General features: G+C 72.9%; 58 protein-coding genes (1 of these 58 cut by a window edge). 23 read left to right on the forward strand and 35 right to left on the reverse strand.

Features of this window, described 5'->3' with window-relative positions; translation table 11 throughout:
- On the reverse strand, positions 1 to 94 hold the 5' portion of the coding sequence (locus AB0C17_RS00500) for an APC family permease (protein WP_357382666.1). The gene continues 1958 nt to the left of window position 1, outside the view; only the first 94 of its 2052 coding nucleotides appear in the window; its start codon is at positions 92 to 94; its stop codon lies off the left edge, out of view.
- 157 nt (positions 95 to 251) lie between these two features.
- Between AB0C17_RS00500 and AB0C17_RS00505 the strand changes: the two genes are divergently transcribed.
- Together AB0C17_RS00505 and AB0C17_RS00510 are read left to right on the forward strand one after the other, a co-directional pair.
- Positions 252 to 917: a TrkA family potassium uptake protein gene (locus tag AB0C17_RS00505; protein WP_357382663.1), complete on the forward strand. Its 666-nt coding sequence runs from the start codon at positions 252 to 254 to the stop codon at positions 915 to 917.
- A 3-nt stretch (positions 918 to 920) separates the two neighbouring features.
- Positions 921 to 1610 (forward strand): TrkA family potassium uptake protein, encoded by a 690-nt coding sequence (locus AB0C17_RS00510; protein WP_357382661.1) that lies wholly within the window; start codon positions 921 to 923, stop codon positions 1608 to 1610.
- A gap of 10 nt (positions 1611 to 1620) precedes the next feature.
- Here AB0C17_RS00510 and AB0C17_RS00515 read toward each other — a convergent pair whose 3' ends face one another.
- The 4 genes from AB0C17_RS00515 to dut form a co-directional block, all read right to left on the reverse strand.
- Positions 1621 to 2298 (reverse strand): DUF3159 domain-containing protein, encoded by a 678-nt coding sequence (locus AB0C17_RS00515; protein WP_357382659.1) that lies wholly within the window; start codon positions 2296 to 2298, stop codon positions 1621 to 1623.
- A complete protein-coding gene (locus AB0C17_RS00520) occupies positions 2295 to 2675 on the reverse strand; it encodes an OB-fold nucleic acid binding domain-containing protein (RefSeq protein ID WP_030502986.1) in 381 nt (126 codons plus the stop codon). Before AB0C17_RS00520 ends, AB0C17_RS00515 begins: the two co-directional genes overlap by 4 nt.
- Before the next feature lie 168 nt (positions 2676 to 2843).
- Complete coding sequence (locus tag AB0C17_RS00525) at positions 2844 to 3464, reverse strand: DUF3710 domain-containing protein (protein WP_357382656.1); 621 nt, start codon at positions 3462 to 3464, stop codon at positions 2844 to 2846.
- A gap of 25 nt (positions 3465 to 3489) precedes the next feature.
- Positions 3490 to 3987 (reverse strand): dUTP diphosphatase, encoded by a 498-nt coding sequence (dut, locus tag AB0C17_RS00530; protein ID WP_357382788.1) that lies wholly within the window; start codon positions 3985 to 3987, stop codon positions 3490 to 3492.
- 85 nt (positions 3988 to 4072) lie between these two features.
- Here dut and AB0C17_RS00535 point away from each other — a divergent pair, with 85 nt between their 5' ends.
- Entirely contained in the window at positions 4073 to 4561 is a 489-nt protein-coding gene (locus AB0C17_RS00535; RefSeq protein WP_357382654.1) for a DUF3093 domain-containing protein, read from the forward strand.
- A 20-nt stretch (positions 4562 to 4581) separates the two neighbouring features.
- Here the strand turns inward: AB0C17_RS00535 and AB0C17_RS00540 are convergent, their stop codons facing one another.
- Entirely contained in the window at positions 4582 to 5310 is a 729-nt protein-coding gene (locus tag AB0C17_RS00540) for a hypothetical protein (protein ID WP_357382786.1), read from the reverse strand.
- A 331-nt stretch (positions 5311 to 5641) separates the two neighbouring features.
- Positions 5642 to 5938 (reverse strand): DUF4193 domain-containing protein, encoded by a 297-nt coding sequence (locus AB0C17_RS00545; RefSeq protein WP_013284790.1) that lies wholly within the window; start codon positions 5936 to 5938, stop codon positions 5642 to 5644.
- Positions 5939 to 6375: 437 nt separating this feature from the next.
- On the opposite strand from AB0C17_RS00545, the gene AB0C17_RS00550 reads away from it, so the two are divergent.
- Positions 6376 to 6891, forward strand: coding sequence for a LytR C-terminal domain-containing protein (locus tag AB0C17_RS00550; protein WP_357382784.1), 516 nt, complete (start codon positions 6376 to 6378; stop codon positions 6889 to 6891).
- A gap of 71 nt (positions 6892 to 6962) precedes the next feature.
- Here the strand turns inward: AB0C17_RS00550 and AB0C17_RS00555 are convergent, their stop codons facing one another.
- Positions 6963 to 7784, reverse strand: coding sequence for an inositol monophosphatase family protein (locus AB0C17_RS00555; RefSeq protein WP_357382652.1), 822 nt, complete (start codon positions 7782 to 7784; stop codon positions 6963 to 6965).
- Between the two features lie 286 nt (positions 7785 to 8070).
- Between AB0C17_RS00555 and AB0C17_RS00560 the strand changes: the two genes are divergently transcribed.
- Both AB0C17_RS00560 and AB0C17_RS00565 read left to right on the forward strand, forming a co-directional pair.
- Entirely contained in the window at positions 8071 to 9660 is a 1590-nt protein-coding gene (locus AB0C17_RS00560) for an RNA polymerase sigma factor (protein ID WP_357476129.1), read from the forward strand.
- A gap of 244 nt (positions 9661 to 9904) precedes the next feature.
- On the forward strand, positions 9905 to 10138 hold the full coding sequence (locus AB0C17_RS00565; protein WP_354865457.1) for a hypothetical protein: 234 nt from the start codon (positions 9905 to 9907) through the stop codon (positions 10136 to 10138).
- A 100-nt stretch (positions 10139 to 10238) separates the two neighbouring features.
- Here AB0C17_RS00565 and AB0C17_RS00570 read toward each other — a convergent pair whose 3' ends face one another.
- From AB0C17_RS00570 to AB0C17_RS00580, 3 genes are all read right to left on the reverse strand, one after another.
- Positions 10239 to 11960, reverse strand: coding sequence for a DEAD/DEAH box helicase (locus AB0C17_RS00570; protein ID WP_357382782.1), 1722 nt, complete (start codon positions 11958 to 11960; stop codon positions 10239 to 10241).
- A gap of 190 nt (positions 11961 to 12150) precedes the next feature.
- Positions 12151 to 12801, reverse strand: coding sequence for a TRIC cation channel family protein (locus AB0C17_RS00575; RefSeq protein ID WP_357382648.1), 651 nt, complete (start codon positions 12799 to 12801; stop codon positions 12151 to 12153).
- Positions 12802 to 12841: 40 nt separating this feature from the next.
- Entirely contained in the window at positions 12842 to 13060 is a 219-nt protein-coding gene (locus AB0C17_RS00580; protein WP_088946800.1) for a DUF3039 domain-containing protein, read from the reverse strand.
- Between the two features lie 88 nt (positions 13061 to 13148).
- On the opposite strand from AB0C17_RS00580, the gene AB0C17_RS00585 reads away from it, so the two are divergent.
- Together AB0C17_RS00585 and AB0C17_RS00590 are read left to right on the forward strand one after the other, a co-directional pair.
- Complete coding sequence (locus tag AB0C17_RS00585; protein ID WP_357467438.1) at positions 13149 to 14075, forward strand: pseudouridine-5'-phosphate glycosidase; 927 nt, start codon at positions 13149 to 13151, stop codon at positions 14073 to 14075.
- On the forward strand, positions 14072 to 14968 hold the full coding sequence (locus AB0C17_RS00590) for a sugar kinase (RefSeq protein WP_357382644.1): 897 nt from the start codon (positions 14072 to 14074) through the stop codon (positions 14966 to 14968). The genes AB0C17_RS00585 and AB0C17_RS00590 overlap by 4 nt, the downstream gene beginning before the upstream one ends.
- Before the next feature lie 39 nt (positions 14969 to 15007).
- Here the strand turns inward: AB0C17_RS00590 and AB0C17_RS00595 are convergent, their stop codons facing one another.
- Positions 15008 to 15364, reverse strand: a complete 357-nt coding sequence (locus AB0C17_RS00595; RefSeq protein ID WP_357382780.1) for a DUF3099 domain-containing protein — start codon at positions 15362 to 15364, stop codon at positions 15008 to 15010.
- 106 nt (positions 15365 to 15470) lie between these two features.
- Between AB0C17_RS00595 and AB0C17_RS00600 the strand changes: the two genes are divergently transcribed.
- Both AB0C17_RS00600 and AB0C17_RS00605 read left to right on the forward strand, forming a co-directional pair.
- Positions 15471 to 15782 (forward strand): hypothetical protein, encoded by a 312-nt coding sequence (locus tag AB0C17_RS00600; RefSeq protein ID WP_357382642.1) that lies wholly within the window; start codon positions 15471 to 15473, stop codon positions 15780 to 15782.
- Entirely contained in the window at positions 15772 to 16083 is a 312-nt protein-coding gene (locus AB0C17_RS00605; protein ID WP_013284778.1) for a hypothetical protein, read from the forward strand. Before AB0C17_RS00600 ends, AB0C17_RS00605 begins: the two co-directional genes overlap by 11 nt.
- A 4-nt stretch (positions 16084 to 16087) precedes the next feature.
- Here AB0C17_RS00605 and AB0C17_RS00610 read toward each other — a convergent pair whose 3' ends face one another.
- The 3 genes from AB0C17_RS00610 to AB0C17_RS00620 form a co-directional block, all read right to left on the reverse strand.
- Positions 16088 to 17320: a low temperature requirement protein A gene (locus tag AB0C17_RS00610; RefSeq protein ID WP_357382640.1), complete on the reverse strand. Its 1233-nt coding sequence runs from the start codon at positions 17318 to 17320 to the stop codon at positions 16088 to 16090.
- Positions 17321 to 17387: 67 nt separating this feature from the next.
- Positions 17388 to 17963 (reverse strand): HhH-GPD-type base excision DNA repair protein, encoded by a 576-nt coding sequence (locus AB0C17_RS00615; RefSeq protein WP_357382638.1) that lies wholly within the window; start codon positions 17961 to 17963, stop codon positions 17388 to 17390.
- Between the two features lie 250 nt (positions 17964 to 18213).
- On the reverse strand, positions 18214 to 19434 hold the full coding sequence (locus AB0C17_RS00620) for a S8 family peptidase (protein ID WP_357382636.1): 1221 nt from the start codon (positions 19432 to 19434) through the stop codon (positions 18214 to 18216).
- Between the two features lie 180 nt (positions 19435 to 19614).
- Between AB0C17_RS00620 and AB0C17_RS00625 the strand changes: the two genes are divergently transcribed.
- Both AB0C17_RS00625 and dtd read left to right on the forward strand, forming a co-directional pair.
- Complete coding sequence (locus AB0C17_RS00625; RefSeq protein WP_357476131.1) at positions 19615 to 21099, forward strand: methyltransferase; 1485 nt, start codon at positions 19615 to 19617, stop codon at positions 21097 to 21099.
- A complete protein-coding gene (dtd, locus tag AB0C17_RS00630; protein ID WP_357476133.1) occupies positions 21099 to 21521 on the forward strand; it encodes a D-aminoacyl-tRNA deacylase in 423 nt (140 codons plus the stop codon). Before AB0C17_RS00625 ends, dtd begins: the two co-directional genes overlap by 1 nt.
- On the opposite strand, the gene AB0C17_RS00635 is transcribed toward dtd, so the two are convergent.
- Positions 21518 to 22306, reverse strand: coding sequence for a sporulation protein (locus tag AB0C17_RS00635; RefSeq protein WP_357382778.1), 789 nt, complete (start codon positions 22304 to 22306; stop codon positions 21518 to 21520). The genes dtd and AB0C17_RS00635 overlap by 4 nt on opposite strands.
- Before the next feature lie 220 nt (positions 22307 to 22526).
- Between AB0C17_RS00635 and sigB the strand changes: the two genes are divergently transcribed.
- Entirely contained in the window at positions 22527 to 23513 is a 987-nt protein-coding gene (gene sigB / locus AB0C17_RS00640) for an RNA polymerase sigma factor SigB (RefSeq protein ID WP_184683375.1), read from the forward strand.
- A gap of 84 nt (positions 23514 to 23597) precedes the next feature.
- The gene (locus tag AB0C17_RS00645) at positions 23598 to 24005 is read left to right on the forward strand and encodes a VOC family protein (protein ID WP_357382630.1); all 408 of its coding nucleotides are present in this window, start codon (positions 23598 to 23600) and stop codon (positions 24003 to 24005) included.
- A 143-nt stretch (positions 24006 to 24148) separates the two neighbouring features.
- Here AB0C17_RS00645 and AB0C17_RS00650 read toward each other — a convergent pair whose 3' ends face one another.
- From AB0C17_RS00650 to AB0C17_RS00660, 3 genes are read right to left on the reverse strand one after another with little or no spacing between them, the layout of a single operon-like run.
- Positions 24149 to 26704, reverse strand: coding sequence for a GNAT family N-acetyltransferase (locus tag AB0C17_RS00650; RefSeq protein WP_357476135.1), 2556 nt, complete (start codon positions 26702 to 26704; stop codon positions 24149 to 24151).
- A 25-nt stretch (positions 26705 to 26729) separates the two neighbouring features.
- Positions 26730 to 27911 carry an acetoin utilization protein AcuC gene (locus tag AB0C17_RS00655; protein WP_357476137.1) on the reverse strand — a complete coding sequence of 394 codons (1182 nt, stop codon included), beginning with the start codon at positions 27909 to 27911 and terminating at the stop codon, positions 26730 to 26732.
- A 47-nt stretch (positions 27912 to 27958) separates the two neighbouring features.
- A complete protein-coding gene (locus AB0C17_RS00660) occupies positions 27959 to 28816 on the reverse strand; it encodes a sulfurtransferase (protein ID WP_357476139.1) in 858 nt (285 codons plus the stop codon).
- A 97-nt stretch (positions 28817 to 28913) separates the two neighbouring features.
- Between AB0C17_RS00660 and AB0C17_RS00665 the strand changes: the two genes are divergently transcribed.
- Positions 28914 to 29600 carry a metal-dependent transcriptional regulator gene (locus AB0C17_RS00665; RefSeq protein ID WP_357476141.1) on the forward strand — a complete coding sequence of 229 codons (687 nt, stop codon included), beginning with the start codon at positions 28914 to 28916 and terminating at the stop codon, positions 29598 to 29600.
- A 74-nt stretch (positions 29601 to 29674) separates the two neighbouring features.
- Here the strand turns inward: AB0C17_RS00665 and AB0C17_RS00670 are convergent, their stop codons facing one another.
- Together AB0C17_RS00670 and AB0C17_RS00675 are read right to left on the reverse strand one after the other, a co-directional pair.
- The gene (locus tag AB0C17_RS00670) at positions 29675 to 30223 is read right to left on the reverse strand and encodes a hypothetical protein (RefSeq protein WP_357382622.1); all 549 of its coding nucleotides are present in this window, start codon (positions 30221 to 30223) and stop codon (positions 29675 to 29677) included.
- An 86-nt stretch (positions 30224 to 30309) separates the two neighbouring features.
- Positions 30310 to 30543 carry a DUF5522 domain-containing protein gene (locus tag AB0C17_RS00675; RefSeq protein WP_357382620.1) on the reverse strand — a complete coding sequence of 78 codons (234 nt, stop codon included), beginning with the start codon at positions 30541 to 30543 and terminating at the stop codon, positions 30310 to 30312.
- Positions 30544 to 30707: 164 nt separating this feature from the next.
- On the opposite strand from AB0C17_RS00675, the gene AB0C17_RS00680 reads away from it, so the two are divergent.
- Positions 30708 to 31304 (forward strand): RNA polymerase sigma factor, encoded by a 597-nt coding sequence (locus tag AB0C17_RS00680; protein ID WP_357382776.1) that lies wholly within the window; start codon positions 30708 to 30710, stop codon positions 31302 to 31304.
- Positions 31301 to 32254, forward strand: coding sequence for a hypothetical protein (locus AB0C17_RS00685; protein ID WP_357382618.1), 954 nt, complete (start codon positions 31301 to 31303; stop codon positions 32252 to 32254). Before AB0C17_RS00680 ends, AB0C17_RS00685 begins: the two co-directional genes overlap by 4 nt.
- A 59-nt stretch (positions 32255 to 32313) precedes the next feature.
- Here AB0C17_RS00685 and AB0C17_RS00690 read toward each other — a convergent pair whose 3' ends face one another.
- The 4 genes from AB0C17_RS00690 to AB0C17_RS00705 form a co-directional block, all read right to left on the reverse strand.
- Entirely contained in the window at positions 32314 to 32955 is a 642-nt protein-coding gene (locus AB0C17_RS00690) for a class I SAM-dependent methyltransferase (RefSeq protein WP_357382616.1), read from the reverse strand.
- Positions 32956 to 33078: 123 nt separating this feature from the next.
- The gene (locus AB0C17_RS00695; protein WP_357382614.1) at positions 33079 to 34014 is read right to left on the reverse strand and encodes a DUF2332 domain-containing protein; all 936 of its coding nucleotides are present in this window, start codon (positions 34012 to 34014) and stop codon (positions 33079 to 33081) included.
- Between the two features lie 49 nt (positions 34015 to 34063).
- A complete protein-coding gene (locus AB0C17_RS00700) occupies positions 34064 to 34243 on the reverse strand; it encodes a hypothetical protein (RefSeq protein ID WP_357382612.1) in 180 nt (59 codons plus the stop codon).
- 387 nt (positions 34244 to 34630) lie between these two features.
- Positions 34631 to 34819 (reverse strand): hypothetical protein, encoded by a 189-nt coding sequence (locus AB0C17_RS00705; protein WP_357476143.1) that lies wholly within the window; start codon positions 34817 to 34819, stop codon positions 34631 to 34633.
- Positions 34820 to 34901: 82 nt separating this feature from the next.
- On the opposite strand from AB0C17_RS00705, the gene AB0C17_RS00710 reads away from it, so the two are divergent.
- The gene (locus AB0C17_RS00710; protein WP_357382608.1) at positions 34902 to 35792 is read left to right on the forward strand and encodes a DUF5753 domain-containing protein; all 891 of its coding nucleotides are present in this window, start codon (positions 34902 to 34904) and stop codon (positions 35790 to 35792) included.
- A 17-nt stretch (positions 35793 to 35809) separates the two neighbouring features.
- The gene (locus AB0C17_RS00715; RefSeq protein WP_357382606.1) at positions 35810 to 35998 is read left to right on the forward strand and encodes a DUF397 domain-containing protein; all 189 of its coding nucleotides are present in this window, start codon (positions 35810 to 35812) and stop codon (positions 35996 to 35998) included.
- A gap of 106 nt (positions 35999 to 36104) precedes the next feature.
- Here the strand turns inward: AB0C17_RS00715 and AB0C17_RS00720 are convergent, their stop codons facing one another.
- The 3 genes from AB0C17_RS00720 to nrdR all read right to left on the reverse strand — a co-directional run bounded on the left by AB0C17_RS00720 (position 36105) and on the right by nrdR (position 39914).
- Positions 36105 to 36341 (reverse strand): DUF2188 domain-containing protein, encoded by a 237-nt coding sequence (locus tag AB0C17_RS00720; protein WP_357382604.1) that lies wholly within the window; start codon positions 36339 to 36341, stop codon positions 36105 to 36107.
- A gap of 140 nt (positions 36342 to 36481) precedes the next feature.
- The gene (locus AB0C17_RS00725) at positions 36482 to 39379 is read right to left on the reverse strand and encodes a vitamin B12-dependent ribonucleotide reductase (RefSeq protein ID WP_357476145.1); all 2898 of its coding nucleotides are present in this window, start codon (positions 39377 to 39379) and stop codon (positions 36482 to 36484) included.
- 34 nt (positions 39380 to 39413) lie between these two features.
- Entirely contained in the window at positions 39414 to 39914 is a 501-nt protein-coding gene (gene nrdR / locus AB0C17_RS00730; protein ID WP_013284751.1) for a transcriptional regulator NrdR, read from the reverse strand.
- Between the two features lie 489 nt (positions 39915 to 40403).
- Between nrdR and lexA the strand changes: the two genes are divergently transcribed.
- A complete protein-coding gene (lexA, locus tag AB0C17_RS00735; protein ID WP_357476148.1) occupies positions 40404 to 41186 on the forward strand; it encodes a transcriptional repressor LexA in 783 nt (260 codons plus the stop codon).
- A gap of 57 nt (positions 41187 to 41243) precedes the next feature.
- On the opposite strand, the gene AB0C17_RS00740 is transcribed toward lexA, so the two are convergent.
- Positions 41244 to 42998 carry a hypothetical protein gene (locus AB0C17_RS00740; protein WP_357467414.1) on the reverse strand — a complete coding sequence of 585 codons (1755 nt, stop codon included), beginning with the start codon at positions 42996 to 42998 and terminating at the stop codon, positions 41244 to 41246.
- A gap of 50 nt (positions 42999 to 43048) precedes the next feature.
- Positions 43049 to 44560 carry a GTPase HflX gene (gene hflX, locus AB0C17_RS00745; protein WP_357476150.1) on the reverse strand — a complete coding sequence of 504 codons (1512 nt, stop codon included), beginning with the start codon at positions 44558 to 44560 and terminating at the stop codon, positions 43049 to 43051.
- A 148-nt stretch (positions 44561 to 44708) separates the two neighbouring features.
- Between hflX and AB0C17_RS00750 the strand changes: the two genes are divergently transcribed.
- Positions 44709 to 46181, forward strand: a complete 1473-nt coding sequence (locus AB0C17_RS00750; protein WP_357382595.1) for an NAD-dependent malic enzyme — start codon at positions 44709 to 44711, stop codon at positions 46179 to 46181.
- Between the two features lie 302 nt (positions 46182 to 46483).
- Here AB0C17_RS00750 and dapF read toward each other — a convergent pair whose 3' ends face one another.
- From dapF to AB0C17_RS00765, 3 genes are read right to left on the reverse strand one after another with little or no spacing between them, the layout of a single operon-like run.
- Complete coding sequence (dapF, locus tag AB0C17_RS00755) at positions 46484 to 47332, reverse strand: diaminopimelate epimerase (protein ID WP_357476152.1); 849 nt, start codon at positions 47330 to 47332, stop codon at positions 46484 to 46486.
- 7 nt (positions 47333 to 47339) lie between these two features.
- On the reverse strand, positions 47340 to 48245 hold the full coding sequence (gene miaA, locus AB0C17_RS00760; protein WP_357476154.1) for a tRNA (adenosine(37)-N6)-dimethylallyltransferase MiaA: 906 nt from the start codon (positions 48243 to 48245) through the stop codon (positions 47340 to 47342).
- On the reverse strand, positions 48242 to 48961 hold the full coding sequence (locus tag AB0C17_RS00765; protein ID WP_357382589.1) for a hypothetical protein: 720 nt from the start codon (positions 48959 to 48961) through the stop codon (positions 48242 to 48244). Before AB0C17_RS00765 ends, miaA begins: the two co-directional genes overlap by 4 nt.
- Positions 48962 to 49162: 201 nt before the next feature.
- On the opposite strand from AB0C17_RS00765, the gene AB0C17_RS00770 reads away from it, so the two are divergent.
- Positions 49163 to 50371 (forward strand): DUF349 domain-containing protein, encoded by a 1209-nt coding sequence (locus AB0C17_RS00770; protein WP_357382587.1) that lies wholly within the window; start codon positions 49163 to 49165, stop codon positions 50369 to 50371.
- Between the two features lie 332 nt (positions 50372 to 50703).
- On the forward strand, positions 50704 to 52326 hold the full coding sequence (locus tag AB0C17_RS00775; protein WP_357476156.1) for a cellulase family glycosylhydrolase: 1623 nt from the start codon (positions 50704 to 50706) through the stop codon (positions 52324 to 52326).
- 98 nt (positions 52327 to 52424) lie between these two features.
- Here AB0C17_RS00775 and miaB read toward each other — a convergent pair whose 3' ends face one another.
- Both miaB and AB0C17_RS00785 read right to left on the reverse strand, forming a co-directional pair.
- Positions 52425 to 53924 (reverse strand): tRNA (N6-isopentenyl adenosine(37)-C2)-methylthiotransferase MiaB, encoded by a 1500-nt coding sequence (gene miaB, locus AB0C17_RS00780; protein WP_357476158.1) that lies wholly within the window; start codon positions 53922 to 53924, stop codon positions 52425 to 52427.
- A gap of 259 nt (positions 53925 to 54183) precedes the next feature.
- The gene (locus tag AB0C17_RS00785; protein ID WP_357476160.1) at positions 54184 to 54663 is read right to left on the reverse strand and encodes a hypothetical protein; all 480 of its coding nucleotides are present in this window, start codon (positions 54661 to 54663) and stop codon (positions 54184 to 54186) included.
- Positions 54664 to 54840 lie beyond the last annotated feature (177 nt).

Raw genomic sequence — 54840 nt, forward strand, 5'->3', positions numbered from 1 at the left:
CGATGCGCTTCGGCAGCAGGGTGTGCTGGAGGCGGTCGGACCGGAACGGTCGACCGAGGAGGAGTCGCTTCAGCAGCGAGGTGGGTCGGGCCACAACCGCCAAGCGTACGACCACCGGGCGCGGGGCGCGGGGGTGGTCGATCACCGCCGGACGGGCCCGCGCGGTACGGTCGGTCCCCCTGTCCGGGGCGGGACGTGGCAGGCTCGCAGACGACGGGTCGGCGGGCGGCACCGTGGGAGGAGCGGACACCGTGCATGTGGTGATCATGGGCTGCGGCCGGGTCGGGTCGACCCTGGCCCACAGCCTGGAGTCCCGGGGGCACTCGGTGGCGGTGATCGACCAGGACGCGGACGCGTTCCGCCGTCTCGGGCCCGACTTCGCCGGCATCACGGTGACCGGCGCGGGCTTCGACGGCGAGGTGCTGCGTCAGGCCGGCATCGAGCGGGCCGACGCGTTCGCGGCGGTGTCCAGCGGCGACAACTCCAACATCATCTCGGCCCGGCTGGCCCGGGAGACGTTCGGCGTGTCCCGGGTCGCGGCCCGCATCTACGACCAGCGCCGCGCCCAGGTCTACGAGCGGCTCGGCATCCCCACCGTGGCGACCGTCCGGTGGACCGCCGACCGGATGCTGCGCCACCTGGTCCCCGAGGGCAACGTGGAGATCTTCCGCGACCCGACGAGCACGGTCTCGATCATCGAGGTGCCGGTGCACAAGGACTGGATCGGCCGGCCGCTGCGGCAGCTGGAGCAGGCGGTCGGCGCCCGGGTGGCCTACCTGAACCGCTTCGGGATCGGCACCCTGCCCACCGCCTCCACCGTGGTGCAGGAGGGCGACCAGGTCTTCATGCTGGTGACCGACGACATCAACGGCCCGGTCACGTCGGTGGCGGCGGCGCCGCCGGAAGGGGGGCACTGAGCCATGCGGATCGCCATCGCCGGCGCCGGCAACGTGGGCCGCTCGATCGCTCAGGAGCTGATCGACAACGGCCACCAGGTGATGCTGATCGAGCGGCAGCCGAAGATGCTGCGGCCCGACCGGGTGCCGGCCGCCGACTGGGTGCTCGCGGACGCCTGCGAGCTGGCCAGCCTGGAGGAGGCCGACGTGGCCGGGTGCGACGTGGTGGTGGCCGCCACCGGCGACGACAAGGTCAACCTGGTGGTGTCGCTGCTGGCCAAGACCGAGTTCGCGGTGCCCCGCGTGGTGGCCCGGGTCAACCGGGCGGAGAACGAGTGGCTGTTCACCGAGCAGTGGGGCGTGGACGTCGCGGTGAGCAAGCCGAGGGTGATGGCGGCGCTCGTCGAGGAGGCGGTCACCGTCGGCGACCTGGTCCGGCTGATGACGTTCCGGCAGGGCGAGGCGAACCTGGTCGAGATCACCCTGCCGCCGACCGCGCCCTACCTGGGGCAGCCCATCCACGCGGTGCCGATCCCCCGGGACGCGGCGCTGGTGGCGATCGTGCGCGGCAAGCGGGTGCTGGTGCCCACCCCGGACGACCCGATCGAGGCCGGTGACGAGCTGGTCTTCGTCTGCACCGCGGCGGTCGAGGACGACGTGCGCGCGGTGATCCTCGGCCCGGCCCGCACGGACCGTGACCGGGAGCGGTCCTGAGGCGGGGGCCTCAGGCGCCGGGCAGCGGGGTGGGTGCGGTCTCCCGGGTGACCCGGCGCACCACCCAGACCGTGATCAGCAGCAGCAGCGCGTACGGCGGGTAGCCCAGGGCGAGCCGGGCCACGCCCAGCGCGGTGTCCTGGTGGGCCAGGTAAAGCCCGGCCTGCACGCCGACCTTGGCCAGCCACACCACGCCCCAGAGCACGGTGAGCTGGGTGAAGGTGCGTACCAGCCTGGGGTCGTCGCGCCACTCGGAGCGGCCCTTCGCGACCAGCACGGACCAGATCCAGCCGACCAGCGGCTGCCGGATCACGGCCGACAGCAGCAGCGCCAGGCCGTACCCGATGCCGTAGAGGATGCCGGGCAGGTAGAAGTCCCGCTCGTCGCCGGTGCGCAGGGCCAGCAGCGCGCCGATGCCGACGCCGAACAGCCCGTTGACCGCGTGCCGCACCGGCTTGCGCTGGGCCAGCCGCAGCCCGGCGATCAGCAGCGCCACCGCCACCGAGGCGTACACGGCGGGGCGCAGCTCGCCGATCACGTTGGCGATCACGAAGACCATCACCGGGATGCTCGACTCGACCAGGCCGCGCCATCCGCCGAGCTGGTCGGCCATCTGCTCGGCGAGGCTGGGCAGCCGCTCCTCGTCCTGCGGGCCGAGACCCGGCGGGGTGTGCTGTCCGGTCGTCACTTCGGCGACTCCAGCTCGTAGTACGGGTTGTAGATCACCTTGCGGTCGTCGCGCACCGCCACCCGGCCGCGCGCGGTCAGGTGCCGGCCCGGCTCGATCCCGGCGATGTGCCGGCGGCCCAGCCAGACCAGCGTGACGACGTCGGTGCCGTCGTAGAGGTCCGCCTCCAGGGTGGGCAGGTTCGTGCGGGGCGTGTAGACGACGGTACGCAACCGCCCGGCCACCGACACCACCTGACCCCTGTTGCACTGGTGGGCGGGCGTGCCGCCGGACTCGGCGCTCTCCCGGCGCAGCTCCTGCGCCTCGATCTCGGCCTCGCTCGCGGTGAGCCGGTGCAGGAGCCGCCGCAGCGACCCCCGGCTCTCGTCGGTCGTCATGACCTCCGCGTCACCCTCTCCACAGCGGGGCCCCGCATGCCCGGAACCGTCCCGCCAGCGTACGCGCAGTGGCGCGCCGACGGGAGCGCCGTGGCGCGTACCGCCGGCCGGAACCGGACACGCCGCGGGCCCGGCGCCGTGTCGCGCCGGGCCCGTGCACGTTCTGGATCAGACCTCCTGCGCGTCGGCGGCCTGCTGCTCGGCGACCTCGCGGGGCAGCCGCAGCGGCAGCGGCTCGCGCACCGGCTTGGCCTCCTGGCCCCGGTCGACGACCAGGCCGTCCAGGCAGGCCGCGAGCGGGCCGGCGGCGGCCGGGTCGGTGGCGGCCGCGCCCTGGAAGACACCGCGCACCATCCAGCGCGGGCCGTCGATGCCGACGAACCGCAGGTCGGTCGGACCGTCCGGGGTACGCACCCGGGCACGCAGCTCGGGCCCGTGCTCCCCCTCGACCTCCTGGGCGGTGGCGCCGTCGCCGACAAGCGACTGCCGGATCTCCTCGCGCACCTCGTCCCAGATGCCCTCGGAGCGGGGCGCGGCGAAGACGCCGAGCTGGAGGGCGTTCTGGCCGTGCACCAGCACGACCTGCTGGATCACGCCCTGCGGGTCGGCCTGGACCCGCACCTCCACGTCCGGCACCGCCGGGATCCGCAGGCTGCCGAGGTCGAGGCGAGGCGCGTCGGGTGCCTCGCTGACGTCGTACGGGCCGCGGTCCGGCGCCGACGGGGTCTCCTCGGCGTCGAGGACCCCATTGTCACGCGCCTCGTCGGCCCGCTTCCGGGAGAAGATCACTGCGCCCACCCTCCGCTGTTCACACTCACCCTGCCACCTCTTCGCTCTGCCCGCCGGACGGCGCCGGGACCAGCCCGGCGTGCCCGCCGGTGGATCCGTGCCCACCGGCGCCGCGCCGGGAGGCGGGCAGCTCGGCCACCGGCCGGAACTCGGCCCGGGCGACCCGCTGGACCACCAGTTGGGCGATCCGGTCACCCCGGCTGATCCTGGCCGGCGTGTCCCGATCGTGGTTGATCAGGTTGACCAGGATCTCACCCCGGTAGCCGGCGTCGACCGTACCGGGCGCGTTGAGCACCGTCACGCCGAGTCTGGCCGCGAGTCCGGATCGGGGGTGCACCAGCCCGACGTAGCCGTCCGGCAACGCCACCGCCACGCCGGTGGGCACCAGGGCCCGGCCGCCGGGGGGCAGCTCGACGTCCGCGGCGGCCACCAGGTCCGCCCCGGCGTCGCCGGGATGGGCGTACGCCGGCAGTGGCAGCTCCGGGTCGAGCAGCCGTACGGCCACGGGTACGACGTCTGTCACGGTCATCCTCTTCCGTCCGGTCCTGCGGGGTGCCCCTGCCATCCTGCCGGTTGCCGGGCCGCTCGCGCGCCGTACCCTCGTCTGTGTGCGTCAGTCGTCATCTCCCGCCGCCCCGCCGGCCACCGCCGCGTACGCGGAGCGCCTCGGGCTGCCCTGGTGGGCCTGGCCGGCCGGGCTGGCCGTGGCCGGCCTGCTCGCGGTCGAGCTCTGGATGGGTGCGACCGGGGTGCGCGCCTGGCTGCCGTTCGTGCTGCTGATCCCCGCCGCGGTGGCCGGCCTGTGGTGGCTGGGCCGGATCCGGGTCGAGGTGCGCGACGGCGAGCTGCGGGTGGACGACGCCCACCTGCCGGTGCGGTACGTCGCGGACGTGGTGCCGCTGGACGCGGCCGGCCGGCGCGAGGTGCTCGGCGTCGGCTCCGACCCGCTGGCCTTCGTGGTGCAGCGCCCGTGGATCGGCGGCGCGGTGCAGGTGGTGCTGGACGACCCGGCCGACCCGACCCCGTTCTGGGTGGTCAGCACCCGGCGCCCGGTCGAGCTGGCGGCCGTCCTGCTGGCCGCCCGCGACGCGGCCTGACGGTCCGCCCGCGCCGCCGGTCAGGACGGCTTGCCCGGCAGGGCACGCGCGGTACGCCGCAGGTCCTTGCGCAGTTGCTCGCCGAGCGCGCGGGTGGCCCGGCGGTTGAGGTAGCCGGCCACCGCGGCGCCGGTCAGGAACGGCCCGAGCGTGGTGAGGTTGCGCCCGAAACGGCGCATCAGGCTGTCCCGCAGCTCCCGGCGGGCGGCGGTGCCGAGCACCGCGCTCACGCCGACCCCCGGCATCATCGGGTTGACCCCCCGCTGGGTGGCCCAGGACTGCACGAGCGCCACGGCCCGGCCGGTGCCGCCGGCCGGCAGCGGCACCCGGTGGACCTCGTGCAGCTCGCCGATCAGCTTCAGCTCGATCGCCACCACCGCCACCGTCTCGGCGGCCAGCAGGACCGGAGCGGAGAGCAGGGTGGGCGTGACCGCCCACTCGACGGCGGCGACCCCGCCGCCCGCGGCGCCGACCCCGGCGGTGGCGCGGGACGCGTTGCGGACCAGCCGGTCGGCGAGCGCGTCGTCGTCCAGGCCGGGGAAGTGCCGTCGTAGCGTGGCGAGGTCGCGGATGGGCACGTGCGGGGCGACCTCGGCGACCGTGTCGGTCATCCAGCGCACCGCCGCGCGGGGCTTGAACAGGTCGGTGATGCCGCGGGAGCGGGCCTGGCGGACCAGCCGGGCCAGCAGTTGCCGCCGGCGGGCCGGCGCGATGTCGTCGGCGGTCAGTGCCGCGACGGTGGCGCCCAGCTCGGTGCTGTCCGCGCCGGACGCGCCGGACTCACCCGGCGTCGGGGCGGAACCGACCGGCCCGGGTGTCGCGGGTGTCGCGGCCGGGCCGCCCGGTGCCGGTGTCTCGGCCGGGCCGCTCGGTGCCGGTCTCGGTGCCGGTGCCGGGGTCCGGTCCGCGCCGGTCCCCTCGCTGCGCTCGCTCACCCGTCCGCCCTCCTGCTCCGCGCGGCGTGGCAGCCGCCCGTAACGAGTCAAGCAGCAACCGGCCGCCCCCGCACGGCGGCGGCGGCGGCGGCTCGAACAGCGGCGGCCACGTCGAGGCGGCCGCCGCTGGTGTCCCCGGTCGGGATCAGACGCACTCGCGGCAGATGAGGTCGCCGTTGCGCTCGACCGCAAGCTGGCTGCGGTGGTGGACCAGGAAGCAGCGGGCGCACCGGAATTCGTCCTGCTGCATCGGGAGGACCTTGACCGTGAGCTCCTCGTCGGCCAGATCGGCGCCGGGCAGCTCGAAGCTCTCGGCCACCTCGGCCTCGTCGACGTCCACGGCGCCCGACTGTGAGTCGACCCGCCGGGCCTTGAGCTCTTCCAGGCTGTCCTCGCCGAGGTCGACCTCGTCGCGACGCGGGGCGTCGTAGTCGGTGGCCATCGGTTTCACTCTCCAATATCGATATTGTCGCTGCCGGTTGTAACGCCGGACGACGCCGTTTCGGTTCCCCTGACCGGCCACCATCTCTGTCGGGCACCCGACCCGAGGAACGGTGGGCCGGGCTCGCCGGTGCGAAAGCCCCCGGTGAGCGCGGAACCTTACCCCCCTGTGGGCGAGGCATGTATACCGCCCTCGCGGGAGAGATGTACGCCTCCAGGCCCGAAGTTGTTCCCAATGTGACTCAGGCGACACGAAGATAGGGGTAGTCCTACCGGTTCACCGCGTGGCGCGCCGGTATGTCGGACTGTTTCCACGCCTGAGCCGGACAGGCGTTAACCTCAGCGGCGTACTGGACGGCCGACCGGTCGCGGCCCGACCGCGTCGCCCGCCACCACCCAATCACTGTCCGGGGAGCGCCCAGGATGAGTTTTGCGCGAGTGCGGGCACTCGTTGTCGTCGGACTGCTGGCGGTCGTCGCCCTGGTCTTCGTGGTCGTCGCCGTGCTGAAGGACAGTCAGGGCACAGCCGGCACGGCGGCCTCCTGCCCGGACGGCTGGCCGCTGGTCGACCTGCGGCTGCGGGAACAGAAGGACGTCAAGATCAATGTCTACAACGCCACCGACGAGGCCGGCCGGGCCGGCAGCGTCGCGGACGACTTCCGCAACCGCAAGTTCCAGGTCAAGAAGGTCGGCAACGAGAAGAAGGCGTTCGACGGCGTGGCCCAGCTCCGGTTCGGGCCCAAGGCCGTGGGCTCGGCGCACCTGCTGCGTGCGTACTTCCTGAACGAGGCCAACCAGGCCTTCGACGCGAACCGCAAGGACGACGTGGTCGACGTGGTCCTGGGCAACCAGTTCCAGCAGCTCGCCACCACCACCGAGGTCAACCAGTCGCTCGGCGACCTGGGCGCGCCACAGGCGCCGCCGGAGACCTGCCCGATGCCGGTCGAGAAGTAGGCGACAGGCGGCCCGACGACGCGGGGCGGTCTCCCTCGGGGAGGCCGCCCCGTCGCATGCCCGGCACCCGGTCACGGCCCGCCGGAGGCGTCCAGGTCGACCAGCCGGTCGTGCAGCGGCCCGTGCAGCGCGGGCGGCGCGGCCAGCACCAGGTCCGGGCCGGCCGCCCGCCCGGACAGACCGGTCACCAGCAGCCCGGCCTCCCGGGCGACCAGCCCGCCGGCGGCCAGGTCCCAGTCGGCCAGCCCCTTCTCGAAGTACGCGTCCACCCGCCCCTCGGCGGCCAGGCAGAGGTCGAGCGCGGCGGCGCCCATCCGGCGGATGTCCCGGATGTGCGGGATCAGCTCGGTGACCACGCGCGCCTGGTGTGCCCGGCGGCGGGCGTCGTAGCCGAACCCGGTGGCCACGAGCGCCTGCCCGAGGTCGGTCGCGGTGGAGCCGCTCAGCCGCTGCCCGTCGCGCCAGGCGCCGCCGCCGAGCGTCGCGGTCCACTCCTCGCCGGTGACGACGTTGCGCACCACTCCCGCGACCACCTCACCGGCTACCTCGGCGCCCAGCGAGACGGCGTAGTAGGGCAGCCCGTAGAGGTAGTTCACGGTCCCGTCGATCGGGTCGAGGATCCAGCGCACGCCGTCGGCGCCGGCGGGGCCGGTATCGCCCGCGCCGTACTCCTCGCCCAGCACCGCGTCGCCGGGCCGTCGCGCCCGCAGCGCGGCGATCACCTGCCGCTCCACCGCCCGGTCGGCGGCGGTGACCACGTCGGTCACAGTGCTCTTGGTCGCGGCCACCGAGACGCCCTCGACCCGCATCCGGTACGCGGTGGCGGCGGCCTCCCGGGCCACATCGACAGCGATCGCGAGCAACTCCCCCGCCGTGGGCGTCGAGGTGATCATGTTTCTCCCCTTCCGGCGCGATCGGGACCGGCCGTCTCGTGCGCGGGTATCATCCTTACAAAGTCCACATCTGCGCCGAATCTGCGGTCCCGGACCGCAGGTCCGCCGTGCGGCGCGGGATGATCGCGGCAGACGGCGTTACAATTCACCCTGCCCACGCGCCACGGACCGCCAGCGACCGGACGGCCCGGGACACGGGGGTCCTCAACGACTCGCCCGGCGCGGCCGTCCCATGCTGCGCCGGACGACCCGGCCGTGCTCGCTCTTTCGCCTCCGGAAGGTCTTCGTGACAGATCCCCGCCAGACCGGCGCCGACGTTCGCTCGCTCACCGACACCCTGATCGCCCACGCGCAGAGCGCCGGCGGCCAGCTCACGTCGGCCCAGCTCGCGCGCACCGTCGAGTCCGCTGAGGTGACCCCGGCCCAGGCCAAGAAGATCCTCCGCGCGCTCTCCGAGGCGGGTGTGACGGTGGTGGTGGACGGCTCGGCGAGCACCCGCCGCCGCGTCGCCGCCGCCCGGTCCGCCACCCCGGCCTCCCGCGCGACCACCGCCAAGACCACGAAGAAGGCCGCCGCGCCCGCCCCGAAGCAGGCGCCGGCCGCCGAGGAGTCGCCCGCCCCGGCCCCCCGGAAGGCGACCGCGCGCAAGGCCACCACCGCCGACGCGGCGAAGGCCGCGGCCCCGGCGAAGGCCACCAAGGCGACCCGCGCCACCAAGGCCACCGTGGCGGCGAAGACCGCCGCGGCCAAGCCGGCCAAGGCCGAGGGCGCCGAGGGTGAGATCGACCCGGAGGAGCTGGCCGCCGAGATCGAGGATGTGGTGGTCGAGGAGCCGGCCGAGCTGACCCGGGCCGCCGAGGCCGACGCGGCCAGCTCCGCCACCGACAACGACTTCGAGTGGGACGACGAGGAGTCCGAGGCGCTCAAGCAGGCGCGCCGCGACGCCGAGCTGACCGCCTCCGCCGACTCCGTGCGGGCGTACCTGAAGCAGATCGGCAAGGTGCCGCTGCTCAACGCCGAGCAGGAGGTCGAGCTGGCCAAGCGGATCGAGGCCGGCCTCTACGCCGCCGAGCGGCTGCGCGCCGCCGACGAGGGCGAGGAGAAGCTGGTCCGCGACCTCCAGCGCGACCTGATGTGGATCTCCCGGGACGGCGAGCGCGCCAAGAACCACCTGCTGGAGGCCAACCTCCGCCTGGTGGTCTCGCTGGCCAAGCGCTACACCGGTCGCGGCATGGCCTTCCTCGACCTCATCCAGGAGGGCAACCTCGGCCTCATCCGCGCCGTCGAGAAGTTCGACTACACAAAGGGCTACAAGTTCTCCACCTACGCCACCTGGTGGATCCGCCAGGCCATCACCCGCGCCATGGCCGACCAGGCCCGCACCATCCGCATCCCCGTGCACATGGTCGAGGTGATCAACAAGCTCGGCCGGATCCAGCGCGAGCTGCTCCAGGACCTGGGCCGCGAGCCCACCCCGGAGGAGCTGGCAAAGGAGATGGACATCACACCGGAGAAGGTGCTGGAGATCCAGCAGTACGCCCGGGAGCCCATCTCGCTCGACCAGACCATCGGCGACGAGGGCGACAGCCAGCTCGGCGACTTCATCGAGGACTCCGAAGCTGTCGTCGCTGTCGACGCGGTGTCGTTCTCGCTGCTCCAGGACCAGCTCCAGCAGGTCCTCCAGACGTTGTCCGAGCGTGAGGCGGGCGTGGTGCGCCTGCGTTTCGGCCTCACCGACGGCCAGCCGCGCACCCTGGACGAGATCGGCCAGGTGTACGGCGTGACCCGGGAACGCATCCGGCAGATCGAATCCAAGACCATGTCCAAGTTGCGGCACCCCTCGCGTTCCCAGGTGCTCCGCGACTACCTTGACTGACCGCGTACGTCAACAAATCGTGCCGGTTTGATCACCAGCCGTAGAACATTGATCGATGATCGGTCGATTGCCTGTTTGTGATCGTTGACGTGGCACCCTTGGTGCACGGCACACTGTCCTCCACGCCAGGTGTGACCTCGGTCCCCCGCGGGCACACAGGGAAGGCAGGGCCCGAGATGGGTGTTGCACGATAGGTGAGCAACCGAAGAGAGTGTTCATCGGTGACGACCAGAGGAGGAAGGCGATGACCCCGACCCTCACGCCGCCGCCCGAGACGGTGAGCCCCCCGGCCGCCGATGAACGGTGCGACCGCTGCAATGCTGCCGGCAAGCTCCGGATCACCCTCTCGGGTGGGAGTGAGCTGGTGTTCTGTGGGCACCACGCGAACAAGTACGCGGAGGATCTCGTGAAGATCACCGTGCGTTTCGTGGCGGACCCGGAGTTCAGCTGGCGTGGCGCCGATCTGATGGCGAACTGAGGTCCGACAAGAAGTCCACAACCCGACATGACCGGCCGGAGGCACCCGCAAGGGGAGCCTCCGGCCGGTTTTTCGTGTCCGGTCGAGCCCGGTTGACCCGTCAGAGGGTCTGCACGGTGGCGATGCGCTCCTCGAGCTGCTCGATCGTGGCCTGCGCGCTGGGCGGGCCACCGCAGATCCGGCGCAGCTCCGCGTGGATCTTGCCGTGCGGCTGGCCGGTGTGGTGGTGCCGGGCGGCCACCAGAGCGTTCAGCTGCCGCCGTAGCGCCACCCGGCGCTGGGCGGCGCTCATCGGTGGGGGCACCGCCGCCGGGGCCGCAGCGGCCGGCTCAGCGGTCCGCTGGGCGGCCCGGCGCTTCTGCGCGGCGAGCTGCTCGGCCTGCCGCTTGGTCAACAGCAGCGAAACCTGGTCGGCGGTGAGCAGACCGGGCAGACCGAGGTATTCCTCCTCCTCGGGCGTGCCGGCCTGGGCGGCGGTGCCGAACGAGGCCCCGTCGAAGATCACCTGGTCCAGCTCGGCGGTGGCGGAGAGCGCGGCGAAGCGCTTCTCCAGCTCCCCGCTGGCGCCGTCGTCGCGCTGGGCGCGCTCCAGCAGGTCGTCGTCGAAGCCCTCGCGGTCCTTCGGCTTGCCGAGCACGTGGTCCCGCTCGGCCTCCATCTCGCTGGCCAGCCCGAGCAGGTGCGGCACGCTGGGCAGGAACACCGACGCGGTCTCGCCGGAGCGGCGGGCCCGGACGAACCGGCCGATCGCCTGCGCGAAGTACAGCGGGGTGCTCGCGCTGGTGGCGTACACGCCGACGGCCAGGCGGGGGATGTCGACGCCCTCGGACACCATCCGCACCGCGACCAGCCACCGTTGCTGCGAGGCGGCGAACGTCGCGATCCGCGCGGACGCGCCCTGGTCGTCGGAGAGCACCACGGCGGCCTTCTCACCGGTCACCTGCTCCAGCAGCTTCGCGTACGAGCGGGCCACCTGCTGGTCGCTGGCGATGACCAGGCCGCCCGCGTCCGGCATGCCGTTGGCGCGCAGCACGCTCAGCCGGGCGTCGGCGGCGCGCAGCACCTGCGGCATCCAGTCGCCGGCCGGGTCCAGCGCGGTACGCCACGCCTGGGCGATCAGGTCCTGCGTCATCGGCTCGCCGAGGCGGGCGGCCAGCTCCTCGCCGGCGTTGGTGCGCCACCGGGTCTCCCCCGAGTACGCCAGGAACAGCACCGGCCGGACCACGCCCTCGCGCAGCGCGTCGGAGTAGCCGTAGACCGAGTCGGCGCGGGAGCGCAGCAGCCCGTCGCCGCCGCGCTCGTAGCTGACGAACGGGATCGGGTTGTCGTCGGAGCGGAACGGCGTACCGGTGAGCATCAGCCGGCGTACCGCGGGCTCGAACGCCGCCTTCACGCCGTCGCCCCAGGTACGCGAGTCGCCGGCGTGGTGGATCTCGTCGAGGATGACAAGCGTCCGGCGGGTCATGGTGCGCCGCCGGTGCACCTGCGGTGCCATGCCCACCTGGGCGTAGGTGACCACCGCGCCGTGGAAGTCGGCGGCGGAGTGCAGGTCGGCGTTGCGGAACGCGGCGTCGAGCTGGATGCCGACCCGGGCGGCGGCCTGCGCCCACTGGGTCTTCAGGTGCTCGGTCGGCGCGACCACGGTGACCGCCTCGACGGTGCCGTCGGCGAGCAGTTCGGCGGCGATGCGCAGGGCGAAGGTGGTCTTACCGGCGCCGGGGGTGGCGACAGCGGTGAAGTCCTCGGTCCGGCGGCGCAGGTATTCCACGAGCGCCTTGCGTTGCCAGGCGCGCAGGGGCGGGAACGTGTCGAGCGCCGGCATCCGCGGTGGCACGCGTAGCTCCTCTCCGCCGCGGACGGCGGCGGGCCCGACCGGGGCCACGGGAGCCGCCGCCCATGAAAACGCCCTCGCGCATCCGGTGCCGCGAAGGCCGGTTCAGCATAACCAGCGCCGGCCGTGCGCCCCACTCGACGCCACGCCTGTCACATCCGCCCACCCCGGCGCACGGCGGTCAGGGCAGTGGTCCCCGGGTGCCGGTGCGCGGGGGCCGCAGCGTCGCCACCGGTGCGGACCAGCGGCGGCGCAGCGCGATCAGGCGCAGCCCGAACACGAGCAGGGCGGCGGCGGTGAGCGGCACGGCGGTTGCCTGTCCGGACGCCGACAGCAGCGCCACCGCGACCGACCCGGCGAGTGCGGCGAGGGCGTAGATCTCGCGGCGCAGCACCACCGGGATCTCGCCGGTGAGCAGGTCCCGGCCGAGCCCGCCGCCGATCGCGGTGAGCATGCCGATCATGCAGGCGCCGACCGCCGGCACCGCGGCGTCGAGGGCCTTGAGCGTGCCGATGACGGTGAACAGGCCGAGGCCGGCGGCGTCGAGCACCAGCACCGTCGTACGCAGCCGGGCGAGCTGGGGGTGCAGCCAGAACACGGCGGCGGCGGTGACGGACGCGGTGGCCGTGTACCGCCAGTCGGCGAACGCCAGCGGCGGAACCTCGTCGATCACCAGGTCACGGGCGATTCCCCCGCCGAGCGCGGCGACCACACCGACGAAGACGACCCCGAACAGGTCGAGCCGTTTCGCCACCGCCGCGGAGGCGCCGGAGGCGGCGAAGACCGCCACGCCGGTCAGGTCGGCGAGAAGAAGGGCGGTGGAGGTGGTCACCGCCGCAGGTTACGTGCACGGGCGGCGACGCCGCCCGTGGTCACTCGCGGTACGAGTCGTAGATCTCCTTGCACTTCGGGCAGACCGGGGAGCCCGGCTTGGCCGCCTTGGTGACCGGGAACGTCTCACCGCAGAGCGCGACCACGTAGGTGCCCATGACGGCACTCTCGGCGATCTTCTCCTTGCGGACGTAGTGGAACATCTCCGGACCAGTGTCCGCGTCCTTCAGCTCGGGACGCTCGAGAACCTCTGTGCTCACGACTACACCTCCGGCGTTCCAGTTTTGCAGGTCGGTCCGCCCCGGTCCACCTGGGCCCCGGCCGGAAGCGGCCCGTACGGTAACCGACGTGACCAACTTTCACATCAGTCTCGGTAGTGAGGTGGCCGACGCCCTGCGGGACGGCCGCCCGGTCGTGGCGTTGGAGAGCACGATCGTCTCGCACGGGCTGCCCCGGCCGGACAACCTGCGCGTGGCGCGCGAGATCGAGCAGGCGGTACGGGACGCGGGGGCGGTGCCGGCCACCATCGGCATGGTCGCAGGCGAGCTGCGGGTGGGGCTGGACGACGCCCAGCTCACCCGGCTCGCCACTGTCGACGGCGTGAGCAAGCTCTCGGTCCGCGACCTGGCCCCGGCTGCGGCGACGGGCGCGGACGGCGCCACCACCGTGGCGGCCACCAGCGCGGTCGCGGCGGCGGCCGGGATCGGCGTGTTCGCCACCGGTGGGCTCGGCGGCGTGCACCGCGAGGCGGCGCAGACGTTCGACGAGTCGGCCGACCTGGTCACGCTGGCCCGCACGCCGATCGCCGTGGTCTGCGCCGGGGTGAAGTCGATCCTGGACGTGGGCGCCACGCTGGAGCGGCTGGAGACGCTCGGCGTGGGCGTGGTCGGCTACCGCACCCGCCGCTTCCCCGGCTTCTACCTCACCGACGCCGGCTTCGACCTGGACTGGTCGGTCGAGTCGCCGGAGCAGGTGGCGGACGTGCTGGCCGCCCGCGCGGCGCACGGCGTGCACCACAGCGGCCTGGTGGTGGCCAATCCGCTGCCCGCCGACGAGCAGCTCGACCCGGCGCTGCACGACCGCACGCTCGCCGAGGGACTCGCCGCGCTGGCCCGCGAGGGGATCACCGGCAAGGCGGTCACCCCGTTCCTGCTGTCGCACTTCCACTCCGCCACCGAGGGCGCCAGCCTGGCCGTGAACGTGCGGATCATCCTGCGCAACGCCGACCTCGCGGCCCGGATCGCCGTCGCCGCCGCGGCCCTCCCCGCGGCATGAGCACCAGGCCGCGCGTCGTCGTCGTCGGCGACATCATCACCGACGTGCTCGCGGTGCTGTCCGGGCCGCTGGCGACCGGTTCGGACACCGCGGCCGGGATCCGGTTCAGCGGCGGCGGGCAGGCGGCGAACACCGCCGCGTGGCTCGCCGGGCAGGGCACGGCGGTGACGCTGGTCGCCGCCGTCGGCGACGACGAGACCGGCCGGGAGCGGGTGGCCGAGCTGGCCCGGATCGGCGTCGACTGCGCGGTGGAGCGGCACGAGGGCTACCCGACCGGCACCGTCATCGTCCTCACCCACGACGGGGAGCGGACCATGGTCAGCCAGCGGGGCGCGAACCTGCGGCTGACCGCCGCGCACGTGGACGCGGCGCTGGCCGCCGCGCCCGACGCCGGGCATCTGCACCTGTCCGCGTACACCCTGTTGGACGTCGGGTCGCGCGGCGCCGGCCTGCGCGCGCTGGCCACCGCCCGCGAGCGTGGGCTGACCGTCAGCGTCGACGCGGCGTCCGCGGCGCCGTTGCGGCGCGTCGGCGGCGCGTTCCTGACCTGGGTACGCGACGTCGACCTGCTGCTCGTCAACACGGACGAGGCGACTGTGCTGGCCGGTGGGCTGGACCCGGCGGCGCAGGCGCGGGCGCTGACAGCCGTGGCGCACCGGGTGGTGGTCAAACGGGGCGCGGCCGGTGCGGTGTGGGTGGAGCGCGGCGGCGTGGTGGAGTTCGCCCCGGCACCCGGGGTGGACGTGGTGGACGTGACCGGCGCCGGGGACGCGTTCGCGGCCGGGCTGCTCACCGCGTGGCTGGACGGCGCCGATCCGCGCGCCGCGCTGGCCCGCGCGGGTGATCTGGGCGCGCTCGCCGTGACGACGGTGGGCGCCCGCCCGGCGCCCTGACGGCGGTGGCCGGTCCGGGCGGTGCTCCGCCCGGGCCGGTCAGGGCTCGGCGTCGATGATCTTGTGGGGGTTCTCCTCGGCGGTGAGGGCCGTGGGCGCGGGCTCCTCGCGGTGCCGGTTGCGGAAGCGGTTCGCCAGCCGGTGCTCCTCCTTGGGCGGCCGGTCGTTGGCGAGCAGCACGGCGAGCCAGGGCACGAGCACCATGCCGAGCGCGCACAGCGGCAGCCAGAGCCAGAGCAGCGGGGCCTTGGCGCCGACCAGGATCGCGCCCGCCACCAGACACGCGACCCGGATGGCCATCATCAGCACGTATCGCTTCTGCCGGCTGTTGAGCTGGTCGTCCTGGCTGCGCGGGGCGTCGGTGATCAGGATCGGCTGGTACGCCTGACGCTTCACCACGGACCTCCTACGAGGGGATAGGGCCCATCCTGTCACTCCGGACGGATGATCGGCGAAATTCGTGACAGCCGGGTACGTGTTACGTGCGTGGTACGCTTCGCCGGTGGCCAACCGGTTCAGCTTCACCGACGAGGCGCTGGCGAACCTGCGGGTCTACGACGTCACACCCGGGGAAGTCTGGGAGGCCCTGCACAGCAGGCGCCGGGTCATCCGGCACCTCGGCGACGACGTCATGGTGGTCTACGCGACCGACCACCGGGGCCGGCGGCTCGCCGTGCTGCTGGCCGAGGCCGACGGCACCGACAACGATTGGGACATCCTCTCCGCCCGCGAGCTGAGCGACGTCGAGGCCAAGCGCTACGACGAGGCGGTGCGGAGAGCACGCCGACGAGGAGGCGGTCACGATGCACCGTGACGAGGCGACCAAGCGGTTCCACGCCGGAGGCGACGCGTTCGCCGATCTGATCGACGACACGTCACCGGCGCAGCTGCCCACCCCCGACACCGACGTGCCGATGGTCAGCCGGTCGGTGCGGCTGCCGCTGGAGACGTACGAGCGGGTCCGCGCCGCCGCCGACGCGCGCGGCATCGGGGTCACCACGCTGATGCGGCAGTGGATCGAGGCCGGCCTGGCCGACCTGGACGACTCGGCCACTGTCTCGCTGGCCGACGTGCGCCGCGCGCTGGCGTCGCTGTCCCGCCCGACCGCCGCCTGACGGCTCACGCCTCGGGGCCGGCCTCGCCGGGCGCCTCCCGTCCGATCGGTGAGGCGGAGGACTCCGGCGGGTGGTGCCAGGCCCGGCGGGCGTCGGCGAACGCGACGAGCGCCAGCACGACGGCCACCGCGCCCAGCGCCAGCATCGCCGGCAGGGTCGCCAGAGCGGGCACGAGCAGCACCAGGGCCAGCAGGCCGGCCAGCCGGGAGCGGGACACCCGGCCGAAGATCTCGTACTCGAACCGGGACCGGGCGGCCAGGAAGAGCGCCGGACCGCCCGCCACGAAGACCAGCCAGCTCGGCGGGGCCGGATCGTACGGGTGGGCGATGACCAGCTCGTAGCCGACCGCGGCGCTGAGCACGCCGAGCACCATGAACAGATGGGTCTGCGCCGCCGACTCGGCCAGCCGCCCCGGCGCGCCGGCCGTCCGCAACGCCTCCGCCAGCAGGTGACCGGCCCGGTAGAAGTAGATCCGCCACAGCAACGCGGTGATCACGAACGAGATCGCGAACGCCGCGGCCGCCTCGCCGGAGAACTCCTTCCCGCTGTAGGTCAACCCGATGACCAGGATCGACTCGCCGAGCGCGATGAGGAAGATCTGCTGGTAGCGCTCGGCCAGATGCTCCCCGATGATCAGCCACTTCCGGGTGCGCGACGCCCCGATCCGGGGCAGCGGCCAGCCCAGCAACACGCCCAGGTGGTCCACGGCCAGCGCGACCACCCACAGTGCCAGGCGCGGGCCGGGCAGCAGCGCGCCGGCGATCCAGAGCGGGGCGCTGAACCCCGCCCAGGCAGCCAGCCGCAGCGGGACCAGGCGGCGCGGGTGCCCACGCAACGCCACCCCGATCGCCAGCGGCCGGCCGACCATCACCACCACGTACGCGAGCGCGAACGGCAGCGCCCGCTCCTCCAGCGCGCGCGGCAGGGTCACGCCCAGCACCAGGCTGCCGAACATGGTGCCGACCACCACGGCCTGGATGACGGCGCGCTCCGGCTCGTAGCGGCTGGTGACCCAGGTGGTGATCGTCCAGACCTGCCAGAGCACCAGGAACAGCAGCAGCGTCTTGCCCACCTCGGCGGCGACCGCCAGGGCCGAGCCGTCGACGCCGTTGATCAGACGCTCGGAGACCCGGGTCAGCGCGAACACGAAGACCAGGTCGAAGAAGAGCTCCAGGAACGTGGCCCGCCCCGGGCTGGAGGCGCTCCGCAGCAGCGCCCCACCTCGCTGCTCGGTCATCGTCCGCCCCCGCCCCCGTCCTGGCGACCAACGACAAGGGCTGCGACCGGTTGCGGCGGCACGGGGGTCAGCCCTTCGCGGCCTTCGCCTCCGCCTTCATCCGCTGCTTGAACTCGCGTACGCGGCGCAGCGACTCCGGGTCGGTCACGTCGGCCACCGACCGGTGGGCGTCCGCGTCGCCGTAGTCGCCGGCGGCCTCGCGCCAGCCGTCCGGGGTGACGCCGAACCGCTTGCCGAGCAGCGCGACGAAGATCTGCGCCTTCTGCCGGCCGAACCCGGGCAGCTCACCCACCCGGCGCAGCAGTTCCCGGCCGTCGGTCACGTCGGACCAGAGCCGGGCCGGGTCGCCGTCGTAGCGTTCCACGAGCACGCGGCACACCTCCTGCACGCGGGCCGCCATCGCCTTCGGGAAGCGGTGCAGCGCGGGCGGCCGGGCGAAGACCTCCACCAGCGCCTCCGGGTCGTACCCGGCCAGTTCGGCGGCGTCAGGCTCGTGGCCGAGGCGCTGCGCCAGCACGTACGGGGAGGAGAACGCCTTCTCCATCGGCACCTGCTGGTCCAGCACCATGCCGAGGAGCAGGGCCAGCGGGCTGCGCCCCAGCAGCTCGTTGGCCTGCGGGTCGATGGGCAGTGACAGCGTCATGGGGCCATCCTGCCGCCGATCGGGCGGCTCCGTGCACATCCTTGCCGGACGGCGCGTGATGTCCACCGGCCGCGGCTTCGCGATCCGGCTGCCAGTTCGGATCCGTGGGCACCAGGCGGATGTAGTCGTCGCTCACCCGGCTCAGTCTGCCCGGTGAACCGCGGACATCTCCGTGACGTGACGCGGCCCGGTGGATCCCTGGGAGGTCCACCGGGCCGCGGCCCACGGTGCGGTCAGGTCACCGTCGTCGTCAGTTGACGACGAAGAGCAGCCGGTTCGGCGAGCCCGTGCCCGGGCTGGTCACCTTGCCGGTGGTGGCGTTGCTGGTCAGGTAGCTGGCCACCTGAGCCGGGGTGTAGGAGGTGTTCGCGGAGAGCACGAGCGCCGCGGCGCCGGCCACGTGCGGGGACGCCATCGAGGTGCCGCTGATGGAGTTGGTGGCGGTGTCGCTGGTACGCCACGCCGAGGTGATCGACGAGCCCGGCGCGAAGATGTCCACGCAGGAGCCGTAGTTCGAGTACGAGGCACGGGCGTCGGTGCTGGTGGTGGCGCCCACGGTGATCGCCGAGGCGACCCGGGCCGGCGACGAGTTGCAGGCGTTGGCGCTGGAGTTGCCGGCCGCGAGCGCGTACGTGATGCCCGAGTTGATCGAGTTGGCCACCGCGTTGTCCAGCGTGGTGCTGGCGCCGCCGCCGAGGCTCATGTTCGCCACGGCCGGCTTCACCGCGTTCGAGGTGACCCAGTTGACGCCGCTGATCACGCCGGCGGTGGTGCCGCTGCCGGAGCAGTTGAGCACCTTGACGGCCACCAGGCGCACGCCCTTGGCCACGCCGTACTTGGTGCCGCCGACCGTGCCGGCGACGTGCGTGCCGTGGCCGTTGCAGTCGGTGTTGTTGGTGTCCACCGTGTTGGTGCCCCAGGTGGCCCGGCCGCCGAAGTCGCTGTGCGTGGTGCGGATGCCGGTGTCGATGATGTAGGCGCGCACGTTGGTGGCGGTGTTCGGGTAGGTGTAGGTGCTGTTCAGCGGCAGGTTCCGCTGGTCGATCCGGTCCAGGCCCCAGGTGGCCCCGGTCTGGGTGCCCTGGGTGGTCATGACGCGGTCCTGCTCGACGTACGCGACGGCCGGGTCGGCGGCCAGCCGGCGGGCCTGGGCGGGGGTCATCTTGGCGCTGTAGCCGGTGAGAGCGGAGCTCCACACCGTGCCGACGTTGCCGCCGTAGCGCTTGGCCAGGCCGGCGGCCCGGTCCGGCACCGCGGTACGGGCGGCGAGGGTGTTCGCGGTGCCGACCGCGTCGCCCTTGAGCACGACCACGTAGCTGCCGCTGACGGCGTCGGCGGCACCGGCGTACCGGATCTCCCCGGTGGGCGCGGCGAGAGCGGGCGTGGAGGCGGCGGCGGCGAAGGCCGCGGCGGCGGCCGTGACGGCGAGCGCACGCAGCGCGCGGCGCCGGGGAAGGGACACGTCGGGCATCGTCTGGCTCCCTACCGGGGCAGCCCGGTTTGTGGCCGGATCACCCCATCGACGGATGTTGGCAGGAATGCTAACCAGAGATCGACAAACATGAAAGAGATAGTTGCCGATAGATACGGTTCACGTTATGGATCGGCGGGTGCGCGCCACGCCGGACGATGCCCGAGGCAGGATGAGCACGTGGACCGTCACGACATGCTGCTCTCCCCCGCCGGGGTCGACGCGCTGCGCACCGCGCTGACGCTTGCCCGCTTCACCGCCAACGGGATCGCCGACCGCCTGGGCCCGCAGGGCACCGGCGCGGTGGCCCGCAACGACTACCGGGCCGCGCTGCGCGCCACCGAGGACCGGGACCGGCTGGCCACGCTGATCCGGGTCTTCATCTGCGACCAGACCGAGCCGGAGGCGGTGGTGGCCGCCGCGCTGGCCCCGCTGACCGTGGACGAGGCGCTGGCCGGGGGCATCGTCGAACGGCACGGCGACGGCCTGCGCGCCGGGGTGGACCTGGAGCCGTACGGGGACGACTGGTGGGTGCTCGCCGACGTGCCCGCCAGCGCCCGGCCCGGACGGCCGCTGCACGCCGAGCACGTGCTGGGCATCGGCGGCGCCACCCAGACGCTGATCTCGGCCACCGTCCGCCCGACCGTGGACACCGCGCTCGACCTCGGCACCGGCTCCGGCGTCCAGGCGCTGCACCTGGGCACCCACGCGCGCCGGGTCACCGCCACCGACGTCTCCGAGCGGGCACTGCGGTTCGCCGCGACCACCGCCGCCCTCAACGGGCAGGACTGGGAGCTGCTGCGCGGCGACATGGTCGCCCCGGTGGCCGGGCGCCGCTTCGACCTGGTGGTCAGCAACCCGCCGTTCGTGGTCGGCCCGGGCACCACCACGCACGTATACCGCGACTCCGGCCGGGTCGGCGACGCGATCGGCGCGGAGCTGGCCGCTGCCGCGCCGGACCTGCTCACCGAGGGCGGCACCATGCAGTACCTGGCGAACTGGGTGCACGTCACCGGCGAGGACTGGGCCGAGCGGGTCACCGGCTGGTTCGCCGGCACCGGCCTGGACGCCTGGGTGATCCAGCGCGAGGTGGCCGACCCGATGGCGTACGTGAACCTCTGGCTCACCGACGTCGGCGAGAGCGCGGACCCGCAGCGGATGGCGGCGTGGCTGGACTGGTTCGACGCGCACAAGGTGGAGGCGATCGGCTTCGGCATCGTCTCGCTGCGCCGCTCCGGCCACGACCAGCCGATCGTCCGGGTGGAGGACCTGCGCCAGCGGGTCGAGCCGCCGCTCGGCGACCGGATCGGCGAGTGGTTCACCAGGCAGGACTGGCTGCGCGCCCAGGGCGCCCAGGGTCTGCTGGCCGCCCGTTACCGCGCCGCCGAAGGGCTCCAGCTGCGGCAGGAGGCCACCATGGGCGACGAGGGCTGGGCGGTGGACCGGCAGGTCCTGGCCATGCCGCGCGGGCTGCGCTGGTCGGAGGAGATCGACCCGCTGGTGCTCGCCCTGGTCGGCGGCGCCGACGGCCGGCTGCCGCTGCGCGACCAGCTCGCCCTGCTCGCCGCCGCGCACGACGTGACCCCGGACGAGCTGGCCGAGGCGGCCGGGCCCATCGTGGCGCACCTGGTCGAGCGCGGCATCGTCGAGCCGGTGACCGACTGATGCGGGCCGTGGTGCAGACCGTCGGCCGGGCCCGGGTGACTGTCGACGACGAGGTGACCGGTGAGATCACCGACGGGCTGCTGGTGCTGCTCGGCGTCACCCACACCGACACCCCGCAGGTGGCCGCCACGATGGCCCGCAAGCTGCACGAGCTGCGCATCCTCGACGACGAGCGCAGCGCCGCGGACGTCGGGGCGCCGCTGCTCGTGGTCAGCCAGTTCACGCTCTACGGCGACGCCCGCAAGGGCCGGCGGCCGAGCTGGACCGCCGCCGCTCCCGCCGAGGTGGCCGAACCCCTGGTGGACGCCGTGGTCGAGCAGCTGCGGTCCCGGGGCGCGAAGGTGGAGACCGGCCGGTTCCGCGCCCACATGCTGGTGGAGAGCGTCAACGTCGGTCCCCGGACCCTCGTGCTCGACCTCTAGAAGAACAGGCCCCGGCGGGACAGCGACTGCCGCAACCAGCCGTCGAGCTGGGCGGCCCAGTCCGTGTGGTCCGCGGTCGCGTGATCCACGGTGAACCGGCCGAACGCGTCGCGGCCCTCGGTGAACAGGCCGCCCCGCTTGTCCAGCTCCAGCACCACGTGGACCTGGCGCGGATCGGTCACGAAGGTGACCTCCAGCTGGTTCATCGCGCCCGCGTACTGCGGCGCCGGGTAGAACTCGATCTCCTGGTAGAACGGCAACTGCTGGTGCAGGCCGTAGATGTGTCCGCGCTCGACGTCGGCACGGGCGAAGCGGAAGCCCAGCCGCAGCAGCGCCTCCAGCAGCCGCTCGTGGGCCGGCAGCGGGTGCACCGCCACCGGGTCCAGGTCACCCTTGTCCATCGCCCGCGCCACCTCCAGCTCGGTACGCAGACCCATGGTCATGCCGTGCAGGTGCTGGCCGTACAGGTCGGTCAGCGGGGTCTCCCAGGGCACCTGGAAGCGGAACGGCACGTCGTGACGCTGCCCCGGCTCCAGCCGGAACGCACCCGTCATCTGGGCCCGGCCGAACTCCTGGTTGACGTCGTACTCGCTGTCGGAGCTCTCCACCTCGACCCGCGTGACCAGGCCGAGTGCGATGTAGCTCACGTCCACCGGGTGGTCACCGCCGACCACCTGAATCCGGCCCTCCAGAACGCCGCCCGGGCGGCAGTTCGGGTTGGCCAGCACCGTCTCCACCGACGGTCCGCCCACACCCATCGCCTGCATGAGCCGCTTGAAGACCACCACGTTCTCCGATCGTCAGTGCCGGGCCGGCCCCGACGGCCGGTCGGTGGCACGGTAACCGCGCCGGGCAAGGGAATGCCGGATTCCCACGTGGATTCCTGTCGGGTCCCCGATCGCCTCACTCCCGTCTCACGCCCCGACCGCCAAGCTGTCTGTCATCGGCCCCCACCGCGTGGGCGGCACGGGACCGGTAGGCACGTCGGACACGGGGAGAACAGAGATGACCCAGCAGATGATCGAGCACCAGGACATGGACGTCACCCTCACGGACCTCGACGCCACCGACGAGCGCGGCGTCTCCACCGACCTGGTCCGGGCGTACCTGAACGGCATCGGCCGCACGAAGCTGCTCACCGCGGCGCAGGAGGTCGAGCTGAGCAAGCGGATCGAGGCCGGCCTCTTCGCCGAGGAGAAGCTGGCCACCTGCACCCCCGTCTCCGCCGAGCTGCGCGCGGACCTGGCGCTGATCGCGGCCGAGGGCCGCGCCGCCAAGGACCACCTGCTGGAGGCCAACCTGCGGCTGGTGGTGAGCATCGCCAAGCGCTACACCGGTCGCGGCATGGCCTTCCTCGACCTCATCCAGGAAGGCAACCTCGGCCTCATCCGCGCCGTCGAGAAGTTCGACTACACAAAGGGCTACAAGTTCTCCACCTACGCCACCTGGTGGATCCGCCAGGCCATCACCCGCGCCATGGCCGACCAGGCCCGCACCATCCGCATCCCCGTGCACATGGTCGAGCAGGTCAACCGGATGGTCCGGGTACGCCGGGAGCTGTCGGTGTCGCTGGGCCGCGAGCCCACGGTCAGCGAGGTGGCCAAGGCGCTGGAGATCCCCGAGTTCCAGGTGATCGAACTGATCTCCTACGACCGGGAGCCGGTCAGCCTGGACCAGGCCGTCGGCGAGGACGGCGAGAGCGCGCTCGGTGACTTCGTCGCCGCCGTCGACCCGCGTACCGAGCCCGGTGACGCCGCCACCAACGGCGAGCTGCGCAACGAGGTCCGCATCGTGCTGGCCACGCTGTCCCAGCGGGAGCAGGCGGTGATCCGGCTGCGCTTCGGCCTGGACGACGGCCGGCAGCGCACGCTGGACGAGGTCGGCCGCGAGTTCGGCCTGTCCCGGGAGCGGATCCGGCAGATCGAGAAGGTGACGTTGCTGAAGCTGCGCGACCCGGAGCGGGCGAACCGGCTGGAGGCGTACGCCTGCTGAGCCACCCCTACCCCGACAGGCCCCGGCGGTTCGCCGGGGCCTGTCGCGCTTGATACGCCGGCCACGCCCCACCACCCTGAGACGATGAACTGGACGCTGGAAGTGGTGGTCGTACCGGTCTCCGACGTGGACCGGGCCAAGGAGTTCTACGCGCAACGGCTCGGCTTCGCCGTCGACCACGACACCGATCTCGGCGGAATGGGGCGGATCGTGCAACTCACTCCCCCGGGCTCCGGCTGCTCGATCGTCTTCGGCCGAGGCGTCGTACCGGAGATGCCGCCGGGCTCACTCAAGGGCCTGCAACTCGTCGTGGCCGACCTGGAGCAGGCGCGCGCCGAACTGGTCGAGCGGGGCGTCGAGGTGAGCGAGATCCAGGTGATGGGCCAGAACCCGCACCCGGTGCCGCACCCGCTGGACAACGTCGGCTTCGTCTTCTTCCGCGACCCCGACGGCAACGGGTGGTCGGTGCAGCAGATCTCCGCCCGCGGCTGAGCGCTGCGGCGCCCGCGGGCGGGCGCTGCGGGTCGCCCGGGCGGGCGCTGCGGGTCGCCCGGGCGGGCGCTGCGGGTCGCCCGGGCGGGCGCTGTTAAGAAGGGGCCCTTCCTCTACCGGAGGCGTTAATAAGGGGCCCTTCCTTACAAGCGGCGCGGGCCGGTGTCCGGGCGGGCGGCCTCCACGCCGGTGCGCACAGTGGCGTGCAGCACCGAGATGCCGTCCGGCCGGGCCAGCACCGGGTTGAGCGTGAGCGACCGCACCCGGGGCTGCTCGTCGGCGAGCCGGCCGACCCGCACCAGCAGGTCGACCAGGGCCGCCCGGTCCACCGGCGCCGCGCCCCGGTGCCCGCGCAGCAGCGGCGCCGCCCGGGGCTCGTCGACCAGCTCGGCGGCGTCCCGGTCGGTCAGCGGCACCGCGCGCCACGCCCGGTCGCCGAGCAGCTCGGTCGCCACGCCACCCAGCCCGAACCCGACCACCGGCCCGAACGCCGGATCCTCCACCAGCTCCACCACGCACGCCACGCCCGGCGCGACCATCGGCTGCACCAGCACCTCCGCGCCGAACACCGGGGCCATCTCGGCATACGCGCGGCGCAGCGCGGCGGCGTCGGCCAGGTCGAGGCGTACCGCGCCGAGGTCGAGGCGGTGCCGCAGCCCGGGGGCGGCGGCCTTGAGCGCCACCGGCCAGCCGAGCCGGTCCCCCACCGCCGCCGCCTCCTCGGCCGAGCGGGCCGGCACCGAGTCCACCACGTCGATCCCGTACGCGCGCAGCAACGCCGCCGAGTCGGCGCCGTCCGGGCGCAGCGCGGCGTGCCCGGCCGCCCGGTCCACGTCGGCCAGTTCCGGCAGCACACCGGGTGGCCGGCGCAGCCAGTCCGCGTACGCGGTGACCCGGCCCAGCGCGCGTACCGCCTCCTCCACGCTCGGGTACGCCGGCACGCCGGCCGGCACCAGCCCGGCCAGGAACGTCGCCACCACCGGTTTGCCGGTGACCCGCGCGTCGGGCAGCGCCGCCGCGAAGTCGGCCACCGGATCGGCGAGCTGGCCCGGCAGCGGCGGCGCGAACACGGCCACCACGGCGTCCACCCGCTCGTCGGCCACCGCGTCACGGAGCGCGGCGGCGTACGCGGCGGCCCCGGCGCTCGGCCCCACGTCCCGCGGGTAGCCGTCGGCGACTGTCAGCCGCTGGGCGGCGCACGCGGTCGCGGCGAGCCCGGTCAGCGCCGACGAGTTGCCCACCACCGCCACCCGCCGCCCGGCCGGCAGCGGCTGGTGGGCCAGCAGCACGCCCACGTCGAGCAGTTCGGAGACGGTGTCCACCCGGATCACCCCGGACTGGGCGAACAGCGCGCTCACCGCCGCCGCGTCCAGCGCCGGCGCCTCCCCCACGCCCGGCGAGCGGGCCAGCGAGGCGAGCGCCACCACCGGCTTGCGGCGGCCGATGCGCCGGGCCAGCCGGGCGAACTTGCGCGGGTTGCCGAACGTCTCCAGATAGAGCGTGATGACGTCGGTGGCCGGGTCGTCCTGCCAGTACTGGAGCAGGTCGTTGCCGGACACGTCGGCCCGGTTGCCGGCCGAGACGAAACTGGACAGCCCGAGCCCGCGCCGGGACGCCTCGGCGAGCAGCGCCACCCCGAACGCGCCGGACTGGCTGAACACGCCGACCCGGCCCGCCGCGGGCAGCACCGGCGCGAGCGTGGCGTTGAGGCGTACCGCCGGGTCGGTGTTGGCGACACCGAGGCAGTTCGGGCCGACCACGCGCATGCCGGCCAGGTGCGCGGCGCGGACCAGCGCGCGCTGCGCCGCCGCGCCGGCCGGACCGGACTCGGCGAACCCGGCCGAGATCACCACGAGGCCGTGCGCGCCCGCGCGGGCGGCGTCGCGCACCACGTCGGTCACCGCGTCCGGCGGGACCGCCACCACGGCGAGGTCGACGTCCTGACCGGCGTCGGCCGCCGAGGGGTACGCGGGCAGCCCCGCCACCGTCGACGCGCTCGGGTGCACCGGCACGATCGCACCGGCGAAGCCGCCGTCGCGCAGGTGCCCGAGCAGCGCCGCGCCGACGCCCTGGCCGGTGGTGCTGGCGCCGTAGACGGCGATGCCGCGCGGCGCGAGCAGCCGGGCGATCGACCGGGCCTCGGTGCGGTGCTCCCGGCCGCGCTGCACCTCAAGGGTCGCCTCGGTGGGTGCGATCGGGAAGCTCAGGTGCACCACACCGTCGGCGTACTGGCGCTGGACCTGGTAGCCGAAGTCGGCGAAGACGCGCAGCATCGCGCCGTTGGCCGGGAGCACCTCGGCGACGAAGTGCACGATGCCGTGGCGCCCGGCCGCGTCGGCCAGGTGCTCCAGCAGCACCGAGCCGATGCCCCGGCCCTGGTAGGCGTCCTCGACCACGAACGCCACCTCGGCCTCCGGCGAGGCGGGGCCGAGGCGCTCGTACCGGCCGACGGCGACGATCCGCTCGCCGGCCAGCACCACGAACGCCTCCCGGTCGCGGTGGTCGACGTTGACGAAACGCTTCAGGTCGCGTTCGGGGATGCGCGGGTACGGCGAGAAGTACCGCAGGTATCGGGTGCGCTCCGAGAAGCGGCCGTGCATCGCCACGATCTCGGGCGCGTCCTCGGGACGGATCTGTCGCAGCTGGACGGTCGTGCCGTCGCTGAGCAGCACGTCCACCGGTTGTTCGACGGTGGTCACCGGTCGGTCCTCCCCTGCCGCCGGCTCAGTCGCGCGGATCGTGCGGGTCGAGCCCGAGCAGCGGGAAGACGGCCTTGCGGGTGGCCGCGACGGCCCGGTCCACCGCGTTCGGCTCTCCGCTGGGCTGCCACGGCAGGTACGACGGGTCGACGCCGTCGGTCATCCGCACCGGCACCTCGTGCCCGGGTCGCCGCCGGGCGGCCAGCTCCCGCCAGCCGGGCGGGGTCAGCGTGGCCGGGTCGACCGGCTCGCCGGTGGCGATCGCGAGCAGGTGCGTCCAGGCCCGGGGCACCACCTCGACCAGCGCGTACCCGCCGCCGCCGGTGGCGACCCAGCGGCCGTCGCACAGCTCGTCGGCGAGCGCCCGCAGCGTGCGGTACGTGGCCCGTTGCCCGTCCACCGACAGGTGCAGGTCGGCCAGCGGGTCCTTGCGGTGCCCGTCCGCGCCGCACTGGGTGACCAGCACCTGCGGCCGGTACGCGCGCAGCACCGACGGCACGACCGCGTGGAACGCCCGCTGCCAGCCGGCGTCGCCGACCCCCGGCGGCAGCGGCACGTTGACGGCGGTGCCCTCCGCGCCCGGCCCGCCGGTCTCGTCCGGGAACCCGGTGCCGGGGAACAGCGCGAGCGGCGTCTCGTGCAGGCTCACGGTGAGCACCCGCGGGTCGCGGTAGAAGATCTCCTGCACGCCGTCGCCGTGGTGCACGTCCACGTCCACGTACGCGATCCGCTGCGCGCCGAGGTCGAGCAGGCGGGCGATGGCCACGGCCGGGTCGTTGTAGACGCAGAACCCGGCGGCCCGGGCGGGCATGGCGTGGTGCAGCCCGCCGGCCACGCTCACCGCGCGCCGGGCGTCGCCGCGCCACACCGCCTCGGCGGCGGCCGTCGTGGCGCCGGCGATCAGCGCGCTGGCCTCGTGCATCCCGTCGAAGACCGGATTGTCCGAGGTGCCCAGACCGAAGCCGGCGAACAGCGGGTCACGCGGCGCGGACCGGACCGCGTCCAGGTAGGCCGGATCGTGTACGCGGGTGAGCAGCGCGTCGTCGGCCGGCTCGGGCTTGACCAGCCGCACGCCGGGCCGGTCCAGCACACCCAGCTCGCGGGCGAGTGCCATGGTCAGCTCGACCCGCACCGGGTCGAGGGGATGGTCGCCCATGTCGTAGGCGAGGAGAGCCTCGTCCCACACCACCACCGTGTCGTCGGCCATGCGGCCATCGTCGCACGTGGGCCCGGGTGCGCCCACCCGACGTACGCTCACCGGCCGGACGTGCCACCGGTCGCGACCGGACGGTCCGGGTCGGCCACCCACTCGCTCCACGAGCCGACGTACAACGCGGCGTCCGGTCGGCCGGCCAGGTGCAACGCGAGCACCGCCTGCGCGGCGGTCACTCCAGAGCCGCAGTACGCGCCGACCGGCGCGTCCGCGTCCACCCCGGCGGCGGCGAACCGCTCCCGCAGCGCCTCGACGCCGGCGAACCTGCCCTGCGTGACGTACTCCGGTGCGGGCACGTTCACCGCGCCCGGCACGTGCCCGGCGATCGGGTCGACCGGCTCGTGCTCGCCCCGGTAGCGCGGCGCGGCCCGTACGTCCAGCAGCACGCCGGGCTCGGCGGCGGCGAGCCGGGCGGCCTGCGCGGCGTCGAGCACCGGCAACGCGCCGGGCACCACCGTCACGTCACCGGGCGCCGGAGCGGGCACGCTCGTGTCGACCGGCAGCCCGGCGGCCGTCCAGGCGGGGAAGCCGCCGTGCAGCACCCGCACCTGCCGGTGCCCCGCCCAGCGCAGCGTCCACCAGGCGCGGGCGGCGGACATCCCGTCGCCGCCGTCGTACACCACCACGGGATGACCGGCGCGGACGCCCGCGGCCCGCAGCGCGGCCCGCAACGCCGCCGGGTCCGGAAGCGGATGCCGCCCGGCGGCGCCCGGCCGCCCGCACAGCTCGGTGTCCAGGTCGACGAAGACCGCGCCGGGCAGGTGGCCGGCGGCGTAGTCCTCGCGGCCGGGCGGGCCGGCCAGCCGCCAGCGGACGTCGAGCAGGGTCGGCGGGTCGGCGTGGTCGAGTTCGGCGGCGAGCCGGTCGGGCTCGACCAGCAGGTCTGCGGTGGCGGGCATGCGGTCCAGTCAACACCATCCGGGCCGCCACCTCCGGCTTCGCCTGCGTCGATGGCCGGTGGGAGCGGGTACCATCGGGGGCCGGGAGGCCGTAGACGTGAAGCACGACCTTGTTGACACCACCGAGATGTACCTGCGCACCATCCTCGAACTCGAGGAGGAGGGGGTGCCGCCGCTGCGTGCCCGCATCGCCGAGCGGCTGAAGCAGAGTGGCCCGACCGTCAGCCAGACCGTCGCCCGCATGGAGCGCGACGGCCTGCTCACCGTCGAGGGCGACCGGCACCTGACCCTCACGCCGCAGGGCCGCAGCACCGCCGTGTCGGTGATGCGCAAGCACCGGCTGGCCGAGCTGCTGCTGGTCAACGTGATCGGGATGCCCTACGAGGAGGCCCACGAGGAGGCCTGCCGGTGGGAGCACGTGATGAGCGACGCGGTGGAGAAGCGGGTTTTCGACCTGCTCAACCGCCCGACCCGCTCGCCGTACGGCAACCCGATCCCGGGCCTGGAGGAGCTGGGTGACCCGGGCCTGGTGCCCGCCGACGCCGTCGAGGGTGAGCGCAACCTGGCCTTCCCCGGCCTGTCCGGCACCGTCGTGGTGCGGCGGATCTGCGAAAGCGTGCAGACCGACTCGGACGTGCTCCGGCAGTTGCACGCCGCCGGCGTCGACCCGGGCGCGACGGTGACTGTGGCGCAGGAACGCGACGCCGTCTCGATCGACCGCTCCGGTGACCGGGTCCGGCTGCCCCGCGAGGTGGCGTCCCGGGTGTTCGTCGCGGCCCGCTGACTCTCCGGCGGCCCTGACGTCCCGTCAGAGCTGCTATGGCGACCTTCGGTCAGAGCTGCTATGGCGACCTCCGGTCAGAGCTGCCTTGTGTCGATCACCTTGGCCAGCGTGACCAGCTTGCCGGCCGTCTTGTCCGCCTCCGCCTTCGCGGTGCCGGGCGGGGCGGTCCAGCGCAGCGTGGCGAGCCGGCCCTCGGTGGCCAGCCAGCCGACCTCGGCGGCCGGTCCGGACTTCGCGGTCTTGGGCAGCGTGCGCCGGTAGGCGGCCTTGCCCAGCTTGCTGATCTTCGCCGCGCCGCTGGGCTGCACGTCCAAGGTGAACGTGGCCGCGTCGATCGACGTCTCCGTCACCGACAGCGTCAGCTCCGGCAGCACCGCCCTCGCCGCGCGGACCACACAGGTGTGGGTGTCGCCCCGCTCCGTGGCCGCCGCCACATCGAACGTGCCGCCGGTGTGCTCGGCGATCACCGCGAAGTCGAGCAGCCGGCACGCCCCGCCCGAGGACGCCGCCGCCACCGGGACCGGCGGGGGCGGAGCGGGCGGTCCGGACCCGGTCGGCGCCTCCTCGGCGCAGCCGGCGGCGAGCAGGACGGCCGGAACGGCCAGCCAGATTCGGGCGCGCACGGGAGACCTCCGCGGTCGGCGGCGGGTCCGACCCGCCGGAGTTCCGTCGGACACCGTACGGGGTGCCCCAGCGGGGACGGAAGCCCCTAATCGGCCACGTACGGACAGTGCCGGCAGCCTCGCCCGCAGCACGTGCCGCGCCTCGCCAGGAAGCCCGCGCTGAGCACGAACAGCCCGGTCTCCGGGTCCAGGTAGCCGGCCTCCCCGGCGGCCAGTGCGGCGGCGTGCGCGGCCAGGATTCGTTCCCGCTCCGGGTGGTCCGGCGACAGCCGCGACGGGTGCGGTTCGGTCAGGGGCCGGTCCGCCAGCTCGTCACGCACCGCTGGAGTCTACGGAGTAGCCTCCTTACCCTCGCGCGACGCCCTGGGTGCTCACGCCGGTACCTCCCGTCGCGCCGGCCGTTCGGGAGGGACACTAGGAGCGGATGCGGTTGCGCCGTGAACCGGTCCGCGCCGACCGGGCATGAACGGGTGTGACGAACAAAATGCGCCGGGCCGAGGCCCACGAGCGGGAATCTCCTGGGGTCGGGCCGCCCGACGAGCCGTCGGACGACGACGTGATCCGCGCGTCCGTCGCCGAGCCGGAGCGGTTCGGTCCGTTGTTCGACCGGCATGCCGTCCCCGTGCACCGCTATCTGGCTCGCCGGATCGGTGCGCCGGCGGACGATCTACTGGCCGAGGCCTTCCTGGTCGCATTCCGGCGGAGGGCGTCGTACACCTCGGACGTCGGCGTACGGCCGTGGCTCTTCGGGATCGCCACCAACCTCGTGCGCCGGCACGTGCGGACCGAGGAACGCCGCTACCGCGCGCTGGCCCGGCTCGCCGCCGGCGAGGTCGCAGCGCCGGTAATCGAGGACGCGGTCGACCGGCTGGACGCCGCCGCCCTGCGCCGGGACCTGGCCCTGGCCCTGGCATCGCTGCACCGGCGGGACCGGGACGTGTTGCTGCTCACCGCGTGGGCGGACCTGTCGTACGAGCAGATCGCCGCCGTGCTCGACATCCCGCTCGGTACCGTCCGCTCCCGCCTGCACCGTGCCCGCCGACTCACCCGACTCGCGCTCGCCCCCGAGGAGCCGACATGAACGAGATCGACCTGCTGCGTACGCACGGGCCGGACGCCCCGGAACCGTCCACCGAGACGCTCCGCCTCGCGCGGGACCGCCTCGCCGGCGAGTTCGCCGCCGCATCCGTACGCCGGACCGTTCCGCCGCTGCGGCGGCGGACGCTCCTGGTGGCAGCCGGGGCCACGATGGCGGCCGGGGCGGGCATTGGCCTCGCGGTACGTCCGCTCGACCGATCGGCGGAGCCGTTGACCCTGGTGGCTGCGACGATCCCGGAGTTTCCGCTGACCCTGCGGTCGCGGCCGGCGACGCTGGACCCACCTCGCTACAGCTACGCTCCGGGCCAGTTTCTCGCCGTATACCTGTCCCGCGGTGCCACCGACGACGTCTACCTCTTCGTCTGGGACAGCCGACCGGCACGGATCGCGACGACGTCGCGTCCGGTGACCGTCGCAGGCCGCCCGGCCGAAATCTACGAGGAGTCGGACCCCGGCGGACCCCGCCGGCTCGACATGTCGTGGGAACGCAGGGCCGGTCAGTGGGTGTCGCTGACCGGCCACGGCATGTTCGCCGACGACGCGGCGCTACTCCGGCTGGCCGAGCACCTCGTCGACGAGCCGCAGCAGGTGCCGCTGCGGGTCCGGCTGGCGCCACGCGGTTGGCGGCTCGCCTTCTTCAAGAACGACACCATCCTGACCCTGCAGGGCGACTCCTCCGACGAGACGCTCACCGTGCAGGTCGTTGCACGCCGTGACCCGGACCTGCTGCGCAACGTGATGGGGGCCCGGGACGAGCGAAAGGTCACGGTGGGCGGCCGGGAAGCCCATCTGATCCGCGCCGACAGTATTTGGTTCCTGCAGGCCGAGGTGCCCGGCGGAGCGGTGGTCAACCTGCAGGCGCCGCTGCGGCTCTCCGTCGACCAGGTCGTCGCGATCGCCGAGCAGATCTCGGTGACTCCGCGGCGGCCCTGACCGTCCCGCTGCCGACCCGTTCCGGCGAGGTCGGCGGCGCGCTTCGCGCAGCGTCCGGTTCAATCGGCCGGACGCTGCGCGAGCAGGAACGCCTGGGGCTGCCGCTCGCCGTCGGCCGGCGCGCGGACCGTCGTCGCCGTCACCGCGAACCCGGCCGCCGCGAGCTGCGCGGCCAGCCGCTGCGGCGACAGCCAGTAGACGTCGTACCCGACCCGGTGGCCGTATGCCTGCTCCCGGCGGTCGAGCCGGTCGCCGGCCTTCACCGCGAGCAGCAGGTGGCCGCCCGGGACGAGCACCCGGTGGAAGCCGGCGAACACCTCCGGCAGCAGGTCCGGTGGCAGGTGGATGACCGAGTACCAGGAGACCAGCCCGGCCAGCGACCCGTCCGGCACGGTCAGCTCGGTCAGCGAGCCGACCTCGAAGCGCAGGTCCGGGTACGTCCGCCGGGCCACCGCCACCATGCCGGGCGAGAGGTCGACCCCGCTGATGTCGAGGCCGAGCCGGTGCAGGTGGTCGGTGACACGACCGGTGCCGCACCCCACCTCCAGCACGGGCCGGCCCGGCCCGACCGTCTCGGCGAACGCGGCCAGCAGGGCCCGGTCCAGCGGTGGTTCCACCACGTCGGGCAGCAGCCGCGCGTAGTCCTCGGCGACGGTGTCGTAGGCGGCGCGCGTCTCGACCAGCCAGGCAGGTTCGGTCACGCCCGCCGACCCTAGTCGCCGCCTGCCCGGCTCGCCCGACCTGATTGATCATGAAGTTGACGGCCGTCGCGCCCGGCGTGTCGCGCCGTCAACTTCATGATCAACGAAGACAGAACGGGTGGGTCAGCGGAACCAGGTGAGGGACTGGCCGTGGCCTGTCGTCCAGGCCACGGGGTGGCCGTCGAGGGCCAGGACGTTGTGGAAGCCGTCGGCGGGTGGCTCGGGCAATGCCGCGTGGGGCAGCACCGACGGATCCTCGTTGGCGATCCAGTGGCCCGGCAGGCTCCGGACCAGCGCGGTGAACGCGTCCCGCCGTGGCGGCGGCACCTGGTAGAGCACCGAACTGTGGAACACCACGAGCGTCGCCCCGGCCGGGGCCTGCGCCGCCAGCGCCGGCAGGTCGTCGACCAGGTCACCGCGTACCAGCAGGGGCGGGTCGGCCGCCGCGATCGCCGCCGCGGCGCGCAGCCGCTCCCGGCGGTGCCGGTGTTCCGGCCAGATCAGCGCGTCCAGCCAGGCCACGTCGGCCGGGGCGGTGACGTCGAGCGGGTTCACGTCCAGCCCGGCCCGCCACACCACCTCCGGGCGCCGCCGCGGCGGCTCGACGCCGGTCAGGTCACAGTCGAGCACCGGCTCACCCCCGCCGAGATGCCGGTCGCCGTACCGGTAGGCGTACCGGTCCGGGTAGAGGCACAGCCCCGCGGACGCGCCGACCTCCAGCAACGCCAGCGGCTGCGGCAACGCGGCGAGCACCGGCAGCAGCACCGCGCAGCGCCCGGCCTCGTTCGTCTGCGTCGCCCGCACCCGCATCTGCGCCGCGACATCCGGCCAGTGCGCGATCACGTACGCGCGGAACGCCGCCGGGTCGTCCACCGGCCCGCCGCGCAACCGCACCACCCCGAACAGCAGGTTCGGCTGACGCTTGGCCGGCGGCAGCGTGTCGAGCAGGGCGAGCAGCTCCGGGTCACCGGCCACCGCCCGCGACAACCGCTCGTACGCCGGGGACACGCCGCGCGTCTCCCGCTCGGCGAAGACCCGATAGATGTCGGTCGTGCTCATCCCCCGAGCATTCCAGCTCGCGTACACGATGGGATGTGACAGTGGGCACCTACGGCCGTTTCGGCCGACGGGGACGAAGTCCCCGGGAGATCTCCTCCAGGTGCCGCTGTTGGTGCTCGCGCACCATGGCCTCCCAGATCTCCTGGTCGAAGTCAGGATCGAGCGGCACCCACCGGTGCGAGCCGTCGCAGTAGTGAAACCGTTCGTCGCCCGGCCGAATGACACTCATCGCACCCACCCGAGGAAGCGCTGATGCAACACCCCGGCCGGCATCCAGGTCAGATCCTCCGCCGCCCACACCAGATAAGACCCCATGTACAAGCCCAACGACACCGGCGCTCCGGCGAACTCGGCCCGCAGCTCACGACGCCGCGTCGGGCAGGGCCACGGAGCGCCACACCCACCGCAGCTCCACACCGGAAGAACCGGCCCGTGGGTGGTCACCGGAGGCCGTCCAGGAAGCGCCGGGTGGCGGTCCGCGCCTGCCGGCGGGCCGCCCATTCGACCTGCTGACAGGGGTACGGAGACAGGCGCGCCCACCATGCCCGACACCCCGTGCAGAAGCCGTCGAGGCCGGGTACGTGCACCGACAGGATCTGCCGGACCTGCGACTCCGTCACGTCTGCTCCCCTCCCGGCCAGTGGCCGCGACGGATCGGGATGCGATGGCGTGCGCGGCACGGCAGTTCCGCACCGCAGCGGCAGATCCGCCGCCACCGCCGCCAGGACCACACCGGCCGGTGCCGCCGAGCGAGGGTCAGCGCGACCGCCACCACGTACTCCTCGTACGACACACGAGTACGCATGCCGCCCTCCCAAATTTAGACTTCCATTTTGGAAGCCCAACTAGACTAAAAGTTGGACTCCTGTTTTGGAACCCTGCCGAGCGTGTCGCGTCATCTCGATGCGGAGGGCGATAATCAGCCGATGGTCAACCCGACAATCCAGCGCAGGCGGCTCGGACTCGCGCTCAAGCGGGCTCGGGAGCACGCCGGCAGGACGCAGGACGAGGCGGCAGCAGTCATCGATGCCGCAGCGAGCAAGATCAGCCGCATCGAGCTGGGCCAGTCGGGCATCAAGCTGACCGACCTGCATCTCCTGCTCGACCTGTACGGCGTTACGGGCGAGGAAGCCGAGCCGTTACGGGAACTCGCTCGTGCCGGGCGCCAGCGAGGGCGGTGGAGCACATACCGCAACGCCGTACCCGATTGGTTCCGCCAGTACCTCGACCTAGAGGGCGACGCGTCGGAGATTCGCTGGTACCAACCGGAGGTCGTTCCCGGCATCCTCCAGACCGAGCCCTACATCCGCGCGATGAACGCCACCGCCCACCCGCGCCCCAACGACGAGGATCTGGACCTGACGGTCGCCATCAGGCTTGAACGGCAGGCGATCTTGCGCCAGGAAAGCGGCCCAGAGCTGAGCTTCATCCTGAGCGAGTCCGCGCTCCGGCGGAACATCGGTGACGTCGACACCATGAGCGACCAACTCCGCCACCTCGTGGAGGTGAGCAACCAGCCGAACGTCTCGCTCCAGGTCTTCCCCTTCGACGCGCAGACCTACGAAACGGCGTCCTTCAACTTCATCATCCTGCGCTTCGGCGACGACGCCGGCTCGGATGTGATCTACGTAGAGACGTTCACGGACGCGGATTACCTCGACCGACCGGACGCGGTGCGGGCCTACACTCGGCTGTGGGACCGGCTCCGTGCCGCCGCGCTCGGGCCGGTAGAGTCGCGCAAGCTCATCCGGCAACTGGCGGATGAGCTGGCACGCTGACGGAACTGGAGGTGGCCGTGACAAGCCCGGATCGCCTCGGCCTCAAGTGGCGCAAGTCGAGTCGCAGCGACAACAACGGCGGCGCGTGCGTAGAGGTTGCCGCCGTCAGCGAGAACATCCTGATCCGCGACAGCAAGGATGCGGCCGGTCCCGTTCTACGCTTCGGGTGTCAGGCATGGCAGGCGTTCCTCCGCACTCTGCGCTAACCCGGACCTGCCGGTACATACACTTCATCGCTGGCCCTTAAGCCAGCCGCGAGGACGAATGATGGCAAGCGGGGCGCACGCCTTCGCGTACGCCCCGGCCCTCTAGTCAGCGTGAGTCACGGGGCGGATTCGGATCGTTCCCATAGCTGTCTCGCTCACGGATTTGACCGTTTCTGCCGTGAAGGTAGAACTCCGTCTGGTCCGCCCGGGCTACTGGCCGCCCAGCCCTCTCGGCTTCCGCCTGAGTCGGGTGCAGCGACGATGCCCGCTGATTTCCCTCCCGGACCACAGCCCACGCGCCGTCGCGAGGGACGACATGAACAGGTTTGGGCTTATCAGCCATGATTTTCTCCACTCCTACTCGATTAACTTGCTTGACCGAGCCGGGAGGAGCGAAGATCTGTCTCTGCAAGGAAACAGGTCGGGGCTCCGTCCCGGCTCACGAGCCCCGGGCGCGCCAACGCCCGGGGCTCGTTGCTTTCGTCAGCTGCAGCCGCTGGTGGAGCCGCAGCCCTCGCAGACGTAGCAGCTACCGGCGGGCCGCATCTTGGTGCCGCAGGTGAAGCAGAGCGGCGCGTCGGCGGCCTTGCCGATCACGGCCTCCAGCAGTTCGGTGCTGGAACCCACAGACGGCGCGGGCTTCACGGCCGCGGCGTCGGCCATCTCCTGCGCCGGCTGGGCGATCGGGCCGGTCTTCGGCTCGGGCGCCTCGACCGGGGCGGAGGCGGCCATCGCGGTGAGGTCCGCACCGCTCGCCTCCGCCTCCGCCTCGGCCGCGAGCTGGGCGGCCCGCTCCTTGGCGGTGAAGATGCCCAGCTCGGCGCGGCGGTCGTACGGCAGGAAGTCCAGCGCCAGGCGACGGAAGATGTAGTCCATCACCGAGGCGGCCATGCGCACGTCCGGGTCGTCGGTCATGCCGGCCGGCTCGAAGCGCATGTTGGTGAACTTGCTGACGTACGTCTCCAGCGGGACGCCGTACTGGAGACCGATGGAGATGGCCACCGAGAAGGCGTCCATCACGCCGGCCAGGGTCGAGCCCTGCTTCGACATCTTGAGGAAGACCTCGCCGAGGCCGTCGTCCGGGTAGGACGAGGCGGTGAGGTAGCCCTCCGCGCCGCCGACCGAGAACGAGATGGTCTCCGACGGGCGCTTCTTCGGCAGCCGCTTGCGCACCGGGCGGTACTCGACGACCTTCTCCACGACCTTCTCCGGCGCGGCGGCCGGGGCCTGGGCCTCGACGGCGCCCTTGCTCGGCTTGGCAGCCGACAGCGGCTGGCCGACCTTGCAGTTGTCCCGGTAGATCGCCAGCGCCTTCAGGCCGAGCTTCCAGCCCTCGAAGTAGATCTTCTCGACGTCCTCGACGGTGGCCTGCTCCGGCATGTTCACCGTCTTGGAGATGGCGCCGGAGATGAACGGCTGGACCGCCGCCATCATCCGCACGTGACCCATCGGCGCGATCGAGCGCTCGCCCATCGCGCAGTCGAAGACCGGGTAGTGCTCCGGCTTGAGGCCCGGGGCGTCCACCACGTGACCGTGGTCGGCGATGTGCTCGACGATCGCCTCGACCTGCTCCTCGGGGTAGCCGAGGCTGCGCAGGGCGCGCGGCACCGTCTGGTTCACGATCTGCATCGAGCCGCCGCCGACCAGCTTCTTGAACTTCACCAGGGCCAGGTCCGGCTCGACACCGGTGGTGTCGCAGTCCATCATCAGGCCGATGGTGCCGGTCGGGGCGAGCACGCTGGCCTGCGAGTTGCGCCAGCCGTGCTTGTCACCCAGCTTGTTGCCCAGCGTCCACTGCTTGGTCGCCTCGCGCTGCACGGCGGTCGCCACGGTGCCGGTCGGCTTGATCGCGTCGTTGGCGGCGGCGTGCTTGCGCATGACCCGCTTGTGCGGCTCGGCGTTGCGGGCGTAGCCGTCGTACGGGCCGACGATGCCGGCCAGCTCGGCGGACCGGCGGTAGGCGGTGCCGGTCATCAGCGAGGTGATCGCGGCGGACACCTCCCGGCCCTGCTCCGAGTCGTACGGCAGGCCGGAGGCCATCAGCAGCGCGCCCAGGTTGGCGTACCCGATGCCGAGCTGCCGGTAGGCGCGGGTGGTCTCACCGATCTTCTCGGTCGGGAAGTCGGCGAAGCAGATCGAGATGTCCATCGCGGTGATGACGAACTCGACCGACTTGACGAACTTCTCCACCTCGAAGCCGCCGTCGGCGCGGAGGAACTTCATCAGGTTCAGCGAGGCCAGGTTGCACGAGGAGTTGTCCAGGTGCAGGTACTCCGAGCACGGGTTCGACGCGGTGATCCGCCCGGTCTCCGGGCAGGTGTGCCAGTCGTTGATGGTGTCGTCGTACTGCAGGCCCGGGTCGGCGCACTCCCACGCGGCCTGGGAGATGGTGTGGAACAGCTTCTTGGCGTCGATCGTCTCGATGGTCTGCCCGTCGAGCCGGCCGCGCAGGTCGAAGCCGCCGCCGTTCTCCACAGCGGTCATGAACTCGTCGGAGACGCGGACCGAGTTGTTGGCGTTCTGGTACTGCACGCTGACGATGTCGGCGCCGCCCAGGTCCATGTCGAACCCGGCGTCCCGCAGCGCGCGGATCTTGTCCTCCTCGCGCGCCTTGGTCGCCACGAACTCCTCGATGTCCGGGTGGTCCACGTCGAGGATGACCATCTTCGCCGCGCGCCGGGTGGCGCCGCCGGACTTGATGGTGCCGGCCGAGGCGTCCGCGCCGCGCATGAAGCTGACCGGGCCGGAGGCGGTGCCGCCGGAGGAGAGCAGTTCCTTCGAGGAACGGATCCGGGAGAGGTTGACCCCGGCGCCGGAGCCGCCCTGGAAGATCCGCCCCTCCTCCTTGTACCAGTCGAGGATCGAGTCCATCGAGTCGTCGACGGAGAGGATGAAGCAGGCGCTGACCTGCTGCGGCGACGGCGTGCCGACGTTGAACCACACCGGCGAGTTGAAGCTGAACACCTGGTGCAGCAGCATCCAGGTCAGCTCGTGCGCGAACACCTCGGCGTCGGCCGGGGTGGCGAAGTAGCCGTACTCCTCACCGGCGGTGCGGTAGGTCTCGACCACCCGGTTGATCAGCTGCCGCAGCGACCACTCCCGCTCCGGGGTCCCCACCGCGCCCCGGAAGTACTTGGTGGTCACGATGTTCGCCGCGTTCACCGACCAGGACTCGGGGAACTCCACCCCGCGCTGCTCGAAGTTGATCGAGCCGTCCCGCCAGTTCGTCATGACGACGTCGCGGCGCTCCCAGGCGACCTCGTCGTAGGGATGCACCCCCTCGGTCGTCCAGACGCGCTCGATCTTCAGCCCCGCCCCCGCCTTGTTCCGTGACTTGCTGGTCGTCACGCCCTCGCCCCCCTCGTCGGCACGGTCACCCACCGCGCCTCGTGTACCTGTCAGAAACCCGAAAATGTCAGCTGATCGCGCCGGCGGCGTCCGCCGCACCGGCACCGGCGCCCTCCCGGGCGCGCGCGGCGGCCCGCAGCGTCTCGATCTCGCGCTCGAAGTCGGCGAGCGAGTCGAAGGAGCGGTAGACGCTGGCGAACCGCATGTAGGCCACCTCGTCGAGGTCACGCAACGGGCCGAGGATGGCCAGGCCCACCTCGTGGCTGGGAATCTCGGCCGCCCCCTTGGCCCGTACGGTCTCCTCGACCTTCTGGGCCAGCAGCGCGATCGAGTCGTCGTCGACCGGCCGCCCCTGGCATGCCTTGCGCACCCCACCGATGATCTTCGTACGGCTGAACGGCTCGGTCACCCCGCTGCGCTTGACCACCGCGAGCACCGCCTCCTCGACGGTGGTGAACCGCTTGCCGCACTCCGGGCACGACCGTCGCCGCCGGATGAGCTGGCCGTCGTCGGCCTCCCGCGAGTCGACCACCCGGGAGTCGGCGTGCCGGCAGTACGGACACCGCATTCGCCCGACCTCCTCCGTCGATCGCGGGCACACCTACCGGCCCCCGGGCACGCGTCGGCACGGCGGGGCCATCGTCTGATGACCGTCGCCGAGTGCGCGGTGCGGGAGTGCGTTCGGTAGTCGAACCCAACCTGTAGGCAACTTACGCCCGTGTGACTACTACATCTAGGGGTCGACCGTATGCCGAACCCCAAGCGAGGTCAAGTTGGCGGGCGTGTCCGGCGCGTCGCCAGGATCACGCCCGGCAACACGCCGCCGAGGAGCCCAACGCACGGCCTCACGTGCTAGTCACGGGCGGCCGGGATAGAACATCCGTTCGAGCGGCGTACCCTTCTATCAGAACACCAGTTCGGAAATCCAGGAATTCGGCGCGACACGCCGACAGCAGGTCGTACAGATGTTTGAAAATGGCCGATCTCACCTATACGGTCAGACCACACGCACCACGAGCCGACGAGGCACCCCAGCGCCGACCAGGGAGGGACGGACGTGACCGAGGACCGGGCCAGCCGGCAGAAGAACCCGCAGCCGAACGACGGGGCGGGTCCGCCGGCGACCCGTCGCCCCCGCACCGCCCGCAGCCGCACCGCCCCCTCGGCGGTGCGTCCGGTCACCCCGGTGGTGAGCAGCTTCCCCGACCCGGCGACCGTCGACCTGACCGCCCGGCAGCGGCGGATCCTGGAGTTCATCCGCACCTGGGTCGAGCGGCACGGCTACCCGCCGAGCGTGCGCGAGATCGGCGAGGCCGTCGGGCTGGTCTCCCCGTCCAGCGTCGCCTACCAGCTCAAGGAGCTGGAGAAGAAGGGCTACCTGCGTCGCGACCCGAACCGGCCGCGCGCCGTCGACGTCCGGGCCCCGGGCGAGGCAGACGACGAGGCCGCCCGCGCGCAGCGGCCCACCCCGGCGTACGTGCCGATGCTGGGTCGCATCGCCGCCGGTGGGCCGATCCTGGCCGAGCAAGCCGTGGAGGACATCTTCCCCCTCCCCCGCGAGCTGGTCGGCGAGGGCGAGGTCTTCATGCTCCAGGTCAAGGGCGACTCGATGCTCGACGCGGCGATCTGCGACGGCGACTGGGTGGTCGTCCGGCAGCAGCCCAACGCCGAGGTCGGCGACATCGTGGCCGCCATGCTCGACGGCGAGGCGACGGTGAAGACCTACCGGCGCCGCGACGGGCACGTCTGGCTGATGCCGCAGAACCCGGCCTTCGACCCGATCCCCGGCGACGACGCCACCATCATGGGCCGCGTGGTGGCGGTGCTGCGCCGCATCTGAGCGACAGCGACGCAGAAGGGGTGACCGGTCCGCCGGTCACCCCTTCTTCGTGTCGTCTCAGTAGCGGTCGCCGCGGTACTCCCGGCCGCCGGACACCGGGCCGTACCGGCCCCTGTCGTCGTAGCCGTCGTCGCGCCGCGCGCCACGCGGATCCGGTCCGCGACGCGGCGGTTCGGCCCGGCCGCCCTCGCCGCGCGGTCCGCCGCCGTTGGGCTGTCCGCGATGCCCGGCCCCGCCGGGACCGCCGCCGTAGGCGCCACCCGGACCGCCACGGCCCGGACTGCCCTGGCCGCCGCCACCCGGGCCGCCACGACCGGGACCGCCCTGGCCGGCACCCGGTCCGCCCTGGCCTCCTCCGCCGTAGACGCCGCCACCGCGCCCTCCACCGCCGGCCGGGGCTCCGCCGCCGCCGTACACGCCGCCGCCCGGCGGACGGGTACCGCTCGGAGGACGGCCGCCACCCTGGCCGCGACCGCCGTCCTGGGGGCCGCCGCCGTACACGCCGCCGCCGGGCCGGCCACCGCCGTAGACGCCGCCGGACGCCGGACGGTCGCCGTTGGGCGCGCCGCCGTAGACGCCGCCCTGACCACCGCCGTAGACCCCGCCGCGCGGCGCCTCCGGCCGTTCCGCCGACGGGAAGCCGTTGTTGACCGGGAACTCGCCGCTGCGCTCGGGCTCGTCGGCGGGTGCCCGGGGCGCCGGCTTGCGCCGCGCCCGCAGGATGCCGAAGACGCCCGCGCCGACCAGGAGCGCGCCGAGCACCCCGACCGCCGCGATCAGGTACGTGATCTCGTCGAGCGAGAGCCCTTCGAGCCACGACTGCTTGGCGGCCGGTTTGGTCGGGGCCTTGCCGCCGTTGGGAAGCGCCTCCGCGCCCGTGGTGGACGGGGTGTAGCTGAGGATGTCGATCGGGTCCGAGTCGTCGAGCGTGCCGCCGTCGGAGACGGTGACGAACGACTTCCCGTCCGGCGTGTAGGAGATCGCCTCGCCGAACGGGTCGGCGAGCGGCGTGACCCGGGGCTTGCCGGTGGTGATCGCCTTGACGATGTCGCCGCCGGTGACGTCGAACTCGAACGCGTCGGCGTACGTGCGCAGCACCACCTTGCCGCCGTCGGGCGAGCGGGCGGCGCCGGTGACCAGCACCCGCCCCGGCGAGCCGAGCTTGTTGTCGGTGCTGGTCTTCGGGAGCGTGACCTCGCCGACCTTCTTCATCGGGATCGGCTCGGGGTTGCCGCTCGTCTTCAGCTTCGCCGTCGGGGTGTAGATCTCCGCCTTGCCGGAGAGCTCCTTCGTGATCACCAACGGCAGGTTGTCGTCGCCGACGAGCAGTGCCTCCGCGTCGTGCGGCTCCTTGCCCGGATAGGTGAGCCGGTGCAGCACCGGCTGCTTCGAGCCGCTCAGCGGCATCGTCCACACCGCGACCCGCTCCCGGCGGGTCTTCTTGTCGATGTTGTCGCCGGTGTCGGCGATCCAGAGCGTCTTGCCGTCCGGCCCGAGCGCCAGGTCCTCGGTGTCGAGCGGGCCGTCACCGGAGTAACGGACCTCCTTGTCCACCTTGCACTTGGAGTCCAGGTAGAAGACCCGCTTGCGGGCGGGGTCGTCCGAGCTGTCGTTCACCACGACGTACCCGCCGTTGATGGCGACGAGCCCGGACAACTCGCGGAGGCGGCCGTCCTCGACAGTGCACTTCTTCTTGGGTGCCGCGGCCAGCACGGGGGCCGCGGCGGGGGCCGCCGGGGCCGGCCCGGCCGGCGCCACGACCGCGCCGACCAGGCCGAGCGCGAGCGTGACCGAGGAGACAACGTGCCGCATGACGCTCAGTGTCGCACGGAGCGGGTTTCCGGCGGGTGACGCCGGACGGCTCACCGCCCGGCGCCCACCCGCTCGTCGCTCGTCAGCCGGTCACCCGTCCGGTACGGCGCGAGCTCCGCGGCCAGCCCCTCGCTGACCCGTACGTGCAGCAGCGTGCCCTCGGGCAGGTGCGCGGTGCTGAGCACCTCACCCTGCCGGTGCGCCCGGGCGACCAGGTCACCCCGGTCGTACGGCAGCACCGCGCGCACCTCGACGGCCGGCCGCGGCAAGCGCCGCTCGACCACCTCGCGCAGCTCGGCGACACCGCGCCCGCTGTGGGCGGAGACGAAGACCGCGTCCGGCCAGAGCCGCTTGAGCCGCAGCATCGTCTCCTCGTCGGTGGCGTCGGTCTTGTTCACCACCAGTAGTTCCGGCAGCCGGTCGGCGCCCACCTCGGTGAGCACCTCGCGGACCGCCCGGACCTGCTCCTCCGGGTCCGGGTGGGTGCCGTCGACCACGTGCACCACCAGGTCGGCGTCGGCGACCTCCTCCAGCGTCGAGCGGAACGCCTCGACGATCTGGTGCGGCAGGTGCCGGACGAACCCGACCGTGTCGGACAGCGTGTAGAGCCGCCCGTCGGACGTGGTGGCCCGGCGGGTGGTCGGGTCCAGCGTGGCGAACAACGCGTTCTCCACCAGCACGCCCGCCCCGGTCAGGCGGTTGAGCAGGCTGGACTTGCCGGCGTTCGTGTAGCCGGCGATGGCCACCGCGGGCACCGCGTTACGGGTGCGCCGGGCGCGCTTGGTCTGGCGTACCGTCGCCATGCTCTTGATCTCGCGGCGCAGCCGCGCGATGCGGTGGCGGATGCGCCGCCGGTCGGTCTCCAGCTTGGTCTCACCGGGACCGCGCAGGCCCACGCCGCCGCCGGCGCCACCGCCGCGGCCGCTACCACCGGTCTGCCGGGACAGCGTCTCGCCCCAACCACGCAGGCGCGGCAGCAGGTATTCGAGCTGAGCCAGCTCGACCTGCGCCTTGCCCTCCTTGCTCTTGGCGTGCTGGGCGAAGATGTCCAGGATCAGGGCGGTCCGGTCGACCACCTTGACCTTGGTGCGCTGCTCCAGGTTGCGCAGTTGGGACGGCGACAGCTCACCGTCGCAGATGATCGTGTCGGCGCCGGTGGACAGCACCACCGCGCCCAGGTCGTCGACCTTGCCGCGGCCGATGTACGTGGCCGGGTCGGGCCGGTTCCGGCGCTGGATCAGCCCTTCGAGCACCTGCGAGCCGGCCGTCTCGGCCAGCGCCGCCAGCTCGGTGAGGCTGTTGTCGGCGTCGGTCTGGGTGCCCTCGGTCCAGACGCCCACCAGGACGACCCGCTCCAGCCGGAGCTGGCGGTACTCGACCTCGGTGACGTCGGTGAGTTCGGTGGAGAGGCCGGGGACCCGCCGCAGCGCCTGCCGCTCCGACAGCTCGTACTCGCCTGTGGTGGCGTCGAGCTCGTCGTCCTCGTAGGGATGGAAGGTCTCCTGCTCGCGCAAACCGCGTCTCCTGTCCGTTATGTGCGACGCCGAGAATTTTCGGCGCATGACAGCAATCCTGACATGTGTCAACGCCGGGCGCACCTGTGTTATGCCCGTGACGCTACCGACGGGTAGCGGGGGCGGATGCCGGTCCACCAGGGCGGGCGAGTAGAAATGCGAGTCGAGCCGCTCAGCGCCGACGGAGGAGTTTCTCGTGGCAAACACACGACTGCCGAGTGCCGGATTCTCCATCACCATCCGGATCGCGGTACCCGCCGACGCCTCCTCCATCGGCCGGCTCACCACCGCCGCCGGCGAGGCCGGGGCCATCGTCACCGCGCTGGACGTGGTCGACTCCGACCCCACGAACGTGATCGTCGACCTCACCTGCGACACCGCCGACGCCGGCCACGCGGACCAGGTGGTCGACGCGCTCACCGCGCTCGACGGGGTGGACGTGCGCAAGGTCTCCGACCGGACGTTCCTGCTGCACCTCGGCGGCAAGATCGAGGTCACCCCGAAGGTCGCGCTGCGCACCCGTGACGAGCTGTCCCGCGCGTACACCCCCGGGGTGGCCCGGGTCTGCATGGCGATCGCGGAGAACCCGGCCGACGCCCGCCGGCTCACCATCAAGCGCAACACGGTCGCCGTGGTCAGCGACGGCACCGCGGTGCTCGGCCTCGGCAACCTCGGACCAGCCGCGTCGCTGCCGGTGATGGAGGGCAAGGCGGCCCTGTTCAAGCGCTTCGGCGGGGTGGACGCCTGGCCGGTGGTGCTCGACACCCAGGACACCGACGAGATCGTGGCGATCGTCAAGGCGATCGCGCCCGCGTACGGCGGGATCAACCTGGAGGACATCGCCGCGCCGCGCTGCTTCGAGATCGAGGCCCGGCTGCGCGAGGCCCTGGACATCCCGGTCTTCCACGACGACCAGCACGGCACCGCGATCTGCGTGCTGGCCGCGCTGACGAACGCGCTGCGCGTCGTGGGCAAGCAGCTCGCGGACGTCCGGGTCGTGGTCTCCGGCGCCGGCGCCGCCGGCACCGCGATCATGAAGCTGCTGCTGCGTCAGGGCGTGGGCGACATCATCGCGTACGACCGCAGGGGCGCCCTGCACCGCGACCTGCCGGACCTCAACCCGGCGTGGCAGTGGCTGGCCGAGAACACCAACAAGGAGAACTACTCCGGTGACCTGGCCGGGGCGGTACGCGGCGCGGACGTGTTCATCGGCGTGAGCGCGCCGAACCTGCTCACCGGCGACGACGTCGCCGCGATGGCGAAGGACTCGATCGTCTTCGCGCTCGCCAACCCCGACCCGGAGGTGGACCCGCGGGAGGCCCGCAAGTACGCCGCGGTGGTCGCCACCGGCCGCTCGGACCAGCCGAACCAGATCAACAACGTGCTCGCCTTCCCCGGCGTGTTCCGCGGCATGCTCGACGCGCACGCCGAGGAGTTCACCGAGGAGATGGCGATCGCCGCCGCGCGGGCCATCGCGGACGTGGTCGGCGAAGACAAGATCAACCCGACGGTGATCGTGCCGAGCGTCTTCGACTCCCGGGTCGCCCCGGCCGTGGCCGCGGCGGTACGGGCCGCCGCGCAGAACCCGGCCGCGACCCCCGCCCCGGCGGCCGACCCGGGCCCCGCCGACCTGCCCGAGATCGCCGCCAACGCCAGCGCCACCCCCTGACACCACCCGGCACCCGCTCCGACCTCCCAGCGCACGCGCACACCCTCCGCCTACACACGCGACCACGTCTCCCGGCCACGCCACGCGGATTCGCCCGAGACCTTGGAAGGAAACGGCCCTCATAGGGGCCCGAATCGTCCAAGATCTCCAGCATCAGCGGCTCGGCCACCCGGCGTGCGGCCAGCCCCACCCGTCACCGTGTTGATCAAGGAGTTTGTGTCATCCGGAGTGCCGGAATCCGCCGCAAACTCCTTGATCACCGGGGAGGGCGGGGAGGGGCGGGGCGGGAGGGCGGGGGTGGGCTACGGGTGGAGGGCTGTGGGAGTCAGGGTGCCTGTGGCCACCAGGACGGCGGGGCCGGAGAGCCAGCAGGAGTCGGCCGTGACGGTGACAGTGAGGCGTCCGCCGGGTACGTCCACCGCCACCGTGCCGGTGTCCAGGCCGGCGTCGCGCAACGCCACAGCGGCCACCGCGCACGCGCCGGTGCCGCAGGAGAGCGTCTCGGCCGAGCCGCGTTCGTAGACCCGCATCAGCACGTGCCCGTCGGTGCCGGCGACCGGCTCGTCCGGCGTGGTGAACTCGACGTTCACCCCTGACGGGAACGTCGAGGCGTCCACCTCGGGCGCGCGGGTGAGGTCGAGCGCGGCCAGCTCCAGCGCGGCGGGCAGCGGGCACACCAGGTGCGGGTTGCCGACGTCCACGGCGGTGCCGGGCACCGTCAGCCCGCCGAGCGTGGCGGTGGCCGTGTCGTACAGCCGGGGGCGGCGCATCTCGACCGCGACGTCGGCGCCCTCGACGCGGGCCCGCACCAGGCCGGCGCGGGTGGCGATGGGCAGCGTCCCGCCCGGCGGGGCGACGGCCAGCGAACGGTCCAGCAGATAGCGGACGAACACGCGGGCCCCGTTGCCGCACATCTCGGCGAACGAGCCGTCGGAGTTCCAGTAGTCCATGAACCACTCGGCCTCGCCCGCCAGCGCGACGCCCTCGGGGTGCTTGGCGGCCCGTACGACGCGCAGCACGCCGTCGCCGCCCAGCCCGCGCCGCCTGTCGCAGAGCGCGGCGACCAGGCCGGGTGTCAGGTCGAGGGTGCCGTCCGGGTCGGGCAGGATGACGAAGTCGTTGCCGGTGCCGTGACCCTTTGTGAACTCCACGCCCCCATCATCGCCGATGCTCGGCGACCACCCGCAGGGCAGTGTCGAGAAACCCGGGTGAGGCCGAGTCCAGCCAGTGCACGCGCGGGTCACGCCGGAACCAGGAGCGCTGCCGCCGGACGAACCGGCGGGTGGCGCGGATCGTCTCCTCGTGCGCTTCGGTCTCGGTCAGCTCGCCGGCCAGGAACCGCAGCACCTGCTGGTAGCCGAGCGCCCGGCTGGCCGTCCGCCCCTCGGGCAGCCCCTCGCCGACCAGCGCCCGCACCTCGTCGACCAGCCCGTCGGCCCACATCCGGTCCACCCGCAGCGCGATCCGCTCGTCCAGCAGCGCGGTGTCCAGGTCCACGCCGAGTTGCACCGACGGGTAGTACGGCGTGGGCGACGGCAGTGACGCGGTGAACGGGGCGCCGGTCAGCTCGATCACCTCCAGCGCCCTGACGATCCGCCGCCCGTTGGTGGGCAGGATGCTCGCCGCCGCGCCCGGGTCCGCCTCGGCCAGCCGCGCGTGCAGCGGCAGCGGGCCGACAGCCGCGAGTTCCGCCTCCAGCCGCTCCCGCAGCGCCGGGTCGGTGCCGGGGAACTCGAAGCGCTCCAGCACCGCCCGCACGTACAGCCCGGAGCCGCCCACCAGCAGCGGCACCCGGCCCCGGGCCAGGATGTCGTCGACCGCCGCGCGGGCCAACGTCTGGTATTCGGCGACGCTGGCCGGCTCGGTCACCGGCCAGATGTCGAGCAGGTGGTGCGGCACGCCCTCGCGCTCGGCCGGTGTCAGCTTCGCGGTGCCGATGTCCATGCCCCGGTAGAGCTGCATCGAGTCGGCGTTCACCACCTCGCCGTCGAGCGCGTGCGCCAGCGCGACGCTCAGCGCCGACTTCCCGGCCGCCGTCGGCCCGACCACAGCGACGACTGTCATGCCCGCTCCCAGTTCGCCACGAAGTAGGCGACGCCGTAGGGCGCGCTGTGGTGGCTCAGCTCGCCGCGCCAGTCGCCGCCCGCCGCCCCGACCGCGCCGGCCAGCACCTGCCACGCCGCCCGCCCGGCGACCCGCAGCTCCGCCGACAGCCCCGGGTCCAGGCCGAGCAGGGCGTCGGCGTCCGCGCCGGCCAGCGCCGAGGCGACCCCCTCGTCGTACGCCTCGGCGCGCGGGTCGTCGTACCCCGGCGCCTTGACGCCCCGGCAGGCGGACCCGTCACCGAGCACGAGCAGCGCGACCCGCGGATCGTCGTCGTCGACCAGGCTCGCGCCGAACGCCGCGCACTCCGCCGGTGTGGCGTCGTGCGCCACCGACCGGGCCAGCCGGGGCAGTTCCGTGCCGGAGCGGTTCAGCAGCCAGGCGCCGACGGTCAGGCTCAGCGGAAGGCGGGTCCCACCAGCGCAGTTGACCTTCCAGAGCCGCACGTACCGGTCCAGCCCGAACGGGCGCAGCGAACCGTGCTCGGCGGTGGTGAAGCGGACGGTCTCGGGTCCGCCGCCGACCAGCAGAATCGCCTCGGGGCCGGCGGCGAGCAGCCGGGCGACCGCCGCGTCGGCAGCGGCGCGCAGGTCGTCCAGCTCGGGCGCGGCGGCGCCGGCCAGCTCGGGCACGATGAGCGGCGGGTGGGGGCAGACGGCGGCGGCGACCAGTGGCACGCCCCCAACCTATCGGGGTCCCCCGGTGCGTCCCCGCGCCGATCCGGTCATCGAGCGCGTACAACACCGTATGGTCACGGTCGGCGACAGGCGCTCGACACGGACGGGGGCGGACCTGTGACAATGCCGGGAGAAAGTTTGCTGCGCCGTGGCGGCGGCCGAGGGCTTTCCCCTCGACGCCGGGAGAACGAGGATGGGCACATGAGCGACTGGACTGCCTTCGGACGGGTCGACGAGGACGGCACCGTCTACGTCAAGACCGCCGAGGGCGAGCGGGTGGTCGGATCCTGGCAGGCAGGGGCGCCGGAGGAAGGGCTCGCCCACTTCGCCCGGCGCTACGCCGACCTGGTGACCGAGGTCGATCTGACCGAGGCCCGGCTCAACTCGGGCGCGGCTGACGCCGGCCATTCCCTGACCACGATCCGCCGGATCCGTGGGTCACTGGCCGAGGCGCACGTCGTCGGTGACATCGACGCCCTCGCCGCCCGCCTGGACAAGCTGGCCGCCGTCGCCGAGGAGAAGGCCGGCGAGGCCAAGGCCGCCCGCGAGGCCGCCCGGGGTGAGGCGCTGGCGCGCAAGACCACCCTGGTCGAGGAGGCCGAGAAGCTGGCCGCCGAGTCGACCGGCTGGAAGACCGCCGGTGACCGGCTCAAGGAGATCCTCGACGAGTGGAAGACCATCCGCGGCGTCGACAAGAAGACCGACGGTGAGCTGTGGAAGCGGTTCGCCGCCGCGCGGGACGCCTTCACCCGCCGCCGGGGCGCCCACTTCGCCTCCCTCGACCAGCAGCGCAAGCAGGCGCAGACGGTCAAGGAGGAGCTGGTCGCCGAGGCGGAGAAGCTCAAGGAATCCACCGACTGGGGTGTCACCGCCGGTCAGCTCAAGGACCTGATGGCCCAGTGGAAGGCCGCGCCGCGCGCCGCCAAGGAGGCCGAGCAGAAGCTCTGGGAACGGTTCCGCGCCGCGCAGGACGAGTTCTTCAGCCGCCGCAGCGAGGTCTTCTCGGCGCGCGACAACGAGCAGCGCGCCAACCTGGAGCGCAAGCAGGCCCTGCTGGCCGAGGCCGAGGCGCTGGACGTGGACGGCGACCCGAAGGGCGCCCAGGCGAAGCTGCGGGAGATCCAGGCGCAGTGGCACGAGGCCGGCCGGGTGCCCCGCGAGGCCGCCGCCGGGCTGGAGCGCCGGCTGCGGGCCGTGGACGACAAGGTCCGCGAGGTGATGGACTCGGCGTGGCGGCGCACCTCCAAGGAGGACAACCCGCTGCTGGCGCAGATGCGCGCCCAGGTCGCCGAGGCGGAGGACCGGCTGGCCCGGGCCCAGGCCGCCGGTGACGCCCGGCGGATCAAGGAGGCCGAGCAGGCGCTCGCCTCGAAGCGTCAGTTCCTCCAGCTCGCCGAGCAGGCCGGCTGACACGAGCGCCCCGGCCCGCGGGCCGGCGGACACACATCTCAGGGGAGCCCCCGGCCTGGTCGGCCGGGGGCTCTCCGGCTTTCCGCCGCCGGGTTGACGCATCGAGGCACGCTGATCAGAATGAGCGGCGGAGCCAGGTTCCGGCACCGGCACGAGGGCATCGACGGCTGACAGACGCCGTCGACGATCGCCGGTGCGCATTTCCGCGAGTGGCCGTCCACGTGACCGGCCCGGCGCGCGCTGTCGCGCGTACTCGATGAGGAGCGGGCCGATCCTCCTGGTCCTGCCGCCCGCGGCGCCTGCGCGGCGCGGGCATCCGAAGTGGAGCTTCCATGCACCGACGCACCGCCCTCGGCGGCGCCCTGACGGCGCTCGCCACCGCAGCAGCAGGCGTTCTCGTCGCCGCCGCCGTCTCCACCGCACCGGCCGCCGCGGCGGCCGGTGGCACCGGCACCGGTTACCTGCACACCAGCGGCAACAAGATCGTCGACAGTACGGGCACGACAGTCCGGCTGACCGGCATCAACTGGTTCGGGATGGAGACCGACAACAAGACGTTCCACGGCCTGTGGTCGAGCAACCCGTGGCGTTCCCAGCTCGACACCATGGCGGGGCTGGGCTACAACACGCTGCGCATCCCGTACTCGAACGACGCGCTCAAGCCCGGCGCGACAGCGACCGGCATCAACGACTTCGTCAACCCGGACCTGATCGGGCTCTCCCCGCTGCAGATCCTCGACAAGGTCATCGACTACGCGGGCAGCAAGGGGATGCGGGTCATCCTGGACCGGCACCGGCCGACGTCGGCCGGGCAGTCGCCGCTCTGGTACACCTCGACGGTCTCCGAGGCGACCTGGATCAACGACTGGAAGACGCTGGCCCAGCGGTACGCCGGCAACACCACTGTGATCGGCGCGGACCTGCACAACGAGCCGCACGCCGAGGGCACCAACCCGGCCGCCACCGGCGCCTGCTGGGGCTGCGGCGACACCGCCCGGGACTGGCGGCTGGCCGCCGAGCGGGCCGGTAACGCGATCCTCGGCGTGCAGCCGAACTGGCTGATCTTCGTGGAGGGGGTGAGCTGCCCGAGCGGCGGCCTGTCGAACGTCTGGGACAACGACCCCAGCAACGACGAGGACTGCGGCTGGTGGGGCGGCAACCTGTCCAAGGCCGGGCAGTTCCCGGTCCGGCTGAACGTGGCCAACCGGCTGGTCTACTCGCCGCACGAGTACGCCACCTCGGTCTACCGCCAGGCGTGGTTCGACGACCCGTCGTACCCGGCGAACATGCCGGCCATCTGGGACAAGTACTGGGGCTACCTCTACAAGCAGAACATCGCGCCGATCATGATGGGCGAGTTCGGCACCACGCTCCAGGACCCCAAGGACAAGATCTGGCTCCAGAACCTGATGGCGTACACCGGCACCGGCGTCAACGGCATGTCGTTCACGTACTGGTCGTGGAACCCGAACTCCGGTGACACCGGCGGCATCGCCAACGACGACTGGACCACTGTCAACCAGCCGAAGCAGGACATCCTCACGCCGTACCTGATCCCGCCGACCGGCGGTGGCGGCACCACCAGCCCGTCCCCCACCGGCACCCCGAACACCTCGCCGGCGCCCACCACCCCGCCGCCTCCGGTGACCGGCGGCTGCACCGCCACCTACAAGCAGATCAACTCCTGGGCGGGTGGCTTCCAGGGCGAACTGACGGTGAAGAACACCGGCACCGCCGCGGTGAACCCGTGGTCGGCCACCTGGACCTGGCCGTCCGGGGTGACGCTCGCCAGTGGCTGGAACGCCACTGTCACGCAGTCCGGCACCACTGTGACCGCCGCCGCGCCGACCTGGGCGTCGTCGCTGGCGCCGGGCGCGTCGGTCACCGTCGGCTTCACCGCCAACGGCACCGCCGCCGCCCCCGCCACGGTCAAGCTCAACGGCACCGCTTGCTGACCGTGCAAGGAAGGGCCCCTTATTAACGCCTGTGGTAGAGGAAGGGCCCCCTTTTAACACTGAGTGTTAAAAGGGGGCCCTTCCTTACGCGGGGGCGGTCAGTGGGCGGCGCAGCCGCCGGTGGGGGCCGGTGACGGGGCCGGCGCGCCGATCGTCGGCAGTCCGAGCAGCACCCCGGGCGTACGCGGGACCTGTCCCGCCTCGGCCGCGTCCCCGGCCCGGGTACGCCGGTGCGCCAGCGGGGCTCCGTCGGCGTTGAGGTGGTGCGGGGCGGCGTACGTGACAGTGGTGTGCACGATGTCACCGGGGCGGATCCGGCCGGCCAGCTCACCTGTCGCGAAGTGCACGAGCCGGCCGTCGCGGGCCCGGCCGGACATCCGGCCGGTGCGCTCGTCCTTGCGGCCCTCGCCGACCGCCACCAGGACCTCGACGGTCTCCCCGACCAGCTTCTTGTTCTCCGCCCAGGTGATCTCCTCGACGCAGGCGATCAGCCGCTCGTAACGCTCCTGCACGACCTGCTTGGGCAGTTGCCCGTCCATCGTGGCGGCCGGGGTGCCGGGTCGCTTGGAGTACTGGAACGTGAACGCCGAGGAGAACCGCGCCTCCCGGACCACGTCGAGGGTGCGGACGAAGTCGGCCTCGGTCTCGCCCGGGAAGCCGACGATGATGTCGGTGGTGATCGCCGCGTCCGGCATCGCCGCCCGCACCTTCTCGATGATCCCCAGGTAACGCTCCGAGCGGTACGAGCGGCGCATCGCCCGCAGCACGTCGTCCGAGCCGGACTGCAACGGCATGTGCAGCGAGTGGCAGACGTTGGGCGTCTCGGCCATCGCGGCGATCACGTCGTCGGTGAAGTCCTTCGGGTGCGGGCTGGTGAACCGCACCCGCTCCAGACCGTCGATGTCGCCGCAGGCGCGCAGCAGCTTGCCGAACGCGTACCGGTCGCCGAACTCGACGCCGTAGGAGTTGACGTTCTGCCCGAGCAGCGTCACCTCCAGCACGCCGGAGTCGACCAGCGCGCGGACCTCGGAGAGGATGTCGCCGGGGCGGCGGTCCTTCTCCTTGCCGCGCAGGGACGGCACGATGCAGAACGTGCACGTGTTGTTGCAGCCGACGGAGATGGAGACCCATCCGGCGTACGTCGACTCGCGCCGGGTCGGCAGCGTGGAGGGGAAGACCTCCAGCGCCTCCAGGATCTCCACCTCGGCGGCGGCGTTGTGCCGCGCCCGGTCCAGCAGCGCCGGCAGCGAGCCGATGTTGTGCGTGCCGAAGACGACGTCCACCCAGGGGGCCTTGCGGACGATGTCGCCGCGGTCCTTCTGTGCCAGGCAGCCGCCGACCGCGATCTGCATCCCGGGGTGCTTCGCCTTCACGGGGCGCAGATGGCCCAGGTTGCCGTAGAGCCGGTTGTCGGCGTTCTCCCGGACCGCGCAGGTGTTGAACACCACCACGTCGGGCTGATCGTCGGCCTCGGCGGCGCGCACGTACCCGGCGTCTTCGAGGAGGCCGGAGATGCGCTCGGAGTCGTGCACGTTCATCTGGCAGCCGTACGTACGCACCTGGTAGGTGCGCGGGCTGCCCGCGGCTGCGGTAGTCATGACCCGGACAGCGTATCCGGGTGGTGCCGGTCTGCTCGAACGAGGCGGAGCCGGGTACGTCCGGAAGATCTCCGGGTTCCACACCCCAGCGGCGGCACGACGCCGCCGCGTTCGACGTGGACGCCGTGGCCGCCGCCACCGCGACGCCGCCTCGTGGTGCGCGACCGCAGCCGGCGGCCCGGGGCTGAGCCGGGCCGCCGCCCGCTCGCCGCCGGCCGGGCACAGCGGGCCCGGCCTTCACCCGGCGGCGTGGCCGCGCTCAGGCGGCGGCGAGCGCCGGGGCGACCGAGTCGGGGGCCCAGCGGGAGCGGTGGCACTGCGACCAGCCCCGGCAGCGCGGGTCGGCCAGTGTGCAGAGCCGGTGGTGGCTGAGCACCTCGCCGTCGTCGGTGTCGGCCACGTCGAAGTGCACCGGGCGGATCGTGCCGTCCGGCGCGACAAGCAGGTGCCGGCCGGCGTCTAGCGTGTCGTCACGCATCAGGCAGTTGCGGCCCATCAGCCGGGCCAGCGCCGCGAGCGCGGGCAGCTCGGCCAGGCTCTCGGGCACGCCGTAACAGTCGACCACGGTGCCGTACAGCCCGGGCGCCTCCCACACGTCGCAGACCACCGCGTACGCGGGGAGCCGGACCGGGTCGGCGACGGCCATGGGCATCACCACCCGGCCGAGCGCCTCGGCCAGCGCCGGGTAGACCTCCACCGGCTCGCCGCCGTCGATTCTCCAGTTCCACAGCTCGGTCATGCCGCCTCCTCGCTGCGCTCGTTCCACCGGCCTCCGGATCGGGCCTTACTGACGATGGTGGAGGGCATTTGCCCTCAGCCGGGCGCAAGTTACCGGTCTGTGACCATTCCGGGCAAAATTCCCTCGGGCGACGTTGCCCAGAGTAGCTGGAAGATGACAGTTTATCGGGTACGGTGC

It is taken from the genome of Micromonospora sp. NPDC048887 (assembly GCF_040649715.1).
In the GTDB taxonomy this organism is placed as follows: domain Bacteria; phylum Actinomycetota; class Actinomycetes; order Mycobacteriales; family Micromonosporaceae; genus Micromonospora.

What these genes read in the sequence shown, in the direction of transcription:
- AB0C17_RS00685 (WP_357382618.1), top strand. Translation starts at nt 31,301, where the DNA reads ATGAACGAGATCGACCTGCTGCGTACGCACGGGCCGGACGCCCCGGAA.
- AB0C17_RS00570 (WP_357382782.1), bottom strand. Translation starts at nt 11,960, where the DNA reads ATGCCGGCGCTCGACACGTTCCCGCCCCTGCGCGCCTGGCAACGCAAG.
- AB0C17_RS00705 (WP_357476143.1), bottom strand. Translation starts at nt 34,819, where the DNA reads ATGCGTACTCGTGTGTCGTACGAGGAGTACGTGGTGGCGGTCGCGCTG.
- AB0C17_RS00775 (WP_357476156.1), top strand. Translation starts at nt 50,704, where the DNA reads ATGCACCGACGCACCGCCCTCGGCGGCGCCCTGACGGCGCTCGCCACC.
- AB0C17_RS00610 (WP_357382640.1), bottom strand. Translation starts at nt 17,320, where the DNA reads ATGACCGAGCAGCGAGGTGGGGCGCTGCTGCGGAGCGCCTCCAGCCCG.
- AB0C17_RS00510 (WP_357382661.1), top strand. Translation starts at nt 921, where the DNA reads ATGCGGATCGCCATCGCCGGCGCCGGCAACGTGGGCCGCTCGATCGCT.
- AB0C17_RS00555 (WP_357382652.1), bottom strand. Translation starts at nt 7,784, where the DNA reads ATGATCACCTCGACGCCCACGGCGGGGGAGTTGCTCGCGATCGCTGTC.
- AB0C17_RS00720 (WP_357382604.1), bottom strand. Translation starts at nt 36,341, where the DNA reads ATGGCTGATAAGCCCAAACCTGTTCATGTCGTCCCTCGCGACGGCGCG.
- AB0C17_RS00545 (WP_013284790.1), bottom strand. Translation starts at nt 5,938, where the DNA reads ATGGCCACCGACTACGACGCCCCGCGTCGCGACGAGGTCGACCTCGGC.
- AB0C17_RS00660 (WP_357476139.1), bottom strand. Translation starts at nt 28,816, where the DNA reads ATGCCCGCCACCGCAGACCTGCTGGTCGAGCCCGACCGGCTCGCCGCC.
- sigB (WP_184683375.1), top strand. Translation starts at nt 22,527, where the DNA reads ATGACCCAGCAGATGATCGAGCACCAGGACATGGACGTCACCCTCACG.
- nrdR (WP_013284751.1), bottom strand. Translation starts at nt 39,914, where the DNA reads ATGCGGTGTCCGTACTGCCGGCACGCCGACTCCCGGGTGGTCGACTCG.
- AB0C17_RS00590 (WP_357382644.1), top strand. Translation starts at nt 14,072, where the DNA reads ATGAGCACCAGGCCGCGCGTCGTCGTCGTCGGCGACATCATCACCGAC.
- AB0C17_RS00700 (WP_357382612.1), bottom strand. Translation starts at nt 34,243, where the DNA reads ATGAGTGTCATTCGGCCGGGCGACGAACGGTTTCACTACTGCGACGGC.
- AB0C17_RS00565 (WP_354865457.1), top strand. Translation starts at nt 9,905, where the DNA reads ATGACCCCGACCCTCACGCCGCCGCCCGAGACGGTGAGCCCCCCGGCC.
- AB0C17_RS00645 (WP_357382630.1), top strand. Translation starts at nt 23,598, where the DNA reads ATGAACTGGACGCTGGAAGTGGTGGTCGTACCGGTCTCCGACGTGGAC.
- AB0C17_RS00785 (WP_357476160.1), bottom strand. Translation starts at nt 54,663, where the DNA reads ATGACCGAGCTGTGGAACTGGAGAATCGACGGCGGCGAGCCGGTGGAG.
- AB0C17_RS00680 (WP_357382776.1), top strand. Translation starts at nt 30,708, where the DNA reads ATGCGCCGGGCCGAGGCCCACGAGCGGGAATCTCCTGGGGTCGGGCCG.
- AB0C17_RS00740 (WP_357467414.1), bottom strand. Translation starts at nt 42,998, where the DNA reads ATGCGGCACGTTGTCTCCTCGGTCACGCTCGCGCTCGGCCTGGTCGGC.
- AB0C17_RS00695 (WP_357382614.1), bottom strand. Translation starts at nt 34,014, where the DNA reads ATGAGCACGACCGACATCTATCGGGTCTTCGCCGAGCGGGAGACGCGC.
- AB0C17_RS00655 (WP_357476137.1), bottom strand. Translation starts at nt 27,911, where the DNA reads ATGGCCGACGACACGGTGGTGGTGTGGGACGAGGCTCTCCTCGCCTAC.
- hflX (WP_357476150.1), bottom strand. Translation starts at nt 44,560, where the DNA reads ATGCGCCGAAAATTCTCGGCGTCGCACATAACGGACAGGAGACGCGGT.
- AB0C17_RS00620 (WP_357382636.1), bottom strand. Translation starts at nt 19,434, where the DNA reads ATGCCCGACGTGTCCCTTCCCCGGCGCCGCGCGCTGCGTGCGCTCGCC.
- dtd (WP_357476133.1), top strand. Translation starts at nt 21,099, where the DNA reads ATGCGGGCCGTGGTGCAGACCGTCGGCCGGGCCCGGGTGACTGTCGAC.
- miaA (WP_357476154.1), bottom strand. Translation starts at nt 48,245, where the DNA reads ATGACAGTCGTCGCTGTGGTCGGGCCGACGGCGGCCGGGAAGTCGGCG.
- AB0C17_RS00770 (WP_357382587.1), top strand. Translation starts at nt 49,163, where the DNA reads ATGAGCGACTGGACTGCCTTCGGACGGGTCGACGAGGACGGCACCGTC.
- AB0C17_RS00605 (WP_013284778.1), top strand. Translation starts at nt 15,772, where the DNA reads ATGCACCGTGACGAGGCGACCAAGCGGTTCCACGCCGGAGGCGACGCG.
- AB0C17_RS00615 (WP_357382638.1), bottom strand. Translation starts at nt 17,963, where the DNA reads ATGACGCTGTCACTGCCCATCGACCCGCAGGCCAACGAGCTGCTGGGG.
- miaB (WP_357476158.1), bottom strand. Translation starts at nt 53,924, where the DNA reads ATGACTACCGCAGCCGCGGGCAGCCCGCGCACCTACCAGGTGCGTACG.
- AB0C17_RS00520 (WP_030502986.1), bottom strand. Translation starts at nt 2,675, where the DNA reads ATGACGACCGACGAGAGCCGGGGGTCGCTGCGGCGGCTCCTGCACCGG.